The sequence below is a fragment of the Streptomyces gossypii genome (genome assembly GCF_025165795.1).
Taxonomy (GTDB): Bacteria; Actinomycetota; Actinomycetes; order Streptomycetales; family Streptomycetaceae; genus Streptomyces; species Streptomyces gossypii.
The window spans coordinates 380,554-437,573 of record NZ_JAJAGO010000007.1 but is presented as its reverse complement, the minus strand read 5'-3'; the positions used below and the strand labels follow the sequence as shown (position 1 = coordinate 437,573).

The 57,020-nt window shown below is 71.2% G+C and carries 50 protein-coding genes (2 of these 50 only partly in view); 30 read left to right on the top strand and 20 right to left on the bottom strand.

From position 1 onward, the window contains the following. A protein-coding gene (locus tag LHJ74_RS17695) for an MMPL family transporter (RefSeq protein ID WP_260219005.1) crosses the window boundary here: on the bottom strand, positions 1 to 757 show its beginning. Its footprint begins 1,445 nt before the window's first position; only the first 757 of its 2,202 coding nucleotides appear in the window; its start codon is at positions 755 to 757; its stop codon lies beyond the left edge, outside the window. Between the two features lie 83 nt (positions 758 to 840). Here LHJ74_RS17695 and LHJ74_RS17690 point away from each other — a divergent pair, with 83 nt between their 5' ends. From LHJ74_RS17690 to LHJ74_RS17650, 9 genes are all read left to right on the top strand, one after another. Further along, complete coding sequence (locus LHJ74_RS17690; protein ID WP_260219004.1) at positions 841 to 1,527, top strand: TetR/AcrR family transcriptional regulator; 687 nt, start codon at positions 841 to 843, stop codon at positions 1,525 to 1,527. Positions 1,528 to 1,783: 256 nt separating this feature from the next. Then, positions 1,784 to 2,716 carry a squalene synthase HpnC gene (gene hpnC, locus LHJ74_RS17685; protein ID WP_375546768.1) on the top strand — a complete coding sequence of 311 codons (933 nt, stop codon included), beginning with the start codon at positions 1,784 to 1,786 and terminating at the stop codon, positions 2,714 to 2,716. A 35-nt stretch (positions 2,717 to 2,751) separates the two neighbouring features. Continuing rightward, on the top strand, positions 2,752 to 3,684 hold the full coding sequence (gene hpnD / locus LHJ74_RS17680; protein ID WP_260219050.1) for a presqualene diphosphate synthase HpnD: 933 nt from the start codon (positions 2,752 to 2,754) through the stop codon (positions 3,682 to 3,684). Next, on the top strand, positions 3,684 to 5,144 hold the full coding sequence (gene hpnE / locus LHJ74_RS17675; RefSeq protein WP_260219002.1) for a hydroxysqualene dehydroxylase HpnE: 1,461 nt from the start codon (positions 3,684 to 3,686) through the stop codon (positions 5,142 to 5,144). The genes hpnD and hpnE overlap by 1 nt, the downstream gene beginning before the upstream one ends. Positions 5,145 to 5,332: 188 nt before the next feature. After that, the gene (locus LHJ74_RS17670) at positions 5,333 to 6,367 is read left to right on the top strand and encodes a polyprenyl synthetase family protein (protein ID WP_260219049.1); all 1,035 of its coding nucleotides are present in this window, start codon (positions 5,333 to 5,335) and stop codon (positions 6,365 to 6,367) included. Positions 6,368 to 6,423: 56 nt separating this feature from the next. Further along, entirely contained in the window at positions 6,424 to 8,511 is a 2,088-nt protein-coding gene (shc, locus tag LHJ74_RS17665; protein WP_260219001.1) for a squalene--hopene cyclase, read from the top strand. Continuing rightward, the gene (locus LHJ74_RS17660; protein WP_260219000.1) at positions 8,511 to 9,140 is read left to right on the top strand and encodes a phosphorylase family protein; all 630 of its coding nucleotides are present in this window, start codon (positions 8,511 to 8,513) and stop codon (positions 9,138 to 9,140) included. The genes shc and LHJ74_RS17660 overlap by 1 nt, the downstream gene beginning before the upstream one ends. Before the next feature lie 7 nt (positions 9,141 to 9,147). After that, positions 9,148 to 10,176, top strand: a complete 1,029-nt coding sequence (hpnH, locus tag LHJ74_RS17655) for an adenosyl-hopene transferase HpnH (RefSeq protein WP_260218999.1) — start codon at positions 9,148 to 9,150, stop codon at positions 10,174 to 10,176. Positions 10,177 to 10,260: 84 nt separating this feature from the next. After that, entirely contained in the window at positions 10,261 to 11,664 is a 1,404-nt protein-coding gene (locus LHJ74_RS17650) for an aspartate aminotransferase family protein (RefSeq protein ID WP_260218998.1), read from the top strand. Between the two features lie 80 nt (positions 11,665 to 11,744). On the opposite strand, the gene LHJ74_RS17645 is transcribed toward LHJ74_RS17650, so the two are convergent. Further along, on the bottom strand, positions 11,745 to 12,536 hold the full coding sequence (locus tag LHJ74_RS17645) for a tyrosine-protein phosphatase (protein ID WP_260218997.1): 792 nt from the start codon (positions 12,534 to 12,536) through the stop codon (positions 11,745 to 11,747). Positions 12,537 to 13,088: 552 nt separating this feature from the next. On the opposite strand from LHJ74_RS17645, the gene LHJ74_RS17640 reads away from it, so the two are divergent. From LHJ74_RS17640 to LHJ74_RS17620, 5 genes are all read left to right on the top strand, one after another. Continuing rightward, positions 13,089 to 15,044: a sensor histidine kinase gene (locus LHJ74_RS17640; protein ID WP_260218996.1), complete on the top strand. Its 1,956-nt coding sequence runs from the start codon at positions 13,089 to 13,091 to the stop codon at positions 15,042 to 15,044. Between the two features lie 187 nt (positions 15,045 to 15,231). Beyond that, positions 15,232 to 15,648, top strand: coding sequence for a roadblock/LC7 domain-containing protein (locus LHJ74_RS17635; RefSeq protein ID WP_260218995.1), 417 nt, complete (start codon positions 15,232 to 15,234; stop codon positions 15,646 to 15,648). A gap of 4 nt (positions 15,649 to 15,652) precedes the next feature. After that, entirely contained in the window at positions 15,653 to 16,033 is a 381-nt protein-coding gene (locus tag LHJ74_RS17630) for a DUF742 domain-containing protein (protein WP_260218994.1), read from the top strand. Next, positions 16,011 to 16,601, top strand: coding sequence for a GTP-binding protein (locus LHJ74_RS17625; protein ID WP_260218993.1), 591 nt, complete (start codon positions 16,011 to 16,013; stop codon positions 16,599 to 16,601). The genes LHJ74_RS17630 and LHJ74_RS17625 overlap by 23 nt, the downstream gene beginning before the upstream one ends. Then, a complete protein-coding gene (locus LHJ74_RS17620) occupies positions 16,591 to 17,160 on the top strand; it encodes a GAF domain-containing protein (RefSeq protein ID WP_260218992.1) in 570 nt (189 codons plus the stop codon). Before LHJ74_RS17625 ends, LHJ74_RS17620 begins: the two co-directional genes overlap by 11 nt. Positions 17,161 to 17,301: 141 nt before the next feature. On the opposite strand, the gene LHJ74_RS17615 is transcribed toward LHJ74_RS17620, so the two are convergent. Next, positions 17,302 to 18,504, bottom strand: coding sequence for an acyl-CoA dehydrogenase family protein (locus LHJ74_RS17615; protein ID WP_260218991.1), 1,203 nt, complete (start codon positions 18,502 to 18,504; stop codon positions 17,302 to 17,304). A 521-nt stretch (positions 18,505 to 19,025) separates the two neighbouring features. On the opposite strand from LHJ74_RS17615, the gene LHJ74_RS17610 reads away from it, so the two are divergent. After that, a complete protein-coding gene (locus LHJ74_RS17610) occupies positions 19,026 to 19,961 on the top strand; it encodes an alpha/beta fold hydrolase (protein WP_260218990.1) in 936 nt (311 codons plus the stop codon). A gap of 50 nt (positions 19,962 to 20,011) precedes the next feature. On the opposite strand, the gene LHJ74_RS17605 is transcribed toward LHJ74_RS17610, so the two are convergent. Beyond that, the gene (locus tag LHJ74_RS17605; RefSeq protein ID WP_260218989.1) at positions 20,012 to 22,174 is read right to left on the bottom strand and encodes a putative bifunctional diguanylate cyclase/phosphodiesterase; all 2,163 of its coding nucleotides are present in this window, start codon (positions 22,172 to 22,174) and stop codon (positions 20,012 to 20,014) included. Then, positions 22,171 to 22,995, bottom strand: a complete 825-nt coding sequence (locus tag LHJ74_RS17600; protein WP_260218988.1) for an SAM-dependent methyltransferase — start codon at positions 22,993 to 22,995, stop codon at positions 22,171 to 22,173. The genes LHJ74_RS17605 and LHJ74_RS17600 overlap by 4 nt, the downstream gene beginning before the upstream one ends. A gap of 572 nt (positions 22,996 to 23,567) precedes the next feature. On the opposite strand from LHJ74_RS17600, the gene LHJ74_RS17595 reads away from it, so the two are divergent. From LHJ74_RS17595 to LHJ74_RS17570, 6 genes are all read left to right on the top strand, one after another. After that, on the top strand, positions 23,568 to 25,157 hold the full coding sequence (locus LHJ74_RS17595; RefSeq protein ID WP_260218987.1) for an ABC transporter substrate-binding protein: 1,590 nt from the start codon (positions 23,568 to 23,570) through the stop codon (positions 25,155 to 25,157). A 122-nt stretch (positions 25,158 to 25,279) separates the two neighbouring features. Beyond that, positions 25,280 to 26,248, top strand: a complete 969-nt coding sequence (locus LHJ74_RS17590; RefSeq protein ID WP_260219048.1) for an ABC transporter permease — start codon at positions 25,280 to 25,282, stop codon at positions 26,246 to 26,248. A 28-nt stretch (positions 26,249 to 26,276) separates the two neighbouring features. Further along, positions 26,277 to 27,170 carry an ABC transporter permease gene (locus LHJ74_RS17585; RefSeq protein WP_260219047.1) on the top strand — a complete coding sequence of 298 codons (894 nt, stop codon included), beginning with the start codon at positions 26,277 to 26,279 and terminating at the stop codon, positions 27,168 to 27,170. A 50-nt stretch (positions 27,171 to 27,220) separates the two neighbouring features. Further along, on the top strand, positions 27,221 to 28,231 hold the full coding sequence (locus tag LHJ74_RS17580) for an ABC transporter ATP-binding protein (RefSeq protein ID WP_260219046.1): 1,011 nt from the start codon (positions 27,221 to 27,223) through the stop codon (positions 28,229 to 28,231). 125 nt (positions 28,232 to 28,356) lie between these two features. Continuing rightward, positions 28,357 to 28,950: an ABC transporter ATP-binding protein gene (locus LHJ74_RS17575; protein ID WP_260219045.1), complete on the top strand. Its 594-nt coding sequence runs from the start codon at positions 28,357 to 28,359 to the stop codon at positions 28,948 to 28,950. Between the two features lie 54 nt (positions 28,951 to 29,004). After that, positions 29,005 to 29,379 (top strand): DUF6343 family protein, encoded by a 375-nt coding sequence (locus tag LHJ74_RS17570; RefSeq protein WP_260218986.1) that lies wholly within the window; start codon positions 29,005 to 29,007, stop codon positions 29,377 to 29,379. On the opposite strand, the gene LHJ74_RS17565 is transcribed toward LHJ74_RS17570, so the two are convergent. Both LHJ74_RS17565 and LHJ74_RS17560 read right to left on the bottom strand, forming a co-directional pair. Next, the gene (locus tag LHJ74_RS17565) at positions 29,353 to 30,696 is read right to left on the bottom strand and encodes a transglycosylase family protein (RefSeq protein ID WP_260218985.1); all 1,344 of its coding nucleotides are present in this window, start codon (positions 30,694 to 30,696) and stop codon (positions 29,353 to 29,355) included. The genes LHJ74_RS17570 and LHJ74_RS17565 overlap by 27 nt on opposite strands. Positions 30,697 to 30,879: 183 nt before the next feature. Further along, a complete protein-coding gene (locus LHJ74_RS17560; protein WP_260218984.1) occupies positions 30,880 to 31,752 on the bottom strand; it encodes a DUF6227 family protein in 873 nt (290 codons plus the stop codon). A 273-nt stretch (positions 31,753 to 32,025) separates the two neighbouring features. On the opposite strand from LHJ74_RS17560, the gene LHJ74_RS17555 reads away from it, so the two are divergent. After that, a complete protein-coding gene (locus LHJ74_RS17555) occupies positions 32,026 to 33,522 on the top strand; it encodes an LCP family protein (protein ID WP_260218983.1) in 1,497 nt (498 codons plus the stop codon). A gap of 76 nt (positions 33,523 to 33,598) precedes the next feature. On the opposite strand, the gene LHJ74_RS17550 is transcribed toward LHJ74_RS17555, so the two are convergent. Further along, on the bottom strand, positions 33,599 to 34,516 hold the full coding sequence (locus LHJ74_RS17550) for a pseudouridine-5'-phosphate glycosidase (RefSeq protein ID WP_260218982.1): 918 nt from the start codon (positions 34,514 to 34,516) through the stop codon (positions 33,599 to 33,601). A 29-nt stretch (positions 34,517 to 34,545) separates the two neighbouring features. Between LHJ74_RS17550 and LHJ74_RS17545 the strand changes: the two genes are divergently transcribed. Next, positions 34,546 to 34,755 carry a DUF2277 domain-containing protein gene (locus LHJ74_RS17545; RefSeq protein WP_260218981.1) on the top strand — a complete coding sequence of 70 codons (210 nt, stop codon included), beginning with the start codon at positions 34,546 to 34,548 and terminating at the stop codon, positions 34,753 to 34,755. Positions 34,756 to 34,768: 13 nt separating this feature from the next. Here LHJ74_RS17545 and ligD read toward each other — a convergent pair whose 3' ends face one another. Beyond that, positions 34,769 to 35,776: a non-homologous end-joining DNA ligase gene (ligD, locus tag LHJ74_RS17540; protein WP_260218980.1), complete on the bottom strand. Its 1,008-nt coding sequence runs from the start codon at positions 35,774 to 35,776 to the stop codon at positions 34,769 to 34,771. A gap of 92 nt (positions 35,777 to 35,868) precedes the next feature. On the opposite strand from ligD, the gene LHJ74_RS17535 reads away from it, so the two are divergent. The 5 genes from LHJ74_RS17535 (at position 35,869) to LHJ74_RS17515 (ending at position 40,296) form a co-directional block, all read left to right on the top strand. Beyond that, complete coding sequence (locus LHJ74_RS17535) at positions 35,869 to 36,948, top strand: ATP-dependent DNA ligase (protein WP_260218979.1); 1,080 nt, start codon at positions 35,869 to 35,871, stop codon at positions 36,946 to 36,948. 72 nt (positions 36,949 to 37,020) lie between these two features. Further along, positions 37,021 to 38,100, top strand: coding sequence for an LLM class flavin-dependent oxidoreductase (locus tag LHJ74_RS17530; protein ID WP_260219044.1), 1,080 nt, complete (start codon positions 37,021 to 37,023; stop codon positions 38,098 to 38,100). A gap of 40 nt (positions 38,101 to 38,140) precedes the next feature. Next, complete coding sequence (locus LHJ74_RS17525) at positions 38,141 to 38,836, top strand: FMN reductase (RefSeq protein WP_260218978.1); 696 nt, start codon at positions 38,141 to 38,143, stop codon at positions 38,834 to 38,836. Positions 38,837 to 39,053: 217 nt separating this feature from the next. Continuing rightward, the gene (locus LHJ74_RS17520; RefSeq protein ID WP_260218977.1) at positions 39,054 to 39,593 is read left to right on the top strand and encodes an SRPBCC family protein; all 540 of its coding nucleotides are present in this window, start codon (positions 39,054 to 39,056) and stop codon (positions 39,591 to 39,593) included. A 43-nt stretch (positions 39,594 to 39,636) separates the two neighbouring features. Next, positions 39,637 to 40,296, top strand: a complete 660-nt coding sequence (locus LHJ74_RS17515; RefSeq protein ID WP_260219043.1) for an alpha-ketoglutarate-dependent dioxygenase AlkB family protein — start codon at positions 39,637 to 39,639, stop codon at positions 40,294 to 40,296. 39 nt (positions 40,297 to 40,335) lie between these two features. Here the strand turns inward: LHJ74_RS17515 and LHJ74_RS17510 are convergent, their stop codons facing one another. From LHJ74_RS17510 to LHJ74_RS17460, 11 genes are all read right to left on the bottom strand, one after another. Further along, on the bottom strand, positions 40,336 to 41,658 hold the full coding sequence (locus tag LHJ74_RS17510; RefSeq protein WP_260218976.1) for a pectate lyase family protein: 1,323 nt from the start codon (positions 41,656 to 41,658) through the stop codon (positions 40,336 to 40,338). Between the two features lie 119 nt (positions 41,659 to 41,777). Then, complete coding sequence (locus LHJ74_RS17505) at positions 41,778 to 43,112, bottom strand: ABC transporter substrate-binding protein (RefSeq protein WP_260218975.1); 1,335 nt, start codon at positions 43,110 to 43,112, stop codon at positions 41,778 to 41,780. Further along, positions 43,109 to 44,788, bottom strand: a complete 1,680-nt coding sequence (locus LHJ74_RS17500) for a glycoside hydrolase family 43 protein (protein ID WP_260218974.1) — start codon at positions 44,786 to 44,788, stop codon at positions 43,109 to 43,111. Before LHJ74_RS17500 ends, LHJ74_RS17505 begins: the two co-directional genes overlap by 4 nt. After that, a complete protein-coding gene (locus tag LHJ74_RS17495; RefSeq protein ID WP_260218973.1) occupies positions 44,785 to 45,609 on the bottom strand; it encodes a DUF6807 domain-containing protein in 825 nt (274 codons plus the stop codon). The genes LHJ74_RS17500 and LHJ74_RS17495 overlap by 4 nt, the downstream gene beginning before the upstream one ends. Then, positions 45,606 to 46,865, bottom strand: a complete 1,260-nt coding sequence (locus LHJ74_RS17490) for a Gfo/Idh/MocA family protein (protein ID WP_260218972.1) — start codon at positions 46,863 to 46,865, stop codon at positions 45,606 to 45,608. The genes LHJ74_RS17495 and LHJ74_RS17490 overlap by 4 nt, the downstream gene beginning before the upstream one ends. 159 nt (positions 46,866 to 47,024) lie before the next feature. Then, the gene (locus LHJ74_RS17485) at positions 47,025 to 47,933 is read right to left on the bottom strand and encodes a carbohydrate ABC transporter permease (RefSeq protein ID WP_260218971.1); all 909 of its coding nucleotides are present in this window, start codon (positions 47,931 to 47,933) and stop codon (positions 47,025 to 47,027) included. Continuing rightward, on the bottom strand, positions 47,930 to 48,859 hold the full coding sequence (locus LHJ74_RS17480) for a carbohydrate ABC transporter permease (protein WP_260218970.1): 930 nt from the start codon (positions 48,857 to 48,859) through the stop codon (positions 47,930 to 47,932). Before LHJ74_RS17480 ends, LHJ74_RS17485 begins: the two co-directional genes overlap by 4 nt. 161 nt (positions 48,860 to 49,020) lie before the next feature. Then, positions 49,021 to 50,748, bottom strand: coding sequence for an L-arabinonate dehydratase (gene araD / locus LHJ74_RS17475; RefSeq protein WP_260218969.1), 1,728 nt, complete (start codon positions 50,746 to 50,748; stop codon positions 49,021 to 49,023). Next, positions 50,745 to 51,647 carry a dihydrodipicolinate synthase family protein gene (locus LHJ74_RS17470; RefSeq protein ID WP_260218968.1) on the bottom strand — a complete coding sequence of 301 codons (903 nt, stop codon included), beginning with the start codon at positions 51,645 to 51,647 and terminating at the stop codon, positions 50,745 to 50,747. Before LHJ74_RS17470 ends, araD begins: the two co-directional genes overlap by 4 nt. A 29-nt stretch (positions 51,648 to 51,676) precedes the next feature. Next, complete coding sequence (locus tag LHJ74_RS17465) at positions 51,677 to 52,333, bottom strand: GntR family transcriptional regulator (protein ID WP_260218967.1); 657 nt, start codon at positions 52,331 to 52,333, stop codon at positions 51,677 to 51,679. Between the two features lie 139 nt (positions 52,334 to 52,472). After that, positions 52,473 to 53,648, bottom strand: a complete 1,176-nt coding sequence (locus LHJ74_RS17460) for a hypothetical protein (RefSeq protein ID WP_260219042.1) — start codon at positions 53,646 to 53,648, stop codon at positions 52,473 to 52,475. A 247-nt stretch (positions 53,649 to 53,895) separates the two neighbouring features. Between LHJ74_RS17460 and LHJ74_RS17455 the strand changes: the two genes are divergently transcribed. Both LHJ74_RS17455 and LHJ74_RS17450 read left to right on the top strand, forming a co-directional pair. Next, entirely contained in the window at positions 53,896 to 54,714 is an 819-nt protein-coding gene (locus LHJ74_RS17455) for an NAD-dependent epimerase/dehydratase family protein (RefSeq protein WP_260218966.1), read from the top strand. 344 nt (positions 54,715 to 55,058) lie between these two features. Then, positions 55,059 to 57,020, top strand: partial view of a M20/M25/M40 family metallo-hydrolase gene (locus tag LHJ74_RS17450; RefSeq protein WP_260218965.1) — the 5' portion only. 297 nt of this gene lie beyond the right edge of the window; only the first 1,962 of its 2,259 coding nucleotides appear in the window; it begins with the start codon at positions 55,059 to 55,061; its stop codon lies off the right edge, out of view.

Below are 57,020 nucleotides of genomic sequence, written 5' to 3'. Positions count from 1 at the left end.
AGCGGCTGACCAGCAGCAGGCCGTAGTCGATGCCCAGGCCCAGGCCGAGCGCGGTGGTGAGGTTGATGGCGAAGACCGAGACATCGGTGATGCTGCCGAGGACGAACAGCTCGGCGAAGGTGCCCAGGATCGCGATCAGGCCGATGGCGAGCGGCAGCAGGGCGGCGACGAAGCTGCCGAAGGCGAGGATGAGCAGGATCAGGGTGAGCGGCACGGCGATCGCCTCGGCGATGACCAGGTCGGTGGAGATCTGCTCGGTGACGTCGTTGTTGAGCGCGGCGGCTCCGCCCGCCTCCACGGTGACGGCACCGCGGTCACCCGACCACGCGTCGATCACGGCTTTCGCGTACTCGCCCTGCTGTGTGCTGTCGCCCTCGACATGGGCCAGTACGAGCGCCTGGTTGCCGTCCCGCGAGGTCAGGCTGGAGCTTTCGGAGTCCCAGTAGGAGACGACGTTGGCGACATGGGGTGTGTTTCGGACGCCCTCGGTCAGCTCACGGCCCGCCTTCTCGGCGGCGGGGGAGTCGATGCCGGAGTCGGCGCGCACGTGCAGGACGAGGTTGCTGTCGCCGCCGAAGTCGTCGTCGATGACTCGCTGAGCCCGGCTGGAAGGTGCACCGGGGTCCTCGAATCCGCCCGCCTGGAGCTTGCCGAAGGCTCCGACGCCGAGGGCGCCCATGGCGACCACGGCGACGAGCGTGAGTAGCAGGAGCGCGCGTGCCCGGTGCAGGCACAGCTCGGCTATCCGGTGCAACATGGGGGTCCCCTTTATGTTTACAGCGTCAACATCTAACTTTCCCAGTGGATGTTAATGCTGTCAACTTCGGGCAGGATGGAGGCATGGAGGATTCTTCGCCGAACGCCGGCACCCGGCAGAGCTTGGGCGGCAAGACCGCCTACCACCACGGCGACCTGCGGAACGCACTGATCGACGCGGCGACGGGACTGGCACGGAGCGGTGGACCGGACGCGGTCGTGCTGCGTGCCGCCGCACGGCGTGTCGGGGTGTCACCCACGGCCGCCTACCGGCACTTCGCCGGGCAGAGCGACCTGCTCGGCGCGGTCAAGGTGCGGGGCCAGCAGACGCTGGCCACCTGGATGGCCGATGCCGCGGCGTCTGCGGCGCCCGAAGGGGAGGACGCGGTCGAGCAGCGGATGATCGCGATGGGGCGCGGGTACATCGCCTTCGCACTGGAGGAGCCCGGACTCTTCCGGTCCGCCTTCTGCGATCACCTCTCCGAAGCAGCGGTGGACGTGAACGAGGCGGGCGTGCCGATGCCGGAAGCGGGAGCCCCGGGGTTCGGCAGCTTCCAGCTGCTCATCGACATCCTCGACGGGCTGGTGGCAGTGGGGCGGATGCCGCCGGAGCGCCGGCCCGGCGCCGAGATCACCGCCTGGTCGATGGTGCACGGACTGGCCACCCTCCTGCTCGACGACGCGGCGCTCGAGGGGATCACCGCCGAACAACGGGACGCGGCCGTGGACCGCGCGCTCCACACGCTGGTCGCGGGCTTCACCGCGCCCTGATCCCCGCACCAGGCCATAACCCGGTGTACTCGCACACCGAGTCGACGTTCCGCGTAAGCTGGACCGGTGCGGAATCGCGGAAACTGGACATTTGACGAGCCGGTATTTGCGGAGACTTGGTTGATACGGGCTGGTCGGGGACGCACCCGATCGCCCAGCGGCGCAGGTCAGCCCGCGCGGCGTGTCCGGAATACGTGTTCCCGGAGCGACGGTGTAGAAACGGAGATGTGACGGTAATGGCTCCTGGCAGCGCGTGGTGACCGCGGAAGCGGACGCGCACACACACGCCCACGCACGCACGGTGCTGGCCAAGGCCGCGGACGAGAACTTCCCGGTGGCGCCCCGCTTCCTCCCGCGCGTGTGGCGCGACGACCTGATGGCCGTCTACGGCTTCGCGCGCCTCGTCGACGACATCGGGGACGGCGATCTGGCGCCGGGCGGCCGTGACGCGGCGTACCTGGGGCTCGGCGGCGAGCAGCAGGAGGACCGCCTGGCCCTGCTCGACGCCTTCGAGGCCGATCTGCACCGTGTCTTCCGGGCTCCGGGCGCGGCGGACGCCCCGCCGGGCGAGGAGCCGGGCCACCCCCTGCTGCGGGCGCTGGTGCCCACCGTGCACCGCCACGGCCTCACCCCCGAGCCCTTCCTCGGCCTGATCGAGGCCAACCGCCAGGACCAGAAGATCCGCCGGTACGCCGACTTCGGAGAGCTGCTGGCCTACTGCGAACTGTCGGCCAACCCGGTGGGCCGGCTCGTGCTCGCTCTCACCGGCACCGCGACCCCCGAGCGCATCCGCCGCTCGGACGCCGTCTGCACCGGACTCCAGATCGTCGAGCACCTCCAGGACGTCTCCGAGGACCTGGCGCGCGGCCGCGTCTATCTGCCGGCGGCCGACATGGCCCGCTTCTCCGTCACCGAGGCGGACCTCGCCGCGCCGACCGCGAACGCCTCGGTGCGCACCCTGATCGCGTTCGAGTCGGAACGCGCGCGGCAGTTGCTGAGCGAGGGAGGGCCGCTGGTGGACAGTGTCAGCGGCCGGCTCAGACTCCTGCTCGCCGGTTTCGTCGGCGGTGGCCGCGCCGCGCTGCGGGCCATCCGCTCCGCGGGCTACGACGTACTGCCCGGACCACCCGCATCGACCAAGCGCGGTTTGTTGCGCGAGGTGGGTACAGCACTGCGAAGAGAGGGGTGACGCAGACCGTGGACCGAAGTCAGCCCGAGCGGCAGGTGTCCCCGCCGGTAAGCGCCGCGTACAGCTACTGCGAGACCGTCACGGGGCAGCAGGCCCGGAACTTCGCGTACGGCATCCGGCTGCTGCCGGTCGGGAAACGGCGGGCGATGTCAGCGCTCTACGCCTTCTCGCGCCGCGTCGACGACATCGGCGACGGCGATCTCGACCCTGCCGTGAAGCAGACACGGCTGGAGGACACCAGACGGCTGCTCGGCCGGGTGCGCACGGGCGAGGTTTCCGAGGACGACACCGACCCGATCGCCGTCGCGCTCCACGATGCCGCCCGGCGCTATCCCATCCCGCTCGGCGGCCTGGACGAGCTGATCGACGGCGTGCTGATGGACGTGCGCGGCCAGACGTACGAGACCTGGGCCGACCTCCAGGGCTACTGCCGCTGCGTCGCGGGCGCCATCGGCCGGCTCTCCCTGGGCGTGTTCGGCACCGCGCCGGCACCCGCGGGCGGCGCACTCGACACCACCCGCGCCCCCGAGTACGCCGATACGCTCGGGCTCGCTCTCCAACTCACCAATATCCTGCGGGATGTACGGGAAGACGCCGCAGACGGACGCACCTATCTGCCCACCGAAGACCTCGACAAGTTCGGCTGCTCCACCGGCTTCCACTCCGACATCCCACCACCAGGCTCCGACTTCGCCGGCCTGGTGCACTTCGAGGTGCGGCGCGCCCGCACCCTGTTCGACGAGGGGCTGGCCCTGCTTCCCATGCTCGACCGCCGCTCCGGTGCCTGTGTCGCCGCCATGGCCGGGATCTACCGCCGCCTGCTGGACCGCATCGCCCAGGACCCGCAGGCGGTGCTGCGCGGCCGGGTCTCGCTCTCCTCCCGGGAGAAGGGGTACGTCGCGCTGCGCGGGCTCAGCGGCTTCGACGCCCGCCGGGCGGCCCGCCGCGCCGCCCGGAGGAGTGCCTGATGGCAGCCCGGCACGCGGCATCCGGGTGGGCGGGGCGGACTGGACGGACCGGGCGGTCCGGGCCGGTCGTCGTCGTCGGCGGCGGCCTGGCGGGCACCACCGCCGCGCTGCGGCTGGCGGATGCCGGGCTCCAGGTCACCCTGCTGGAGAGCCGGGCGAGACTGGGCGGACTCGCCTCCTCCTTCCGCCGCGACTCCCCGGCGGGCGAGCTCACCGTCGACAACGGCCAGCATGTCCACCTGCGATGCTGCACCGCCTACCAGTGGTTCCTGGAACGGATCGGCGGGGCACCGCTGGCACCGGTGCAGGATCGTTTGGACGTGCCGGTGCTCGACGCCTCCGTCAACCGGCTGGGCAGGCTGCGGCGCACCGCCCTGCCCGTCCCGCTGCACCTGGCCGCCAGCCTGGCCACCTACCCGCACCTCTCACCCGCCGAACGCGCCGGGGCCGGCCGTGCCGCCCTCGCGCTGCGCAGTCTCGACCCGGCCGATCCCGCCCTGGACGGCACCGACTTCGGCACCTGGCTGCACCGCCAGGGCCAGTCGGCGCGCGCCATCGAGGCACTGTGGGACTTGGTGGGCGTGCCGACGCTCAACGCCCGCGCCCCCGACGCGTCGCTGCAACTGGCCGCCAAGGTCTTCCGGACGGGCCTGCTCACGGCTCCCGGCGCCGCCGACATCGGAGTCTCCGCCGCACCACTGGGCGACCTGCACGACCTGCTGGCCCGCGCCGCCCTGGACCGGGCGGGCGTGCGCACCCTTCTCCAGACCCGCGTGAGCGACCTCGTACCGGCACCAGACGGCGGCTGGCGGGTAACCGCGCTGCCCAGGCGCGCCGCGCCCGAGGAACTGGACGCGGCCTCGGTCGTCCTCGCCGTACCGCAGCGCGAGGCGCACCGGCTGCTGCCGGAGGGCGCGCTGGCCGAGCAGGACCAGCTGCTCGCCATCCGGGACGCTCCGATCCTCAACATCCATGTGCTCTATGACCGCAGAGTGCTGCGCCGGCCCTTCTTCGCCGCGCTCGGATCTCCCGTGCAGTGGGTGTTCGACCGGACCGCCCCCTCAGGGCTCACCGGCGGCGGGCAGTATCTGGCGCTCTCCCAGTCCGCCGCGGAGGGCGAGATCGACGATCCGGTCGCCATGCTCCGCGAGCGCTATCTCCCGGAGCTGGCACGGCTGTTGCCCGCTGCCCGGGGCGCCACCGTACGCGACTTCTTCGTCACCCGCGAGCGCACGGCCACGTTCGCCCCCGACCCCGGTGTGGGGCGGCTGCGGCCGGGAGCCCGTACGGCGCGGCACGGCCTGCTGCTCGCCGGCGCGTGGACCGACACCGGCTGGCCCGCCACGATGGAGAGCGCTGTGCGCAGCGGAATCGCCGCGGCCGGAGCGGCCCTCGGTGCGACGGACCGCCCGTACGACGACGATCCACCGCACAGCACGGACAGAAGGGCGGCGGCATGAGCGATTCGCGCGAGACCAGCGCCAGCAGTACGGGCGGCATAGGCGGCATAGGCAGGACGAGCAGCACGAGCAGCACGAGCAGGACCAGCAACACCGAAGAACCTGAAGGAGACCCCGTGACTACGGACCAGCTCAGCGGCAGCGGCGGCAGCAGCAGCGGCGGCGGCAGTGTCGGCGGCAGCGGCACCGTGGGCATCAACGCCCTGCTGGAGCGCAGCCGTACGCTCGCCACCCCTGGGCTGCGCGCCGCCGTGGACCGGCTGGCGCCGCCCATGGACACGGTCGCTGCCTACCACTTCGGATGGATCGACGCCACGGGCCGTCCCTCCGCCGCCGACGGCGGCAAGTCCGTACGGCCCGCGCTGGCCCTGGTCTCCGCCGAGGCGGCGGGCGCGACGCCCGAGACGGGTATTCCCGGAGCCGTCGCCGTCGAGCTCGTGCACAACTTCTCGCTGCTGCACGACGACCTGATGGACGGTGACGAGCAGCGCCGCCACCGGGACACCGTCTGGAAGGTGCACGGGCCCGCCCAGGCCATCCTCGTGGGAGACGCCCTCTTCGCCCTCGCCAACGAGATCCTGCTGGAGCTGGGCACCCCCGAGGCCGGCCGCGCCACCCGCCGCCTCACCTCAGCGACACGCAAGCTGATCGACGGTCAGGCGCAGGACATCTCCTTCGAGCACCGCGAGCGGGTCACCGTCGCCGAATGCCTGGAGATGGAGGGCAACAAGACCGGCGCGCTGCTGGCCTGCGCCACCTCCATCGGCGCGGTGCTGGGCGGCGCCGACGACCGCACCGCCGACGCGCTGGAGTCCTACGGCTATCACCTCGGCCTCGCCTTCCAGGCGATCGACGACCTGCTCGGTGTCTGGGGCGATCCGGAGGCGACCGGCAAGCAGGCCTGGAGTGACCTGCGTCAGCGTAAGAAGTCCCTGCCCGTGGTCTCGGCACTTTCCGCCCGTGGTCCGGCAGCCGAGCAGCTCGCCGAGCTGATGGCGGCCGATGTGAAGAAGAGCCAGCAGGAGTTCGAGGACTTCGACGAGGAAGAGTTCGCGGCCCGCGCGGCGTTGATCGAGGAGGCGGGCGGCAGGGAATGGACTGCGGCAGAGGCCCGGCGGCAGCACTCCACGGCCATCAAGGCGCTCCGCGGCGTCGAGATGCCGGAAGTGGTACGCGGGCAACTGATCGCGCTCGCCGACTTCGTGGTCGTACGCCAGCGGTGACGTGACCTCCGGGCTGCGCGTAGGGCTCCACAGCGGACACTGCGGAAGGGGAAGCGATGACAGCTACGGCCGACGGCAGCACCGGGGCAGTTCGGCCCCGCGCACTCTCCCAGACACCCAACGGCGCGTCACCCAACGGCGCGTCACCCAACGGTGCGGCGCCGGACAGCGCCGGGGGGACGGCGGAGAAGGACCGGCTCATCCGGGCCGCCGAGCAGTCCAGCAGACGCGCCGTGGAGTACCTGCTGTCCCTTCAGGACACCGCCGGCTGGTGGAAGGGCGACCTGGAGACCAACGTCACCATGGACGCGGAGGACCTGCTGCTGAGGGAGTTCCTCGGCATCCGGGACGCGCCGACGACCGAGGCGGCGGCCCGGTTCATCCGCGGCCGGCAGCGTGAGGACGGCACCTGGGCGTCCTTCCACGGCGGCCCAGGGGATCTGTCCGTGACCATCGAGGCGTACGTCGCCCTGCGGCTGGCCGGTGACGCCGCGGACGCCCCGCACATGGCCTCCGCGGCCGCCTGGGTGCGCGGACAGGGCGGAATCGCCGACAGCCGGGTCTTCACCCGGATCTGGCTCGCCCTCTTCGGCTGGTGGCGCTGGGAGGACCTGCCGGAACTGCCGCCGGAGATCATCTATCTCCCCAAGTGGTTCCCGCTCAACATCTACGACTTCGGCTGCTGGGCCCGCCAGACGATCGTCCCGCTCACCGTGGTCTCCGCGCTCCGCCCGGTGCGCCCGGCCCCCTTCGCGCTCGACGAGCTGGGCGGCGACGCGGCCGCTCCGGGGCGCTCGCGCCGCTGGTCCCCGGTCGCCAGCTGGGAGGGCGTCTTCCAGCGGCTGGACTTCGGCCTGCACCTCTACCGCCGGATCGCCGTGCGGCCGCTGCGCCGCGCCGCCCTCAAGGACGCGGCGCGCTGGATCATCGAACGGCAGGAGAACGACGGCTGCTGGGGCGGTATCCAGCCGCCGGCCGTCTACTCGATCATCGCGCTGCGCCTGCTGGGGTACGACCTGGACCACCCGGTGATGCGCGCCGGTCTGGAGTCGCTCGACCGCTACGCGATCTGGCAGGAGGACACCGCCACGGGCGGCGCTGACGGAGCGGGCCCCAGCCGGATGATCGAGGCGTGTCAGTCCCCGGTCTGGGACACCTGTCTGGCCACCATCGCGCTCGCCGACGCCGGAGTGCCCGCCGATCACCCGGCGCTGGTCAAGGCCGCCGACTGGATGCTGGACGAGCAGGTGGTGCGCCCCGGGGACTGGGCGGTGCGCAGGCCCGGACTGGCTCCCGGCGGCTGGGCGTTCGAATTCCACAACGACAACTACCCCGACATCGACGACACCGCCGAGGTGGTCCTGGCGCTCCGCCGGGTGCGGCACCCCGACCCCGCCCGGGTGGAGGCGGCGATCGAGCGCGCGACGCGCTGGAACCTCGGTATGCAGTCGAAGAACGGCGCTTGGGGCGCCTTCGACGCCGACAACACCAGCGGCTTTCCCAACCGCCTGCCGTTCTGCGACTTCGGCGAGGTGATCGACCCGCCCTCGGCCGATGTCACCGCCCATGTGGTGGAGATGCTCGCCGCGACCGGTCTGCGCGACCACCCGAGCAACCGCCAGGCGGTCGCCTGGCTGCTCGCCGAACAGGAGGCGAACGGCGCCTGGTTCGGCCGCTGGGGCGTCAACTACCTCTACGGGACGGGCTCGGTCGTCCCCGCGCTCGTCGCCGCCGGGGTGCCCGAGTCCCATCCGGCGATCCGGCGCGCGGTCAACTGGCTGGAGAGCGTGCAGAACGAGGACGGCGGCTGGGGCGAGGATCTGCGCTCCTACCCCGACCGGGAATGGATCGCCCGCGGCGTCTCCACCGCCTCGCAGACCGCCTGGGCGCTGCTGGCCCTGCTCTCCGCGGGGGAGCGGGATTCCAAGAGCGTCGAGTGCGGGGTGCGGTGGCTCGCGCGCACCCAGCAGGAGGACGGCTCCTGGGACGAGCCGCACTTCACCGGGACGGGCTTCCCCTGGGACTTCTCCATCAACTACCACCTCTACCGGATGGTGTTCCCGATGACCGCGCTCGGCCGCTATCTGAACGGCGCCGAAGGGGCTTTGGAACCGTTGGAGACCCACGGGGCCCGGGAGAGCTGATGCCGACTCCGACCGGCCCGGCGGATCCGCTGCTGATCGCCTGTGCGCTCGGCATCGAACGGCTCGCCCTGCGCGGGGGCGCCCGCGGGCTGGTCACCGTGCTCCGTACCGGCATGGGCCCGCAGGCCGCGGAGCGCGGGGTCGCCCGTGCGCTGGGCGGCGAGCCCGAGCCGGGACGCACCGCGGTCATCGCCACCGGCTTCTGTGCCGGACTCGCCCCCGGCATGCATCCCGGTGACCTGGTACTCGCCACCGAGACCCGGGACGACGAGGGCCGTACGCGCTGCACGGAAACGAGGCGTCTCGCCGAGGCGCTCGCCCCGCTGGGGACTCTGCACACCGGCCCGCTCGCAGGCTCCGGCCATGTCGTCCGGGGCGCCGAGCGGGCCGCCCTGCGCGGCACGGGAGCCCTCGCGGTCGACATGGAGTCGGCGGCTACCCTCCGCACCGCCGTGCGGGGGGTGCCGGACCGCCCTGTCGCCGCCGTTCGGGTGGTGGTGGATGCACCACAGCACGAACTGATCAGATTCGGGACGCTGAAGGGGGGAATATCCGCTTTTCGCGTCCTGCGCGCGGTCCTGCCCGCGTTCTCTGAATGGCACCGAACCTTGCTGCTCCCACGGAGGTGAGCCAGAAATGGCCATGCCGCTTCGTCAGACGATCCGTATCGGCACCTATCTCATGGAACAGAAGCTTCGCAAGCGGGAGAAGTTCCCGCTCATCGTGGAGCTGGAGCCCCTGTTCGCCTGCAACCTCGCGTGTGAGGGCTGCGGCAAGATCCAGCACCCGGCGGGTGTGCTCAAACAGCGGATGCCGGTCGCGCAGGCGGTGGGCGCGGTGCTGGAGTCCGGCGCGCCCATGGTGTCCATCGCGGGCGGCGAACCGCTGATGCACCCCCAGATCGACGAGATCGTGCGGCAGTTGGTGGCGCGGAAGAAGTACGTCTTCCTCTGTACGAATGCCATGCTGATGCGCAAGAAGATGGACAAGTTCACCCCATCCCCCTATTTCGCCTTTGCTGTGCATGTCGACGGGCTCCGCGAGCGGCACGATGAATCCGTTGCCAAGGAAGGGGTGTTCGACGAAGCGGTGGCCGCCATGAAGGAGGCGAAGCGGCGTGGCTTCCGGGTGACCACCAACTCCACCTTCTTCAACACCGACACCCCGCAGACCGTCGTCGAGGTGCTCAACTACCTCAACGACGACCTGAAGGTCGACGAGATGATGATCTCGCCCGCCTACGCCTATGAGAAGGCGCCCGACCAGGAGCACTTCCTCGGTGTCGAGCAGACGAGGGAGCTCTTCCGCAAGGCGTTCGAGGGCGGCAACCGGAGCCGCTGGCGGCTCAACCACAGCCCGCTCTTCCTCGACTTCCTCGAGGGGAAGGCCGACTTCCCGTGCACGGCCTGGGCCATCCCCAACTACTCCCTCTTCGGCTGGCAGCGGCCCTGCTATCTGATGAGCGACGGCTATGTGCCCACCTACCGGGAGCTGGTGGAGGAGACGGACTGGGAGAAGTACGGCCGGGGCCGGGACGACCGGTGCGCCAACTGCATGGCGCACTGCGGCTACGAACCCACCGCCGTGCTGGCCACCATGGGCTCGCTCAAGGAGTCGCTGCGGGCCGCGCGGGAGACGGTGGGCGGAAACCGCACCCGGTCGTAGGCCACGGCGCGGCGACGGCTGAGCAGAGCCGGGGGAGCCTGACGGGACGGAAGCGGGCGAGAGGGAGAGGCAGGAGAGCAACGCGTGAGCCAATTCGACCTGGCCAAGCTGCTGGCCGAGCGCGGCGGGGAGGGCTACGCGCTGCACTCCCGGCATCTGAACCACCAACTGCCCCGGATGCTGCGCACCATCGGCTTCGACAAGGTCTACGACCGCGCCGCGGGCGCCTACTTCTACGACACCGACGGGCAGGACTACCTGGACATGCTCGCCGGTTTCGGTGTCATGGGCCTGGGGCGGCACCACCCGGTCGTACGGCAGGCGCTGCATGACGTCCTGGATGCGGGCCTCGCGGACCTCACCCGCTTCGACTGCCCGCCGCTGCCGGGACTGCTCGCCGAGAAACTGCTGGCCCGCGCGCCGGGAATGGATCGGGTCTTCTTCGGCAACAGCGGGACGGAAGCGGTGGAAACCGCGCTCAAATTCGCCCGGGCCGCCACCGGAAAGCCCCGAGTTCTCTATTGTGACCACGCCTTTCACGGGCTCACCACAGGTGCGCTTTCCGTCAACGGGGAGGGTGGATTTCGTGAAGGTTTCGCGCCGCTGCTGCCGGATACGCCGATTCCGCTCGGTGATCTCGCGGCGCTGACACGTGAGCTGAAGCGTGGCGACGTCGCGGCTCTGGTGATCGAACCGATACAGGGCAAGGGAGTGCACGCGACCCCTCCCGGTTTCCTCCGGGCCGCACGGGAGGCGCTGCGCCAGCGGGGTGCACTGCTCATCGTGGACGAGGTCCAGACGGGCCTGGGCCGCACCGGCGACTTCTTCGCCTACCAGCACGAGGAGGGTGTGGACCCGGATCTGGTGTGCGTCGCGAAGGCGCTGTCGGGCGGGTATGTGCCGGTCGGCGCGACACTGGGGAAGGAGTGGATCTTCAAGAAGGTGTACTCCTCGATGGACAGGGTGCTGGTCCACTCCGCCAGCTTCGGTTCCAACGCACAGGCGATGGCGGCAGGGCTGGCCACCCTCCAGGTGATGGAGGACGAAGACCTCACGGCCAATGCCCGGCGGACAGGCGAACTGCTGCGTTCCGGCCTCGCCGCACTCGTCGGGCGCTACGAACTGCTGCACGAGGTGCGCGGGCGCGGCCTGATGATCGGGATCGAGTTCGGCAGACCGTCCTCGCTTCGCCTGCGCAGCCGCTGGACGATGCTCCAGACCGCCCGTAAGGGGCTCTTCGCGCAGATGGTGGTGGCGCCCCTGCTGCGGCGGCACCGGATTCTGACCCAGGTCTCCGGAGACCATCTGGAAGTGATCAAGCTCATCCCGCCGCTGATCATCGGCGAACCCGAGGTGGAGCGCTTCCTCGGCGCGTTCACCGAGGTCATGGACGAGGCGCACACCGGCGGCGGGCTGATGTGGGACTTCGGCCGGACTCTGATGAAGCAGACGGTGGCAGGCAGGCGGAGCAGCCAGGGCGCCTGGTGAACGAAGAGGGCGAGCCCGCCCAGACCCTGAGCCCTGTCCGGGCGGTCTTCTCGGGCCTGCGGCGATCCGAGAAACACGCCCTAGTCGAGCAGCCGCTCCCGCAGCAGTTCACGGGTCGGGCCGGAGAGCCTCAGGCCCTCGGTGAGATAGCCCTCCGTGCCGCCCCATCTCTCGTCGATCGCCGCGAAGGCGGCGGCCAGATAGCCCGGCCGGGCGTCGAAGAGGGGCGCCAGCAGTGCCATGACCTCGGAGGACAGGCCGCCCTCGGCATCCTCGGCCCGGTGCACGCGATAGCGGTGCTGGGGGGAGTTCGACTTCAGGTAGTCGGTCTCGATGGCCTCCCGCCCCACCCCTACCGCGAGCAGTGTCACGGCCACGGACACGCCCGCACGGTCCTTGCCCGCCGCGCAGTGCATCAGCGCGGGCACGCTGTCCTCAGCGAGGGCGTGTAGTACGCGGCTGTGCTCGGCCGTGCGGCCGTGGATCATGGTGCGGTAGGCGTCCGTCATCCGGCCCGCCGCCTGCCCGTCGGCGAGTGCCGTCCGCAGCTGGGCGAGGCTGCCGTCCCGCACCATCCGCCAGAACTCGACGCCGTCGGCCGGGTCGGTGAGCGGGATGTTGAGGTTGCGAGTGCCGTCCAGCACCGCGTCCGGGCCCTCCAGGGCCTGGTCGGCCGCATTGCGGAAGTCGAAGACGGTGTGCAGCCCGAGGCCGCTCAGGAAGGCGACGTCCGCGGAGGTCGCGTGCGCGAGGTGGCCGCTGCGGTAGAGGACTCGGCGCCGCAGGCGCCGGCCGTCGGCTGCCGGCAACCCGCCGACGTCCCGGAAGTTGCGTATCCCTGCGAGCGTGGGCTCGACGGCATCCTGTGTCACGGGCGCTCCTTCGATCCGAGGTGGCGTCTGAGAGCCTGTCGGGGGCCTCGGACCGAGAATACGCGGAGCCTACGACATGGGTGCCGGGGGCAATCAGTCACGGGGGTACGGTGCGAGCGTCGCCGGACGGCGCATATGACCGCGGTGTCATGACACGGGCGGTGCCCCTCGCCCTTCGAGGACGGTTCGGAACACCTCCGTGCTCCGGTGCCGTACATTCCGTTTAGGGTCCGGCATGTGACGGGAATCCGCCCCGCCGGGGCTTCCCCGTCGCAAGGCCATGTAACTTCCCTATTCCACAAGGGCGTTATGATCTGCTGGCCCGTTCAAACGCGTGCCCGACAGGTTCACTCGTTAGGAGCTGGCGAGAGGTGGCGAATATGTCATCTGCGCCTGCTCGGCGTCGTCGTGACGGTTAGCGTGGCCCACGGCACTGTGAGAGTCGGCGTGCCTTCGAGCAAGCCAGACAGACAGACCTCAAGTCAACCGAGGAAACCGATGCCTGAACCCCCGAGCTACGCGGCGCAGACAGGAAGGGGGGCCTCCGCTTCCATGCGTACCGCAGCCGCGCACACCGCGCCCGCGCACACCGCGGTGGTCCCGTCGAGCTCGCCCGAGCCCCGTGCGCGGCACGGCCGGAGCTCCGCGCGCGAGACCGCCGGCGATGCCGTGGTGCGCCGCCGCATGGTCCGCCTCGCGGTCCTGCCCACCGCGATCGTGGCCGTCCTGGCGGCCGCCGTCGTGGCGTACGTGATGCAGGCCCAGGGCACCGACGGCGGCGGCACCGCCGATGCCGGCGGCGACGGAGCCACCCTGTGGGGCGTCCTCGCCGGCTCGCTCCTGGTGACGTGCGCGGTGGTCGTCGGAGCCGGACTCTTCGCCTCCTCCGAGGCACGGACCACCCTCCAGCGGTACACGGCGCTGCGCCGCTCCTCCGAGCGCAGCCAGTCCGAGCTGCGCGCGCAGCTGCACCGTCTCGAACAGGGGGAGCGGCCGCAGCCGTCCGCGCCCCGGGCCGGTCAGCCGGCCCCGGTCGAGCCCTCCGGCGACGCTCTCGACCTGCTGGCCCACGAGCTGACCCTCGCTCAGCGCACCGCCGAGACGGCCGTGCTGGAGGCGGCGGCCCTGGTCCGCGCGGGCACCAGCGGCAGCGAGGAGAAGGTCGAGGTCTTCGTCAACCTCGCCCGAAGGCTGCAGTCCCTCGTTCACCGTGAGATCGAACTGCTGGATGAGCTGGAGAACGAGGTGGAGGACCCGGACCTGCTCAAGGGCCTCTTCCATGTGGACCACCTGGCCACCCGCATCCGGCGCCACGCCGAGAACCTCGCCGTGCTCGGCGGCGCCGTCTCCCGGCGTCAGTGGACCCGCCCGGTGACCATGACCGAGGTGCTGCGCTCCTCCATCGCCGAGGTGGAGCAGTACTCGCGCGTCAAGCTGGTCCCGCCGATCGAGGGCACGCTGCGCGGCCACGCCGTCGCCGACGTCATCCACCTGCTGGCCGAACTGGTGGAGAACGCCAGTGTGTTCTCGGCACCGCAGACCCAGGTCCTGCTGCGCGCCCAGCATGTGACGGCGGGACTCGCCGTCGAGGTGGAGGACCGCGGCCTGGGCATGGACGGTGACGAACAGGCCCGGATGAACGAACTGCTCTCCGACCCCGAGCAGTTCGACGTGGGTGAACTCCTCTCGGACGGCCGCATCGGCCTGTTCGTGGTCTCCGCCCTCGCCCGGCGGCACGGCATCGTCGTGCAGTTGCAGAGCAACATCTACGGCGGCATCCAGGCGGTGCTGGTACTGCCGCAGGTACTCCTCGGCGACCCGACGGAGGGCGCGAAGCAGGCGGCGGCTCCGGCCCAGAGTGCGGTGAACGCGGCGGCGCAGATGCGGGCGGAACGGGCCGAGCTGTCGCACGTCCAGGAGCACCAGCGGGCGACGGCGGCGCAGTCGGACGCACAGGCCCGCACCTCCGGCTCGCACGGGGGACAGCCCCAGCAGGCCCGGCCCCAGCAGGCTCAGCCTCCTCAGACGCAGGTCCACCAGACGCAGCCGCTGCCGGCACAGCAGATTCCGCAGCAGACATACGCGCCCCAGCAGCCCCCGGCCGTCCGGCAGCCCTACTCCGCCCCGCAGGAGGCGCCGCTCCCCGAGGCGGTGCGGCCCTCCCCGCCGCAGCCGCCCGCCCAGCACCGGCCGCCCGAGCCGATGGCCGCACACGGCTCCGCCGGGCAGCCCGCGGGCTATCCGCCCGGCCCGGGGCCCATCGCTCCGGCGCCGCCGGGACCAGTCGAGGGCCTCCGTCCCCAGCTGCCCAAGCGCCGCCGCCAGGAACACCTCGTCGCCGAGCTGCGTGAGCCGCCTCGCGTTCCCGCGGCCACATCCCCCGACGATCCGGATGCCGGGCACGACCCCGGTCTGATGGCCGCGTTCCGCCGGGGCACCAGCCTCGCGGACTCGGGCGACGGTGACCCCTCCGCCCAGGAGGGGGACACTCCCCGGCCCACCCCCTGAGGGGTGTCGTCGTCACAGTCCCGCCCACGAGGAGGACGGCCCTCCGCCTTGCATCCGTACCCACCACGCGCCATGAGCCCCGCCCATCGACGGGGCCCCTCCCGGGCCGCCAGGCCCAGGGGGAGGTCGGCGCTGCCTTGACGAACCCCCCAGCCGCCCCTCGCCTCTCAAGGAGAAGAACGCGATCATGGTGAGCGAAGCGCCCATCGGCCAGACGCCGGACCTGTCCTGGCTGTTGACCGGACTCGTCCAGCGCGTACCGCACTCGCGCAGCGCCCTCCTCCTGTCCTCGGACGGCCTGGTGAAGGCCGCTCACGGGCTGGATACCGACACCGCCGACCATATGGCCGCCCTCTCCTCCGGGCTCTACTCGCTGGCGCGGAGCGCCGGCGTGCGATTCGGTGACGGAGGGGAGGTGCGGCAGGTGGTCGTCGAACTCGACACCTCGCTGCTCTTCGTCTCCACCGCCGGACAGGGCGCCTGTCTGGCGGTGCTGGCCGGGAGCGAGGCGGACGCCGCCGTGCTCGGCTACGAGATGGCCATGCTGGTGAAGAGCGTCCGCCCGTATCTGGCGACGCCCATCCGGCAGCCGGCGGGACACTGAGCGGATGTCCGAAATCGTGGAGGGCCCGTGGCTGGACGGTGACGCGGGGCGGCTGGTCCGCCCCTACACCGTCAGCGACGGCCGTACCAAGCCCTCGGCACACTTCGATCTGCTCACCCTGGTGATGGCCACCGGGACCAGGCCGCACAGCTACCTGGGTCCGGACCACTCCCACGTGCTCGGCCTCTGCGGCGGACCCCTGTCCGTCGCAGAGATCGCCGCGCACATCAGACAGCCCGCCATGGTCGCCAAGGTCCTGCTCTCGGACTTGGTGGACTGCGGTGCCATTACCGCTCGCGCGCCCGAGCGGGCGCCGCTCGGCTCCGACCCGACCGACCGAGACCTGCTGGAGGCGGTGCTGGATGGGCTCCGTAAACGACTCTGACCTCTTTCCGACCGCACTGAAGATACTGATCGCCGGCGGTTTCGGGGTGGGCAAGACCACCCTGGTGAGCTCGGTCAGCGAGATCGAGCCACTGAGCACGGAGGAGCTGCTGACCCAGGTCAGCGTGGCCACGGACGATTTGGAGGGGGTGGAGAAGAAGACCACCACCACCGTCGCCATGGACTTCGGCCGGATCACCCTCAGCGCCGATCATGTGCTCTACCTGTTCGGCACACCCGGCCAGGAGCGCTTCTGGTTCATGTGGGACGAACTGTCCGCAGGTGCGCTGGGAGCCGTCGTGCTGGCGGACACCCGCCGCCTGGAGCAGTGCTTCGCCGCCGTGGACTTCTTCGAGCGCCGCGGTATCGGCTTCATCGTCGCGGTCAACCAGTTCGACGGCGGCTATCACTACGACCCGGAGGAGGTACGCGCGGCGATAGATCTGAAACCCGACATCCCCGTCGTGCTCTGCGACGCCCGGCAGTCACACTCGGGTACCCAGGTACTCGTATCCCTAGTCCAGCACCTGATCGACTCCAGGAGTCAGCATGTCATCGATGTCATATGACCCAACGGCCCACCTGCTTCTGACTCCTGAGGACGCCGACGCGCCCGAGCGGGTCCTGCGGCTGCGCGAGCTGGGGATCGGCGAGGTACCCGTACCGGAGTTCGACGATTTCGCGCGCAAGCTCGCCGGCATCACGGGCGCTCCGTACGCGATGGTGAACTTCATCGACGAGAACCGGCAGTACTTCGGGGGCCTCTACGCGCCGGCCGCCGACCACGCGGTCGGGCTCGGCCCCGCCCCGGCGCAGACCGCCGGAGTCGGCCGGGTGATGGCGCGGGACCACGGGTACTGCCCGCACGTCGTGGTCCGGCGCAAGGCCCTGGTACTGGAGGACGTCTGCGACTACCCGCGCTTCGCGGGCAACCCCGTGGTGGACGAGATCGGCATCCGCTCGTACCTGGGCGCTCCGCTGATCGACCGTACGGGGATGGCGCTCGGTACGGTCTGCGTGGTCGACCAGGAGCCGCGCCCATGGGGCCGCCAGGGGCTGGAGACCATCAAGACGATGGCCGCCGACCTGGTGGACCAGATTCACCGGCGGGAGCGCGAGCGTTCCTGATCGCGGTATGCGCCCGCGTCGCGCGGCCGCAGCTTCAGCCTCCCCCGACTTCGCCGGGAGTTGTCGCCGCGAGCGTCGCCCTCCGGGAGGACGGCGCCGCGGTGGCGCAACCCCGGCGGCCGGGGGGCGGCGCCACGCCGTTCAGCACAGCGCGCTGGGCTCCATCTGGACCAGCTCGGAAAGCTTCTCGGACCACGAGCCCTTCGCCGTCCCCAGCGCGACCTCGCCGAGCCGCAGCCGCTGGATGTCCGAGGTGCCCGCCGGGGCGAAGATGTGGTGCGCGTCCCGCAGATAGCGCTCCACGGGCCGGTCGGTGAACAGCCCGGCAGCTGCCTGTATCTCCATCGCGTCCCGCGCCGAGTCCAGCGCGTACTCGACGTTGACGAGTTTGGCGTTCATCAGCTCCGCATCGCACGACAGCCCCCGGTCCAGCAGGTGCACGGCGTGGTAGGCCGCGAGCCGTGCGGTCATCAGCCGGGACTGCATCTGCCCGAGCTTGAGTTTGATGGCACCGAGGTCGGCCAGCGGCGCGCCGTAGCGCTCACGTTCGGCGCAGAAGCCGGTTGTCTCGTCCAGGATCGCCTGGTGGATGCCGAGTGAGACGGCGGTCAGGTTGGCCCGCCCGTAGAGCACGCTGGAGGAGTACGCGACGGAGAGGCCGTTGCCCTCCGCACCGAGCATGTTGGCGGCAGGCACCCGGCAGTTGTCGAAGCGCAGCTCACCGAAGCTGAAGCCGTGCAGGCCCATGGCGGGCTTCTGCTCGCCCAGGCTGAAGCCGGGCCTGTCGGCCTCCACAAGGAACGCCGACAGGCCCTTGGAGCCTGGCCCGGTGCGCACCACGACCCCGTGCAGATCGCCCACATGGCTGTTGCCGACGAACACCTTGCTGCCGTTGAGGACGTAGTCGTCACCGTCCCGCACCGCGGTGCTGGTCATGCCCAGCACATGCCCGCCCGAACCGGGTTCGGTCACCGCGATGGTCGGCAGGCACTCGCCGGCGGCGATCGCGGGCAGCCAGCTCTTCTTCTGCTCCTCATTGCCAAAGTGGACAATCTTCGCGACGCCGAGCTGGGACGCCTGCGCCATGGCACCCATCGCCCCGCTCTCGCGGGAGAGTTCCTCGATGATGATGGTCTTGGCAAGATGCCCGGCGCCCATGCCCCCGTATCCGCGGGGCACCGTGACGCCGATCCAGCCCTGACGGGCTATCAGGCGGGACAGCGAGTGGGAGACGGTCCGTTCGGCCTCCATCTGGGGTATCCGGGGCCTGACCTCCCGCTCTGCGAACTCTCGCACTTCGTGACGCAGCTGTTGATGGTGCCGGTCTGTGAAGTAGCGATCCATGGATGGGTCCTCCTTGGCGAGGTCCCCGCTCGCGCACCGAGCGGGGGTCGTGCTGCGGCAGCGGTACCGTCCTCATCGCGACCGAGACCAACATCGTCTACGTCACGCCGATAGTTCAAGATCGTTCCGTGAGGTTGTCCGGAATCCCCTCCATTGCAATCCTCACCACGCTGTGCGGGCCCGCGCAGGAGCTCGTCGGTACCGGGGCCGTTGGGCTTACCCCGTCAGCATTACCCATTGGCATAGACGCACTACCCCGCGAAGTCCTCCAGTATGGGTGGGAGTTGAGGAGGTGCCGTGTGAGGTGGGCGCGTGTCCGGCGCGCTTCCCCCCGCGGCCTGCGACGAATCGGCGGGAGGGGGTCAGATTCGGACAGGTGTGCTCCAGTATGCATGTTGCCCGTGCTGCCGTGTGACGACGCGAACACTCACGGGCGTGAGTTCCTTCACGCCGGGCCGGGTGGCGGCTACGGTTGCCCCGCTGCGGATGATCTGACAATCAGGGAAGGCAAGGCGACGCGAGTGGACGCACGAAACGACTTCACCCGGGCGGCGGACGGCACCCCGGTCGCCACCCTCACCTGGCTGCCGGACGGCCCGCCCCGCGCACTCGTACGGATCGCGCACGGCGCGGCCGAACACGCCTGGCGCTACGACCGGTTCGCCCGCGCCCTCACCGGCCACGGCTACGCGGTGGCGGCCTCGGACAACCGCGGCCACGGCGGCACCGCCCCGCACACCGGCGGCTACGGCGTGGTGGGCCCGTCCGACGGCTGGCGCGCCACCGTGGAGGACCTCAGAGCAGTCGGCGAGCGGCTGCGGGCGGAGCTTCCCGAAGGCACCCCGCAGGTCCTGTTCGGACACAGCATGGGCTCCCAGCTCGCCCGCGACTACGCGCAGGAGTACGGCTCCCAGCTGGCGGGGCTCGTGCTGTCCGGCACCTTCCGCTCGCTTCCCGGCTGCGAACCGGAGACGGCAATCCGGCGGCTCCAGGCGGAGATCGAGGAGGGCGGCCGGGACCGGCTCTCCGGATTCGTGCCCGAACTCTTCGGCAGCTTCAACGACCGCTACCAGCACCGGACCGGGTTCGAGTGGCTCTCGCGGGACGAGACGGAGGTCGACCGCTATGTCGCGGACGAACGCTGCGGCTTCCCGTTCAGCGCAGGGCTCTCACTGGACTGGGTGCGCGGTGTCCGCAAGATCAACGACCCGGCCCAGCAGAGCCGTATCCCGCGCGGACTGCCCGTGCACCTCGCCGTCGGGGACCAGGACCCCTGCCACAGCGGCCTGACCCTTGTATACGAACTGCTGGAGGACTTCCGCTACCTGGGGCTGTCCGACCTCAGCTGGCGCGCGTACCCGAAAGCCCGGCACGAGATCCTCAACGAGACGAACCGCGAAGAGGTGACCGCCGACCTGCTCGACTGGCTGGAGCGCCGGCTGCCCCGGACCGGATGAGCCGGCCTGCCCTGAGGACCTCCCCCTCCGACAGGGCGTGGGGGAGGTCGTCACTTGGTCCAGCAGCCGATCTCCTCCGGCGGAGCGGGCCGCGCGTAGTACCAGCCCTGCGCTGTGTCACAGCCCAACTCCCGGAGCTGGTGCGCCTGTGCCTCCGTCTCCACGCCCTCCACCGTCACCCGCAGCCCGAGCGCGTGCGCCAGTGAGACGATCCCGCCCACGAACGTCACGTCCACCGGATCCGCCGGGTGCTTCTGCAGACCCTGGGTGAAGGAGCGGTCCAGCTTGAGCGTGGTGGCGGGCAGGCGGCGGAGGTTGGCCAGATTCGAATAGCCGGTGCCGAAGTCGTCCAGGGCGATCTCCACGCCCATTTCGGCGAGTTGCCGCAGCGGCTTCAGCTCGTCCTCGTCCGCCCCTATCAGGGCGCTCTCGGTGACCTCCAGGCAGAGCGTTGACGGTTCGACCCCCGCCGTCTCCAGCACCGCGACCGTGTCGGACACCAGATCGGGGTGGTGCAGCTGACGCGGTGAGAGGTTGACGTTGACCCGCAGCGGCTGGGCAGGATCCCGGACCTTGCCGATGGCCGCGAGCTGCTTCTCCCAGGTGCACGCCTGCCGTACGGCCTGTTCCAGCACCCAGCGCCCCAGTGGCACGATCAGTCCGGTGTGCTCGGCGAGCGGGATGAAGCGGTCCGGGCCCAGCCGGCCGTGCACCGGGTGGTGCCAGCGCACCAGCGCCTCCGCTCCGTCCACCCGGCCGTCGCTCATCCGGATCAGCGGCTGGTACTCGAGGAAGAACTCGTCCCGCTCCAGTGCCCCCGGCAGCCGGGTGGTGAGGCTGTGCCGGTCTATCGCCCGGGCGTCCGAATCCGGGTCGGCCAGCTCGTAGCGGTTGCCGCCGCCGTCCTTGGCCCGGTACATGGTGATGTCGGCGCTGCGCATCACCTCCGCCGGGCCGAGTTCGCCGCTGGGCCCCTCGACGATGCCGATGCTGGCCCGTACCGAGAGCTCCCGGCCGTCGATGGTGATGGGGGTGGCGAGCGCCGCCAGCGCCTGCCGCGCCAGCTCCGTGACCTCGTCGCGGCCCGAGGGGTCCGTGATCAGGGCCACGAACTCGTCGCCGCCGATCCGGGCGACCAGCTGGTCGGGCGAGGTCGCACAGGACTGCAGCCGCTCCGCGACCGAGATGAGCAACTGGTCGCCGACTGCGTGCCCCAGACTGTCGTTCACCGCCTTGAAGCCGTCGATGTCGAGATAGCACACGCCGAACCGCCGCGAGTGCTCGCCCGCGGAGAGCACCCGCTCCAGCCGCTCGGTGAAGAGCGTGCGGTTGGGCAGCCCGGTCAGCTCGTCGTGGGTGGCCTCGTAGCGCAGCCGCAGGTGCAGCAGCCGCCGCTCGGTGATGTCCTCCATCAGCGCGAGCTGGTAGCGCGGTTCGCCCTCCGCGCCGCGCAGCAGGGAGAAGGTGAGGTTGGTCCACAGGACGGTGCCGTCGGGGCGGGGGTAGGGCTTCTCGACCCGGAAGTGGTCCCGCTCGCCGCGCACCAGCTCCCGGTGCATACGCCACAGGTCGGGGGCGTCGCCGGGATGCACCCAGTCATTGACGCTGCGCCGCCGCAGCTCCTCCTGCGAGCGGCCGAACATCCGGGCCATCGCCTCGTTGACATCCCGGATGCGGCCGTCCATGTCCGCGATGCCTATGCCGATCGTGGCATCGTCGAAGACCGCACGGAAGCGTGTCTCACTGGTGTGCAGGGCCTCCTCGACGGCGGTCTGCGCGGCGAGGGCGGCCCGCGAGAGCGCCTCCTGCTCGGAGCGCGTGCGCTCGCGCAGCGAGCGGGAGAAGCCCGCCGCTATCGCGTGCTGGAGCCGGGAGCACCGGGCACGGCCCTCGTCGACGGGGAGTTGGGCGTCGGCGGAGCTGTAGAGCACCAGATAGGACTCGACGACCCCGAGGATGTGCGGCAGCGAAGCCGGGTCCGTGCAGTGCGCGGCCACCAGGGCCTCGCCCACCTCGATCCCGACGGCGGGGGAGAAGGGGTGGCCGTGCAGGGCCTCACTGAGGCGGCCCGCCAGCGGGAGGAGGTACTCCTCGAACTCGACGCGGTTCATGGAGGTGGCCGTCGCCGGATAGACGGCGCGACTCCAGATTGTCGCGAAACGGCGGAGCCCGTCCTTCTCAGAAGTCTTCAGGCCGTACGGCGCGGTACTCACCCGTGGAGTCCCGCCTTGACGCCCACACCGCTGAAGCCCGTGAAGACCACCGGGTCCTCCTGCTCCGGCGGCGTGTCAGGGCGCCAGCGGGGCATGGCGACCAGGCCGGGCTCGACGATCTCGAAGCCGTCGAAGAAGCGCCGCACTTCGCTCTCGGGACGCATCACGACCGGGGAGCCGATGCTGCGGTAGACGTCCATTGCCTCTTCTCCCCTGACGGGCTTGCGGGCCTCGCTGTCGGCGGAACCGTGGCTGACGACGAGCAGGCTGCCGGGCGCGAGCACGTCCCGGAACTCGCCGACCGTCTTCCACGGGTCGTCCTTGTCCTCGACGAAGTGCAGCAGTGCGACCAGCAGCAGGGCAACAGGCTTTCCGAAGTCGATCACCCGGGCGGCCTCGGGGCTGTGCAGCACGTCCTGCGGGGAACGGAAGTCGGCTGAGACGACCTCCGCCTGCGTGGAGTCCTGGAGCACGGCCCGGCTGTGCGCGACCGCCACCGGGTCGTTGTCGACGTAGAGGACCCGGGCTGCCGGGTCCAGACCCGCAGCGACCTCGTGCACGCTGCCGAAGGTCGGAATGCCCGATCCGATGTCCAGGAACTGGGTGACACCCTCGCCCACCGCGTAGCCGACGGCCCGGCGCATGAAGGCACGATTCGCCTGCGCGATCTTGGGAACTCCCGGCCAGCCCTCGATCGCCTTCCGTCCGGCCTCCCGGTCCACCTCGAAGTTGTGCGATCCGCCGAGGTAGTAGTCGTACATGCGGGACACGCTCGGGACAGTCAGATCAATGCCCTGTGGGGCCCAGGCGGGACGTTCCATCAAGGTCTCCAGCTTTGTCATCGGCTTGCCGGTCGGGACCGAGGTTACTGACCCCGCGGCGCCGCGGGTGCGGAAACAACGACTCAACGGCTGGATCTTGTCACGAAGTTAAGAACTCCGACCCCCTCCGAAGGGAAACTCCGCGCGACATGGAGGGCTTGTCTCCGTTCTACCCGCCACCCTCGGGCGCACTCGCGCGCGGCGCTCGCCTGGTGTGCCGTTTCACCAGGCGCCTCAGGGGCCGCTGACGGGCTGAAAGGCTTCTCGGGGACGGGCCGGGGGCCACGGGAGCATCCCTTGGCGGCACTGACGCTCTGGCCCCCCGCACATGCCCTGTGCATGTGCACACGTGTAAGGGGCGCGCACGTGCGGGGTTCGGCGGCGCACCGATCTGAAGGTGGCCGGATAGATACGCGGGGCGCGCGCGCCCCGCGCGCCCCGCGCGCCCCGCGTGCGTGTACGCGACCGCAGGACGGTGGTCACCCGCGATGGTGTTTAATTGCGAGCTGTTCGCAATAACATCTTCTTATCAGCAGTCCGTGAGAGCAGTCGGCAGCAGTGGGAGTGAAATGATGACGGCCCGAACCGTACGGACCGCAGCCGCCGTGGTGACGGCTTCGGCGGTGCTCGCCGGCGCTGCCGCGTGCTCGGATCCCAGCAGCGAGGACGGCGGCTCCTCGGACGAGCTGACTGTCGGCATAGCCCAGGAGCCGGACACGCTCAGCCCGCTCCTGGGATACGGCAAGGACGGCAACTCGAAGATCTTCGACGGGCTGCTGCGGCACGACGCCGCCATGAAGCTCAAGCCCGCGCTGGCCACCAAGCTCCCCGAGGTCAGCGCCGACGGGAAGACCTACACCTACTCCCTCCGCAAGGGTGTGGAGTTCAGCGACGGCACGCCGTTCGGCGCGGACGACGTGGTCTTCACCTACGAGACCGTGCTCGACAAGAAGACGAACAACGCCAGCCGGGGCGAACTCGACGCCATCGAGAGCGTCGAGGCCAAGGGCGACGACAGCGTCGTCTTCACCCTCAAGTACCCCTACGCCGCATTCGCCGAGCGCACCGTGCTCCCCATCGCGGCCAAGGAGATCGCGGAGGGGCAGGACGTCAACACCGGCGCGTACAACACCGAACCGGTCGGCACCGGGCCGTACGTCGTCACCGGCTGGAGCAAAGGCGAGAAGCTCAGCTTCAAGGCGAACCCCGACTACTGGGGCGGCGCTCCCAAGGTGAAGAAATTCACCATGGCAATCATCACCGACGACGACGTGCGCGCCACCAGGCTGCGCGCGGGCGACCTCGACGCCGCGATCCTTCCGCCCAGCCTCGCCAAGACCTTCAAGGACGAGTCCGGCAAGCGGACGCTGGCCGCCAAGAGCGCCGACTACCGGGCGGTGACCCTGCCGTCGGCGAACAAGGTAACCGGCGACCGCGCGGTCCGCCGCGCCCTGGACCTCGCCGTCGACCGCGAAGCCATGGTCAAGTCGATCCTGAACGGCGCCGGCAAGGCGGCCTACGGACCGGTGCCCGTCGACAGCCCCTGGTTCGCGGACGGGACCGAGCGCGAGCACGACCTCGACGGGGCGAAGAAGATCCTCGACGAGGCCGGATGGAAGCCCGGCAAGGGCGGCATACGCGCCAAGGACGGGCAGCGCGCGCAGTTCACGCTCCTCTACCCGGCGGGCGACCGGCTCCGCCAGGAACACGCCCTCGGCTACGCCACCGACGCCAAGAAGGCGGGCATCGACATCACGGTGGAGTCCGGCAGCTGGGAGGTCATCGACCCGCGGATGAAGAAGGACGCAGTCCTCGCGGGCGGCGGCAGCCCGGCCGACCCCGACTTCGACCTCTACACCCTGCTGCACTCCTCACTCGCCCTGGACGGCTACAACAACATGGCCGCCTACGACAACCCCAAGGTGGACAAGGCGCTCGAAGAGGGCCGCGAGAGCGACGACAAGAGCGCCCGGGAGAAGGCCTACACAACAGTCCAGGAGGAGTTGGCCGAGGAGCCCGGCTACACCTTCCTCACCCACATCGACCACCTCTATGTGATGAACGACGACTGGTCGGGTGTCAGCACCCAGACCGAGCCGCACGACCACGGACTCGGCCACGGCCCCTGGTGGAACGTCGAGGACTGGCAGCCGAAGAAGTGACCGCACCGGACACCGGGGCCGTCGCACCGAAGACGCCGACGCCGCCGGAGACCGCACCGGAGCACCTGCCGGAGCTGGAGCACCCGCCGGGCCCGGCGCCCGGCGCGGAGCGGCGGAAGGCGATGGCGCGGCTTACCGGCCGCCGCCTGCTCGCCGCGGTGCCCGTCCTCGCCGCCGTGACCTTCGGAGTCTTCGCACTGGCCGCCGCCTCGCCGTTCGACCCGGTGGCCCAGTACGCCGGTACGGCCGGACGCAGCGCCTCCCAGGAGACGCTGGACGAACTGCGCGCCAACCTCGGCGCCGACGGCTCGTTCGTCGAACGCTGGTGGCACTGGCTGACCCACGCCGTCACCGGCGACCTCGGCCACTCCACCTCCATGCGGCAGCCCGTCGCCGAGGTGATCGGCGAGCGCATCGGCTGGTCGGCCCTGCTGTGCGCGGTCGCCTTCGCCGTCGCCGTCCTGCTGGGCACCGGCCTCGGCGTGGCCGCCGCCCGCCGCCGGGGCGGGCTGCTCGACCGGTGCGTCACCGGGCTGTCGTATCTGCTGCAGGCGGCGCCGCCGTTCTGGACCGGACTGCTGGCGGTCTGGCTCTTCGCGCTGCAGCTCGGAATGTTCCCGGCGGGCGGGCTGAGCGACACCGGCAGCGACGCGGTGACCCCCGGTGGACTGCTGAACCACCTGGTGCTGCCCGCCGGAGTGCTGGCCCTCTCCCAGCTGCCGTGGTTCGCGCTCTACGTGCGCCAGGGCGTCGGCGACGCGCTGGAGGAGGACCCGGTGCGCGGTGCGCGGGCCCGCGGGCTGCGCGAGCGCACCGTGCTGCTCGGCCACGCGCTGCGCTCGGGACTGCTCCCGGTGCTGACCCTGATCGGCTCCCGGGTCCCCGAACTGATCACCGGCGCGCTGCTGATCGAGACCGTGTTCTCCTGGCCCGGCATCGCCTCCGCCACCGTGGAGGCCGCCACCGCCGCCGACTTCCCGCTGCTGGCCGCGCTCACGGTCCTCGCCACCTTCGCGGTCCTGGCCGGGAACCTGCTCGCCGACCTGCTGTACGGGCTGGCCGACCCGCGGGTCGCCTTCGAGGAGATGTGACCCGATGGCCGTCGAAGAACCGACTCCGATGAAGACCGAGGACGGCTGGACTAGCGCCCGCGCACACGGTGCCGCCCGCGCCGCCGGCACCGGCCGCGCCGCCCGCACCCTGCGGGTACGGGTCAGCGCCGTGCTGCTGGCCGCCGTCGTCCTGGCCGTGCTGCTCGTACCCCCGCTGTTCCCCGTGGACCAGCAGGCGGTCGAGCTGACCGCCAAGCTGCGCCCGCCGTCCTGGGAGCACCCCTTCGGCACCGACAGCCTCGGCCGCGACCTGCTGCTGCGATGCGTCTACGGACTGCGCGTCTCGCTGCTGGTCGGCCTGGTCGCGGCCCTGGTCGCCACCGTGCTGGGCACCGCCGTCGGCGCGGCGGCCGGTGCACTGGGCGGCCGGGCAGACCGGCTGATGATGCGGCTGGTCGACGTCTTCTCCGCCGTCCCCCACCTGCTGCTCGGCATCTTCATCGTGGCGATGTTCCGCCCCGGCGTCTGGCCCGTCGTGCTCTCGGTCGGGCTCACCCACTGGCTTTCCACCGCGCGGATCGTCCGGGCGGAGGTGCTCTCGCTGCGCTCCCGCCCCTACATCGACGCGGCGATCTCCGGCGGGGCGTCCCGGACCCGCGTCGCCCTGCGCCACCTGGTGCCCGGCGTCCTGCCGCAGGCCGTGCTGGCCGCCGTGCTGATGGTGCCGCACGCGATCTGGCACGAATCCGCGCTCTCCTTCCTCGGGCTCGGACTGCCCGCCCACCGCGCCAGCCTGGGCGGCCTCACCGAGGCCGCGCGCGGGTCGCTGCTCGCGGGCGACTGGTGGCCCACCCTCTTCCCCGGACTCTTCATCATCATTCCCACCCTGGCCATCGCGGGTCTCGCGGGAGCCTGGCGGGAGCGGATCAACCCACGGCGCCGATCGGAGCTGATGCTGTGAGTGCCCCGAGCGCGCTGCTGTCCGTGACCGGCCTGTCCGTACGCTTCCGCATGCGCGGGAACCGGTACATCCAGGCGGTCAGCGATGTCTCCTTCGATCTCGCCGCGGGGGAGTGCCTGGCGCTCGTCGGCGAGAGCGGCTGCGGCAAGTCGGTACTCGCCTCCGCGCTGCTGGGCCTGCTGCCCGGCAACGCCCAGCTGCGCGGCGGGGCACTGCTGGGCGGCGGTGAACAGCTGCACGACGGTGCACAGCCGGAGCCCGGCGCCTTCGAGGCCCGCGACGCCGTCGATCTGATCGGGGCCGACGAGCGGACCATGGCCGGTACGGTGCGCGGTCGGCGCATCGGCCTCATCCCGCAGAGCCCCGCCGCGCACCTCTCGCCCGTACGGACGGTTCGGGCCCAGCTGGAGGAGACCGTACGCGAGCTGACCGGCACCCCCCGGCGGGAGGTGCGCGCCGCCGCGCTCGCCGCCGCCGGGCGGGCCGCCTTCCCCGCAGGGCATCTGGACCACTACCCGCACCAGTTGTCCGGCGGCCTGGCTCAGCGCGCGGCGACGGCGCTCGCCCTCGTCGCGGACGCCCCCCTGCTGATCGCGGACGAACCCACGACGGGACTCGACCGCGAACTGGTCGAGCACACCGTCACCGAACTGCGGCGGCACGTCGACGACGGGCGGGCCCTGCTGATGATCACCCACGATCTGGCGGCGGCCGAACGGATCGCCGACCGGGTGGCGGTGATGTACGCGGGCCGCGTCGTGGAGCTCGCCCCGGGCCGGGACTTCTTCGGCGGGCCGGGCCCCCGCCACCCGTACGCGCACGGGCTGCGGGCTGCCCTCCCCGAGCGCGATTTCGTCCCCATCCCCGGTATGCCGCCGGAGCTGGGAGCACTGCCCGCCGGGTGCGCCTTCGCCCCCCGCTGCACCCGCACGGAGGAAGCCTGCGCGCAGACACCCGAACTGGTGGACGGCACGGCCTGCCACTTTCCGCTGACCGCCGGGGCACCGGCCGTCGTGGGCGCACCGTCGACGGCGGCAGCACCCGAGGGGGACGACCGATGACCGGCTCCACACCCGCACCCGCAGCCGCACCCGGTGGGCCCTCGCGCGCCGCCACCACGCCGCCCGCCCTCGAGCTGCGGCGGATCACCGCCGGTTACCAGCGGGGTAAACCCGTGGTCGAGGACATGACGCTCACCGTCGGCCCCGGCGAGGCCGTGGCGCTGTTCGGCCCGAGCGGCTGCGGGAAATCCACCCTGGCCCGGGTCGCCGCGCTGCTGCACGAGCCCTGGGCGGGCAGCGTGCTGCTCGACGGCGAACCCGCGCGCGGCTGGCGCCACCGCGCGCCGCGCGCACAGCGCACGAAGGTCGGCGTCGTCTTTCAGCAGCCCCGGCTGGCCGCCGACCCGCGGCTGACCCTGAGCCGCCTGATCGCGGAGCCACTGCGCGCCAACGGGCGCGGCGAGGAGGCCGCACGGCGGGGCGGCGAACTGGCCGAGGCGGTCGGTCTCGACGCGGAGCTGCTCGCCCGGCGCCCGCACGAGGTGAGCGACGGCCAGTTGCAGCGCGCCTGCCTGGCCCGCGCGCTGGCCCTGCGGCCACGGCTGCTGGTGTGCGACGAGATGACCGCGATGCTGGACGCCTCCACCACGGCCGCGCTGGTCGCCGTGGTGGAGGCCTACCGCGCGGAGAACGGCGCGGCGCTGCTGGCGGTCGGCCACGACCGTACGCTGCTGGAGCGCTGGTGCGACCGCACGGTGGAACAGGGCGGACACTGGTAGCGGAGGTCCTGTCGCGTCGCCGCGGCAGGTACGGCCGTCGGAAGGTGGCGCATCATGCCGCACCGCAAGCAGAAGAGCCCGCCCTCCGCACCGCGCGGGCCCGTGCCGAGGTCGCGCTCCGGGGTCATCGGGCGACGCTGGGAGCGCACCGGCACCGAGCCGGTCACCGCGCGCAGTGCCCTGCGGGTGCGTTACATCCTCTCGCTGATCTTCGTCCCGCTGTTCGTCGCGGGGGCCGTCGTCTTCTGGTACTGGATGAGCCAGAGCGGCCCCTCGGACGCCCCGAGCGAGGGGTCGCTGCGACTGCTGGCCCTCGTGTGCTCGGCGCTCGCACTGTTCGCCCTGGCCGACCTCGCGGTAGTCCTGCGCCGTCGGCGCCGGGAAGGGATTACGGGACAGCCCTTAGATGCCGACCCCGCGTCCCCGTAGGTAGGCGAGCGGGTCTATGTCGCTGCCGTAGCCCGGGCCGGTGCGGATCTCGAAGTGCAGGTGGGGGCCCGTGGAGTTCCCGGTGCTGCCGGAACGGCCGAGCCGCTGGCCGGGGTTGACGGCCTGACCCGCCCGTACGGAGATGGCTGAGAGGTGGGCGTACTGGCTGTACTTGCCGTCGTCGTGCCGGAGCACCACCTGATAGCCGTAGCTCCCCGCCCAGCCCGCCGAGACCACCTTCGCGTCGCTGACCGCCTTGACCGTGGTGCCGGTGGACACGGGGAAGTCGACGCCCGTGTGATAGCCGGACGACCAGCTGCTGCCCGAAGCGCGATACGCGGTGCTCGGGCTGACGCCGCTGACCGGGGCGGTGGCCTTGGCGGAGGTGACCTGCTTCGACTCCTCCTTCGGCTTGGGCTTGGCTTCCTGCTTCGGCTTCGGCTTCGCTTCCTGCTTGGGCTCGGGTTTCGGCTCTGGCTTCGGCTGAGGCTTGGCCTCTTGCTTGGGCGCGGGCTCGGGCTTCGGTTTCGGCTGGGCCTGCTGCTTGGGCTGGGCGTCGCTCTTGCGCTCCTGGGCCTTCGGCTCGGGTGCGGCGCGGGGTTTCGCCGCCGGACCGGTCAGCCGGAGCTGGTCGCCCGGGTAGATCAGATCGGGGTCGCCGCCGACGGTGGGGCGGTTGCGCTCGTAGAGGGACTGCCAGCCGCCGTTGACCTCGTGGTCCTCGGCGATGGAGAAGAGGGTGTCACCACCGATGACCTCGTAGGTTGTCGCCTTCTTCTGCCGCTCTGCCTTTGCCTTGTCGGCCCGCTCCGATCTCTTCTGCTCCTCGGACGCGTCGTCCCGCTTCGCCCCGGAGCCGCGGTCCGAGGAGGGCGCTTCGGACTTGGCGGAGGCGGAACGAGGCGCGGGCTTCGCCTCCGGCGCGGGCGCCGCCGGACTGTCCCGGCTCAGGCCCGCTTCGGGGCCGCAGTTCGGCCAGGCGCCCGGGCCCTGGCCCTCCAGCACCTTCTCCGCAACGGCGATCTGCTCGCTCTTGCTGGCCAGGTCCGCGCGAGGGGCGTACTGGGTGCCGCCGAACGCCTCCCAGGTGCTCTGGGTGAACTGCAGGCCGCCGTAGAAGCCGTTGCCGGTGTTCACGGCCCATCGGTTGGTGCTCTCGCACTCCGCGACCTTGTCCCAGGTGTCCTCGGGCGCAGCCTGTGCGACACCGGCCCCCATCAGGGGCAGGGCGAGGCCCGCGCCTCCGGCGGTGACGGTCAGCGAGGCGCGGGAAACGCTGCTCGGCTTGTAGCGACGGTGACGTCCTCGTGCAGGCACAGACATGTCCTCCCTACGCCCGTACGGCGTCGTGCTGTGGCAACTTGGCCCCCCGTGCAGGGGAGTTGGCAGACAGGCGGAACACTACGGGGCGGGCAAACCCGCCCACAAGGCCCGCCAGGGAGCACGGGAGGGAGCACAGCCCGCGGATCGCGTGCGCCCCCTCCCGGCGGGCCGTGCGGGTCACAGGTCTATGCCCCGGTCCCGTGCGCGGCGCCGGGCCGCCTGGTCGGCCACCGCCTCCTCCAGATAGACCTCGCAGATAAGCCTGCCGGTGCCGGAGAAATCGTGCTCCAGTTCGTAGAGGCTGATCTCGGTGCCGTCGGCGAGCAGGAACGCGTGCTCGTAGACCGAGCACCACACCTGGAAGGGCGGCGGGGCGGCGTGCGGCTTGGGCACGTGCACGATCTCGTGGCCGCGCGCGGTGGAGAGCAGCCGCAGTGTCTCCTCGCCGGGACGGTCCGGGTTCTCGGCCCGGCGTACGAGCCTGCGGGCGTGGTCGGGTGAGTCGCTCTCCCGGTAGGCGCGGGTGCGGGCGGACCTGCCCGCGGCGGCCAGGAAGTTGATGAAGCCGCGGCCGCCGTGCAGGTCCGGCTCCAGCTCCGTGTCTCTGCCACTGCCGGTGCCTCGCTCCGGGAGGGGACGCGGGGCGCGGTCCGATTCCTGCGCATGGTCGCCGAGGTTCGTGCCGCCCGCGTCCGGACCGCCCGCGTCCGCACCGCTCGGGTGCTGCGCGCGCCGCCGTGCGAGCCGGAGCGGCTCCTCGTGTTCGTAGAGCTCGTACCAGGGCAGGCCGGTGTCACCGCCGGTTTCGTGCCGCAACTCCCACAGGGACCGCGTCTCCCCGTCGGCCAGCAGGAAGGTGTGGCGGTAGCTGCTGCACCGGGCCGTCGGCGGGGGAGCGTTGCGGTGATGCCAGCCCTGGAGTTCGACATGGCACAGTACGGCGCCGCGCAGCCGCTCGATCGCGTGGTCCGAGACGTCGAAGGGGTTCTGCGCGCGGGCTAGGAGCACCCGCAGATGCTGCGACGGCGTCGCAACCACTGTCTCGCCCATGCGGAACCCTCCCGGCCTCGGCCTGCCTGGCCACCGCTCCATCCCCGCGCGCACTCACGGTAGCGCCCCGAACGCGGTGCGCGGGCGGATTCGGCGGAACCAGGGGGCGCGGAGGCGAAACTTCCGTTATCAGTACGACCGTTGGTGCGCCCCCGTGCGCGGGTGGGACCTGATCTGTCCGGGTGACCGCACGCCGCTGGTCGGCGCGTGTCGGCCGGCCGGAGGGAGGGGCGGGCGCAGAATGCGGAAGCTGTCGATCCGTGGAGGTGCGCGATGTCCGCCGACTCTCCCGCAGGTGCCCGGCGCTCCGACCGCCGCCCGCCCCGCCGCTCACGCCGCCACCGCGCCCTCGTGGTCGGCGCCGTGTGCCTGACGCTGGCCGGTGGAGCCGCCCTCGGCGCCGGTACGGCACGGCTGCCGGTGGCGCTCGCCGTTCCGCGCACCGAGGTGTTCGGGGGCATGGAGGGGATGGGGAAGCGGCCCGCCGACGGTCCCGGGATCAACTTCCTGCTCGTCGGTCTCGACCGGCGGGCGGGAATGTCGGACGCGGAGAAGGACCGGCTGCACGTCAACGGCGAGCAGTGCGACTGCACCGACACGATGATGCTGCTGCATGTCTCGGCCGACCGCCGGCGGGTCAGCACGGTGAGCATCCCGCGTGACTCCTATGTGCCCTTCCCCCGCTCGTCCGCCGTCGGCAACGGCGGTGGCAAGCCGGTACCGGTACCCCGGGCCGGAAAGATCAACGGCGCCTACAAGCTGGGCGGGCCCGCACTGACCGTGCGCACTGTGGAGGCAGCCACCGGCGTCCGTGTCGACAACTATCTGGAAGCGGACTTCTCCGGGTTCGTGGCCGCCGTTGACAGGCTCGGCGGCGCCACCGTCTGTACCGACGTGCGGATGCGCGACAAGAACGCCGGGCTCGACCTGGCCCCCGGCACCCACCATCTCGACGGCCGGGGCGCACTGCGCTACGTACGGGCCCGGCACATTCCGCCGTCCGGCGACCTGGGACGGGTGCGTCGCCAGCAGGCACTGATCGCCGGGATGCTGGACCAGCTCCACGACCGGGGTGTCTTCCAGAATCCGCTCGCGCTCGCCCGCACGGCGCACGCCCTGCTGGACACGCTCCGCGCCGACGAGCACCTCACCACCGCGCGGCTGCGCACCCTCGGCCGTGCGATGCGGGGGCTGAACTCGCGGAACACCGAATTCGCCACCGTGCCGATCGCCGACTTCGACCACCGGGTGACCGACTGGGGCTCCACGCTGAAGTGGGACGGGCCGCGCGCGGAGAGGCTGTTCGCGGCGCTGCGCGAGGACCGTACGCTCACCAGCGAGCAGGCGTACGCCCTGCCCGCACCCGGCGTCCCGGTCTCCTGGCCGCCCGGCGACATCGAGCTGCGGGTACGGGCTCTGCCCGGCCGGGAGAGGGCCGCCGCCGAGCTGGAGCGGGGGCTGCGCGCCAACGGGTTCCGCGTCCTGGGCCGCCTGCCCGCTCACGCGGCTGGCGCCGGTGGCGCCGGTGACGCCGCGAGGACACCGCACACCCGCACCCGCGTCCGCTACGACCCGTACTGGGAGCGGCAGGCGACGACCCTGGCCGCCGCGCTGCCGGAGGCCGAACTGCGGCCCGTCCGTGGCCACTCACGGGTCTTCGAGGTACTGCCCGGGAGCGGACGGCCGCAGGTCGCCCGTATCGTCCACGACCGCAGCAGCGTGCAGGGCGCGCCGGCGACCGGAGACGAGCTGGCCTGCGAGGCAGGCTGAGGGCCGCCCCTGGGAAGGTGCGGTCTTGCCCCGGCGGGGCAAGACCGCACGTTCTTGCTCTGCGACCCGGCTTGCTTCAGACGTGCGCTGTCGCCGTCCAGACCGCCGCGATGCGAGCCGCCAGCCGTACGTTGCCGCGCATCGCCGCGATGTTGGCCTCCAGCGCGGCGCCGTCGGTGTTCCGCACCAGGTAGTCCAGCAGATACGGGGTGACTGCCTGCCCGACGACACCGTCTCGCTCGCAGGCGGCCAGCGCCTCCGCCAGGACCCGGTCGTGCAGCTCGGGGTCGAGCTGCTCCTCCTCGGGCACCGGGTTCGCCACGACCAGCGCCGCCTCCGGTCCGCCCAGCAGGTCCTGGCAGCGCATCGCGGCGGCGACCCGGCGGGGATCGTGCACGGTCCAGTCGACCGGCTCTCCCGAGCTGGTCAGATAGAAGCCCGGGAAGTCAGTGGTGCCGTAGCCCAGCACGGCCACGCCCAGGGTCTCCAGCCGCTGGAGGGTGGCGGGCACGTCCAGCACGGACTTGACCCCCGCGCACACCACGGTGATCCGCGTGCGGGCCAGCAGGCGCAGGTCGGCGGATTCGTCCTGCACCCTGGCCCAGCCCCGGTGCACGCCGCCGAGCCCGCCGGTCGCGAAGACCCGGATGCCCGCGTGTGCAGCCAGGAAGGCCGTGCCCGAGACGGTGGTCGCGCCGCAGGCACCGGCCGCCATTGCCGGGGCCAGATCCCGCCAGCTCAGTTTGCGCGGCCGCTCGTCGCCCGCGATGCGCTCCAGCTGGGCCTTGTCCAGCCCGATATGCGGCCGCCCGTCCAGCACCGCGACCGTCGCGGGCACGGCGCCCGCGGCCCGTACGGACTCCTCCAGCTCCTGTGCCACCGCGAGGTTGCGGGGGCGGGGCAGCCCGTGGGCGATGAGTGTGGACTCCAGCGCGACCACCGGGCGCCCCTGCGCCTTCGCGTCGCGCACTTCTTCCGCAAGCGCCAGGGTCATCCGGGTCCCTCCGTATTACCGTCGTGATTATGTGCAGAAGTATCAAGACACTCCGTCCCCCGTACGCCGAGTCCGTAACCGAGGACGACCGGAGGGCCGCCGCATTGCAGTACGTACGGAAGGTGTCGGGCTTCCGGGAGCCCGCACCGCACAACGCCGCCGCTTTCGAACGCGCGGTCGATCAGGTCGCCGCGGCCACCACAGAGCTGCTCGACTCGCTGGTGGTCAAGGGCCACTGACCCGCGTCGCCGGTCACCGGTCCTTCGCCCGGCTCGGCTGGACCCGCTTCGGTTCGCCCGCCATCTTCGGATGGTCGGGCGGATAGGGCAGATCGCCGAGGCCCTGGTCGCGCTCGTGCCGGTCGGCCAGCTCCAGTACGGCGTCCAGGCGGCACGGGTGTTCGTCCATCCCGGCGTGCACGTCGCCCAGCTCGGCATAGCGCTCCGGCATCGTCGCCAGGTCGAAGTCCTGCGGGCGCGCGTCCTCGACCTCCTCCCAGCGCAGCGGCGCGGACACCTGGCCGCGCGGGTGCGGACGCACGGAGTAGGCACTGGCGATCGTCCTGTCACGGGCGGTCTGGTTGTAGTCCAGGAAGATCCTGGCACCCCGCTCCTCCTTCCACCAGGCGGTGGTCACCCGCTCCGGCGCCCGCGCCTCCAGCTCCCTGCCCACGGTGATGGCGGCCCGGCGTACCTGCGTGAAGGTCCACTCCGGCTCGATGGGCACGAAGAGGTGCAGGCCGCGTCCGCCCGAGGTCTTGGGCCAGGAGTGCAGCCCCAGTTCCGCCAGCAGCGGGCGCAGCTCGCGGGCGGCCCACTGCGCGTCCTCGTAGTCGGTGCCGGGCTGCGGGTCCAGGTCGATCCGCAGCTCGTCCGGGTGTTCGGTGTCGCCGCGGCGCACGGGCCAGGGGTGGAAGGTGAGGCAGCCGAGGTTGGCGGCCCACACCACGGCGGCGGCCTCGGTGGGACAGATCTCGTCGGCGTGCCGTCCGCTGGGGAAGGAGATGCGGGCGGTGGGAATCCACTCCGGGAGGTTGTTCGGGGCCCGTTTCTGGAAGAAGGACTCGCCCGTCACCCCGTCCGGGAATCGCTCCAGGGTCGTCGGCCGGTCGTACAGCGCACGGAGCGCTCCGCCGGCGACGGACAGGTAGTAGCTGGCTACGTCCAGCTTGGTGAACCCCCGCTCGGGGAAGTACACCTTGTCCGGGTTGGACAGCCGTACCGTGCGCTCACCGACCGTGAGCTGCCGTGCCTGGGCCATGCAAGCACGCTAGTCCGCCGCGCCGCCGTCCGCCTCCCGTGAGCCGGTGAGCCGGGAGGCGGACGCGGGCGGGTGCGCGCACAATCCGGACCATGGACCTTCCGGTGATGCCCCCCGTGAAACCGATGCTCGCGAAGCCCGCGGCGAAGATCCCGGACGGCATGCAGTACGAGGGAAAGTGGGACGGCTTCCGGGCGGTCGTCTTCCGGGACGGCTCCGAGGTCGAAATGGGCAGCCGCACCGGCAAGCCGCTGACCCGCTACTTCCCCGAGCTGGTCGAGGCGCTGCGTACGCACCTCCCGCCGCGCTGCGTGCTGGACGGCGAGATCGTGGTCCGCCGCGCCGGGCGGCTCGACTTCGACTCCCTGCTGGAGCGCATCCATCCGGCCGATTCACGGGTGCGGCACCTCGCGGCGACCACGCCGGCGAGCTTCGTCGCGTTCGACCTGCTGGCGCTGGAGGACACCGCCTTGCTGAGCACCCCGACGGACGACCGCAGGGAGCTGCTGACCGCCGCGCTGCACCGGGTGGACGACCCTGTCTTCGTCGCCCCCGCGACCCGTGACGTGGAGCTGGCCCGTCGCTGGTTCGAGCAGTACGAGGGTGCCGGGCTGGACGGTGTGATCGCCAAACCGCTCACCCTGCCCTACCGGCCGGGGGAGCGGGTGATGGTGAAGGTCAAGCACGAGCGCACTGCGGACTGTGTGCTGGCCGGGCTGCGTGAGCACCGCAGCGGCCCGGTCGTCGGCTCGCTGCTGCTCGGTCTGTACGACACGCGGGGGCGTCTCCAGCACGTCGGCGTCTGCGCCTCGTTCACCATGCAGCGGCGCGAGGAGCTGATGGCCGAACTGGCACCCCTCCGGATGGAGTCGGTGCGCGAGCACCCCTGGGCCGACTGGGAGAGCGAGGACGCGCAGGCGCACAGCCGGATGCCGGGTGCGCCCAGCCGCTGGACGGGGGCGAAGGACCTCGGCTGGGTGCCGCTGCGACCCGAACGGGTGTGCGAGGTGGCGTACGACCACATGCAGGGTGACCGCTTCCGGCACACCACCCGGTTCCGGCGGTGGCGGCCGGACCGGGAGCCGGAGGGGTGTACGTACGCGCAACTGGAGGAGCCGGTGAGCTACGACCTGGCCGAGGTGCTGGCAGCGCCGGGCGGGCCGCCGGACTGAGCGGGAATAAGCGCGACGGGCGAACCGTTCCGCATGTAGTTGAAGAGTAAATTACATGGAGGGATGAGTCCGATGCAGTTCGGAGTCTTCACCGTCGGCGACGTCACCACCGATCCCACAACGGGCCGGACCCCCACCGAGCACGAGCGGATCAAGGCGATGGTCGCCATCGCGCGCAAGGCGGAGGAGGTCGGCCTCGACGTCTTCGCGACCGGTGAGCACCACAACCCGCCCTTCGTGCCGTCCTCACCGACGACGATGCTCGGGCACATCGCGGCGACGACCGAACGGCTCATCCTCTCCACCTCCACCACGCTGATCACCACGAACGACCCGGTCAAGATCGCGGAGGACTTCGCGATGCTCCAGCACCTGGCCGACGGCCGGGTGGATCTGATGATGGGACGCGGGAACACCGGCCCCGTCTACCCGTGGTTCGGCCAGGACATCCGCCAGGGCATCCCGCTGGCCATCGAGAACTACGCGCTGCTGCACCAGCTGTGGCGTGACGAGGTGGTGGACTGGAAGGGCCGGTTCCGCACGCCGCTGCAGGCGTTCACCGCCACGCCCAGGCCGCTGGACGGCACTCCGCCGTTCGTGTGGCACGGCTCGATCCGCAGCCCGGAGATCGCCGAACAGGCCGCCTACTACGGAGACGGGTTCTTCGCCAACAACATCTTCTGGCCGAAGGACCACTTCCAGCAGCTGATCAGCCTGTACCGGCAGCGGTACGCCCACTACGGCCACGGCACTCCCGAGCAGGCAGTCGTCGGACTGGGCGGCCAGGTCTTCATGCGGCGCAACTCCCAGGACGCGGTGCGCGAGTTCCGACCGTACTTCGACAACGCACCCGTGTACGGGCACGGACCCTCGCTGGAGGAGTTCACCGAGCAGACCCCGCTCACCGTCGGCAGCCCGCAGGAGGTCATCGACAAGACGCTGACCTTCCGTGAGTCCTTCGGCGACTACCAGCGGCAGCTGTTCCTGATGGACCACGCGGGGCTGCCGCTGAAGACCGTGCTCGAACAGCTCGACATGCTGGGCGAGGAGGTCGTACCCGTGCTGCGCAGGGAGTTCGCCAAGGACCGCCCCGCCGGAGTGCCGGACGGGCCCACGCATGCCGCGCGGGTACGCGCACCGCAGCCCACGTGACGCAGCAGCTCACACCGCACCCCCGAGAGAAACGGAAGAAATGATGGACAGGCCGCTGAAGCTGGTCGCCGTGACAGCCGGGCTGAGCAAGCCGTCGTCGACACGGCTGCTGGCCGACCGCCTGATCGAGGCGACGACGCGGCAGGCGCCCCCCGCCGACGTGCGGGTCATCGAGCTCCGGGACCTGGCAACCGCCATCGCGCACCACATGGTCACCGGGTTCCCCGGTCCCGAGTTGCGGGAGGCGCTGGGCGCCGTGGCGGAGGCGGACGGCGTGATCGCCGTGACCCCCGTCTTCTCCGCCTCCTACAGCGGGCTGTTCAAGTCGTTCTTCGACGTGATGGACAGCACCGTGCTCGACGGGAAGCCGCTGCTGATCGCGGCCACCGGCGGCACCGACCGGCACTCGCTCGTCCTCGACCACGCGATGCGCCCGCTGTTCGCCTATCTGCGCGCGCTCGTCGTGCCCACCGCCGTCTACGCCGCCTCGGCCGACTGGGGCTCCGCCGGCATCGGCACCGAGCAGGAGGACCCGCTGGCCTCCCGCACGGAGCGGGCGGCCCGCGAGCTGGCCGAACTGATGCGAGGCCGCGCGCATGCCCCCGCCCCCGCGCATGCCCCCGCCCCCGCGCAGGTGCCCGCCCCCGCACAGGCGCCCGCGCCCGCGCAGAAACGGAACGCCCTGGAAGAGGAGTTGGTCCCCTTCGCCGACCAGCTCAAGGCCCTGCGCGTGTGACGGCCGCGGCTCCGGCTGCTCCTACCGGTCGACAGAACGGACGTCTCCCGCCGCGTTCCACTGTCGAACTGTCGACCGATCCGAGCGCCCGACGGCCCGTCTTTCACCCGAACGGCTTGCCCAGAGGGAGACCGGGCACTCGGGGGAAGAAGCTGAGTGGAGCAAGGTCGTCAAAAACCTGCAGCCGGTAACCGTGACCAGAGCCAGAGGTGACCCGATGCCGAGGTTCTCCATGGCGCAGACCCTGTCGTCCGCTGTCCCGCAGGTATTCGATTTTCTGGCCGATCCACGGAACATGCCCCGGTGGAACTCGGGGGTGGCCGAAGTGGACGACCGCCGGATCATTCCCTGCTGCGAAGGGGCGCGCTACCGCTATCGCTTTCCCGGGAGGCACCGTTTCCACCATCTGGTCTGCAGCGCCTACCGGTCGCCGTCCCTGCTGGGTTTCCGGGGGGAGCGGATGTGGACGCCGCTGGGCGCCCAGACGGTCGCCTACACCTTCCGGGTACGGTCGGCGGAGTACGGCAGCAGACTTGAGGTGACGGTGGACGTCTCGGTGAACCTGGGGATGACGCTGCTCCTCCCGGTCATCACCCTCGGCTGGCGGCGTGACCTTCCCGAGGACCTGCAACGGCTCAGCGACACGCTGGACGCGCACTCCCCGCCCAGCACCGGAGGTGCCCAGGAGGTCCGGATCCCGCCAGCGTCCGAACCGGCGGCGCGGCACACTGAAAGTGCCGACGACCAAGCGGTGTGAAGGAGCGCTGTGAAGGAGCGCTGTGAGAGGGACGGACCGAACGATGGACGCGCTGATCCCGGTCCCGCGGACCAGCCCGGCACCGGGTGCGGTGCATGTGCCGGGCTGGCTGACGGTGGGCGAGCAGCGCGAACTCGTCGACTGCTGCCGTGCCTGGGCGACCGGTCCCGTCCCGCTCCGGCACACCAGGCTGCCGCGCGGGGGCGTGATGTCGGTGCGGACGGTGTGTCTGGGCTGGCACTGGCAGCCGTACCGCTACACCCGTACCGCCGAAGACGTGAACGGCAGCCAGGTCGCGCCGATGCCCGGCTGGCTGGCAGGGCTCGGCCGCCGCGCCCTCGTGGACGCGTACGAGGACACGACGGCCGGTGAGGGCTACGTGCCGGACACCGCACTGATCAACTTCTACGACGACCAGGCCCGGATGGGCATGCACCAGGACAAGGACGAGCGGTCCGCGGCGCCGGTGGTGTCGCTCAGCATCGGGGACAGCTGTGTCTTCCGGTTCGGCAACACCGAGAACCGCGGACAGCCGTACACCGATGTGGAGCTGGCCTCCGGCGATCTGTTCGTCTTCGGCGGGAGCTCCCGGTTCGCCTACCACGGCGTGCCGCGCGTCCGCCCGGGGACGGGCGACCCGCGCACCGGGCTGCGGGCGGGGCGCCTGAACCTCACCCTGCGGATGACCGGACTGACGGACTGACGGCCTGACCGGCGCCGAGGACGGGCACGCCGGCTCAGCTCAGCAGCGCAGCCCCTTGCCCGCGCCCGCCTTGCGGTTCACCAGGTAGGGGACGGCACGCGGGTGGTCGACCCGGGTACGCAGTTCGGGGGTCCAGCCGGCGCCCTCGGTGATCTGCTCCTCGGGTACGCCCGCGTTGTGCACGGCGATCAGGTCGCTCCCGCGGCCGTTGACGTAGTTGTCGTCAGCCGTGACCGGGGCTTCGTCCCACTTCTTCAGTATCTTCGCCGGGTCGAATCCGCGGGCGAGGGTGAAGGCGTTGTGCTCCGCGACGAGACGGGACTCGAAGCCGATGCCGTAGGTGTAGCCGTAGGAACTGCCCCTGGTGGCGACGAAGTGGTTGTTGTAGGAGTCGACCTGCCCGAAGCGGACCCGCGGCGCGCGTTCCCCGACGTCCTGGAAACGGTTGTGGTGCAGGGTGACGCGGAGTCTGCCGCGGTCGGTGGCTCCGGCGCTGTTGCTGTTGCCGATGAGCATCGTCTTGTCGTGGTTCTTGAAGACGTTCCAGGAGGCGGTGACCAGGTCCGCGCCCCGGACGATGTCGAGGAGGCCGTCGTGCTGCTGGAACAGCTCGCCGAAGTAGCGGGGCTGGTCGGCGTCGGGCCGGTCTCCGTCGCTGAAGGTGTTGTGATCGATCCAGACGTGGTCGGAGCCGCTGACGACGAGGTTGTCGTACTCGGAGTTCCAGGCCCCGCTGTCCCCGTCGGTGGGGTCCCACTGCGGGAAGCAGTCGTAGGTGTCCTCGAAGTCGATGTTGCGGATGATGACGTTCGAGACGCCCTTCACCTGGAGGCTGGCGCCGATGACGGTGGCGTCGTCGCCGACGCCGACCAGGGTGGTGTGGGAAGGCACCTCGACGTGGACTGCTTCCTTCTGCCGCTCGGCCGAGGCGGCGCGGGCGTCCTCGAGTGGGCCGGACGGGGGTTTTTGGCCCCAGGTCTGCGGGTCGTAGGCGGCGAGGTACTTCTCCAGGGTGTAGCCGTCGGTCCGGTAGTCCTCGCAGTCGACGGGTGTGCCCTGCGCGTCGGCGTTGCCGTGGATGGTCCCGGCGATCCTGATGATCTTCGGCGCGTCGCCGGCGTCTTCGAAGGCGGCCACCAGTTCGGCGCGGTCGCTGACGGTGTAGACGTGTTCGCGGGCGGCCTTCGATCCGCCGGTGGTGGAGCCCTCGGCGGCGGCCCAGCCGTCACCCGCCGGGAGCGTGGCGCGCTCGGCCCCGCCGTGCCGGGGCGCGGCCTGGGCGGGGACGGCAACGACGAGGGCCAGCGAGGCGCAGCCGACCATCAGTGCGATGGCGCGTGCATGACATCTCAGTACGGACATGGCAGTTCCCTTGCTGTCGTGGACGGGGTGGGGGATGGGTGAACGCGGGGGGACAAGGCTGGGCGGGTGGCGGGGGGGGGGGGGGGGGGGGGGCCCGGGCCGCCCCCCGCCCCAACGCCTCAGCTGTCCTGCCGTTCCTTCCACTCCTTCTGGGCCGCGTTCAGCTCGCCGGCTATCTTGTCGAGGAACTCCTTGGCCGTGACCTTGCCGAGCAGCAGTTTCTGGAACTCCGGCTCGTTGTCGGCCTTGCTGATGTTGTTCCAGTCCGGCAGGTAGTACGGCAGCTGCACGATCTTGGTGGAGCCGTCCGTCATGGCCTTCGCGGCGAGGGCCGTCGGCTGGGCCTTCTCGATCCAGGGGTCCTTGGCGGCCTCGGTGTTGGCCGGGAGTGCGCCCGCCGACTCGTTCCACTTGCTGTTGGAGCTGTGGGAGGCGGCGAACTCGATGAACTTCCAGGCCGCTGCCTTGTTGTCGCTGGACTTGAAGAGTCCCAGTCCGTCGACCGGGTTGGAGACCTGGACTCTGGTGCCGCTGTCCCCGATCGGGTTGGGTATGCCGTCGAACTTCTCGTCACCCAGCGCCTTCACGTGGTCCTGGTAGGAGCCGAGGTTGTGGCTCAGCATGCCGATGCTGCCCGAGTCCCACTGGGCGACCATCTTGGTGAAGTCGTTGTTGACGTCGGCGGCCGGCGTCGTCTTCTTGAACAGGCCGGCGTACTTCTCCACCGCCGCGACGTTCTCCGGGGCGTTGAGAGTGGTCTTGTCGCCCTTCCAGAACTCCGTGATGCCGGACTGGCCGTACGCCGCGTCGATGGTCTGGGCGATGGAGCCCGCACCGCCGCGGATCGTGTAGCCGAACTCGTTGTTGTCGGCGTCCGTGAGCTTTTCGGCAGCTTCGTAGAAGTCCGCCCAGGTGGTGGGCGCTTCCAGGTCCGCGGCCTTGAACAGGTCGGTCCGGTACCAGAGCACACCGTTGTTCGCGGAGGTCGGCACGGTGTACATCGCGCCGTTCCGGCCGCCCGCGTCCTTGACGCTCTCGACCATGCCCTCGACCAGCTTGCCGTCGAGAGAGGACTCCTTGAGCCGGTCGTCGATCGGTTCGAGGGCGTCCTGCGAGACGATGTTGGCCAGGTACGCGGTGCCGACGCCGCCGACATCGGGCAGGCCGCCGCCGGCGATCGCCGTGTCGTACTTGGACTGGACGTCGGCGATCGGGATGGGGACGTACTTGACCTTGATGTCCGGGTGCTTCTTCTCGAAGTCGTTGATGATCTCCTTCCAGACAGCGGTGCGCGGACCGCCGTTGTTGTCCCAGAAGGTGATCTCGCCCTTGCCGCCGCCCTCTTCGCCGGAACTGCTGCCGTCATCGCCGCAGGCCGTGGCTGTCAGGGCGAGCACCGCCGCCAGGGACACCGCGGTCGCGGTCCGTCCCCGGAGCGTCTTCGGGATTCTCATGATCGGCTCTTCTCTCTGGGTGCTGTCGGTTCTCTCGGTGCTGTCGGTTGCTTCGGTTCTGCTCCGGTACGTTCGATGAGGTGCGTCCGCGCTGGTGCTCCGGAAGGGCCGCTGGCACGGAAGGCCGAGAAGTCGGCGGTGCCGGCCGGGCCCGCGCCGGTCGGTGCGGTGGCGAAAAGGCCGAGCAGGGAGCCCACCCACCGCCACGGCGTGGCGGCGAACACCAGGCCCGAGGGCTGGAGCCCGGAGCCGTCAGCCGTTCCGGCGAAGAAGCGGCAGCGGCCTCCGGGGGTGACCTCGATGCGGAGCCCGGCCCGTCCTTTGGGCGCGGGGCGGGGATGTGCGGCGTCCCGCTCGTGTTCGGCGACGGCCTCCGCGTACCGGTGCACGAGCCGTACGGTGCCGTCCGCCTGCCGTTCGAGGCCGATCCAGTTGAAGGCGTCACCGAGTATCGCGAGTCCGGCCTTGGCGCCGGGTGCTTCGCTGTTCAGGGCGAGGTCCACCTCGGCGGTGAACGTCTCGGCGGGCAGCCGCTGGACCAGCACGCTGGGCAGGGCACGCAGGTCGTGCGCGCAAGCGGTCCGTACGCAGTGGAGCCGCAGTCCGTCTCCCGCGTGCTCCACCGTCCAGTCGGGCTGTGGGCAGGCCGTCCACTGCCACTGCCTGCCGTAACGGCCGCCGGGGAAGTCGTCGTCGGTGGCGGGCGCGGCGACGGTCTGTGCCGGGGCGACGGGCTTGGTGTGCACGGAGACGGGTTCGCCTTCGTCACCGAGTACCGGCCAGCCCGCCTCGCCCCCGCCCTCGCCGTCGGTCCAGCGCATCGGCTGGAGGTGGACGACCCGGCCGTAGGCTCCGCGTGCCTGGAAGTGCAGGAACCAGTCCTCGCCCGCGGTGGTCCGCACCCAGCCGCCCTGATGCGGCCCGTTGACGTCGGTGCCGCCCTGGGCGAGGACGACGCGCTCCTCGTAGGGGCCGGAGAACTCCCGGGAGCGGAAGGCTCCCTGCCAGCCGGTCTCGACTCCTCCCGCGGGTGCGAAGATCCAGAAGTAGCCGTCGTGCCGGTAGAGCTTGGGGCCTTCGAGGGTGAACCAGCCGGGGATGCGGTCGGCGTCGACGAGGGTGCTGCCCTCATCGAGCAGTTCCCGTCCGTCGGGGCTCATCCGGTGGCCGGTGAGCCGGTTCTTGATGCCGGAGCGGGACTTCGCCCAGGCGTGCACGAGATAGGCGCCGCCGGTCTCCTCGTCCCACAGCGGGCAGGGGTCGATCATCCCCTTGCCCGCCTTGACCATGTGCGGGCTGCTCCACGGGCCCCGGATGTCCTCGGCGTTGACCTGCTGGACACCGTGATCGGGATCGCCCCAGAAGATCCAGAAGCGCCCTGCGTGGTGCCGGATCGAGGGTGCCCACACACCGCGGTCATGGCGTGGTACGGCGAAGTCGGCGGCCGGCTCCAGGCGGTCGAGGGCGTGGCCGACGAGGGTCCAGTTGACGAGGTCCCGGGAGTGCAGCAGGGGCAGTCCGGGGACCCGGCCGAAGCTGGAGGCGGTGAGGTAGTAGTCCTTGCCGACCCGCACGACGTCCGGGTCGGACCAGTCCGCCCACAGCACGGGGTTGCGGTAGGTGCCGTCGCCGAGGTCGGCGGTCCAGGGCCTGTTCGCGCCGTTCGCGCCGTTCATACCGGCACCGCCTGCCGGACGAGGGCGGCTGCCGCGTCCCGGTCCAGCCGCCCGTCCGCGATCACGGTGACGACGCGGCGGACCACCGTGGTCTCGGCGGGTACCGGCAGCCGCTGCGCCGCGGCCAGGGAGGAGCCGACGCCGGGATACTCGGTGCCCCGTACGAACCACGGATCGCGGCGGGTCTCGGCGGTCGCTCCGGCGAAGACGAGGGTCCAGCCGTCGCCGCTGAGGGCGAGCCAGTCGGCGACGCTCCCGTGCACCGCCTCCTCGCCGTCCAGGGAACCGCTGAACACGGTGGGCCCGGCGGCCTCCTTGGGCGCCCGCCAGAAGAAGCCTCCGTATCCGGCGCCGGGGCGTCCGTTGGTGGCGGGGCTGCCGATGGTCAGGTCGGCGCCGCTCCGGTTGGTCAGCGCGAAGGAGAAGTCCAGCGCCCATGCCGTGCCGGAGAGTTCGGTGACGGCGACCGTGCGGTGCTCGCGCAGCAGTTCGGCGCCGTCGGCCTGCCAGCAGAGTTCCTCCACGAAGCCGTCGGGGCCGCGGAGTTTCCAGCCGATGTGGCGCTGCGTCCCGTGGTTGTCCAGCGCGGTGGGCCCCTGGTCGCGGACGAAGGTGTTACCGCCCCAGAAGTTGTGTCCGGCCACGTCCGGGACGGCGACGGAAGCGCCGAGATGGTGGAGGTGGTCGCCGGGACGTTCCTCGGTGACCGGGGTGCCCGCGAGGGTGGTCACCGGGTGGAAGTAGGGGCGGGCGGCCTGGTCGGAGCCGAACCCGTAGCGGGCGACGGGGCGTCCGGCGCAGCTGAGCAGAGCGCTGTTCACGAGGTACCCCCCTCCGCGAACCCGCGCGGCGCGGCACCGGACTGTGCCCAGGGGGCGCCGAGTTCGGAGTAGAGGGAGAGCGATTCGGCACCCGCGGCGGCCAGCGCGTCGATGCCGCGTACGACGCGCCGCACTCCGGTCCCGGATTCCGCGGGCTCGCTGTACCAGGCGCCGGCGGGCAGCACGGTGGGTTCGGGCGCCGTCCGTACGGCTTCCACCACGCGCATGAACGCGCCGGTACGGTGCGGCGGCACCAGCAGCTCGGCGTCTCCGGCGAGGTGGCCGAGGAGGTTCTCCAGGAGATCGGTCCGCCCGTGCACCGTCTCCTCGGGCTGGTGTCCGTCGCGTTGCAGCAGGACCCGGTCCTCCCGGTACCAGAAGGTGATCCGGCCGCGGTCGCCGTGCACGATCACATACGGTTCCTCGATCTGTTCGGCGCAGAGGGTGAGGGCCGCCGTCACCGGCAGCCCGTCCGAGGTGGTGACGCGTACGCAGGAGGTGTCGTCGGCCTCGATGTCGTGGGCGCGGAACAGCTCGGTCTCGATCGCCGCCACGTCCTCGGCGGTTCCGCTGCCCGCGAGGGCGAGCGCGGTGGCGACGGAGTGCGCCAGCGCGTTGGTCAGGACACCGTCGACGACCTCGGTCTCACCGATTCTGCGCCGCCCGGCCCAGGGCGCCCGGCCGTAGTACGTGTCGTCACGGACCCAGGTGCCCGCGGCGCCGACGCCCCGTACGGTCCCGATGGCGCCGGAGCGCACCAGTTCCCGGATGGCGGGCATGGCGTGCGAACCGAAGGACTGGAAGCCGATCTGGCAGGCGGCGCCAGCCTTCCGCGCTCCGTCGGCAATGCGGAGGTAGTCGGCGTAGGTCGCGGCGGGCGGCTTCTCCAGCAGGATGTGGACACCGCGTTGGGCCGCGGCCAGCGCCAGTTCGGTGTGGGTCTGGATGGGGGTGCACAGGACGGCGACGCGGGCCCCGGTCGCGTCCAGGAGTGCCCCGAAGTCGGCGGACTGCGCGGGCGCCTCCTCCGCCTCCACCTGCGCCTCCACCTGCGCCTCGGCCGGTGCGGCGTCGGCACGTTCGGCGTCGGCCGGGTCGGCCAGTTCGGCATCGCTCAGCGGGTTGACCTCGCAGACGCCCGCCAGCCGGACGAGACCCTGGCGCTGGAGCCGCCGGATGTTGGCGAGGTGCCAGCGGCCGTGGCCGCGGCCGCCCGCGAGCACCAGCGGGGGCGGGGTGACGGGCTGCCCGCTCATCGCGCGCTCCTGGCTCCGGCGGCGGCGAACGGGGTGGCGGCAGTGGTGCTCTTCGGGCGCCGGGCCGTGCGTGCTCTCATGGGTGGGCCCTCCTCGGGAGTCGGGGGATGTGGGGGTCGGTCAGGGAGGCTGCGCGGGACGGTGCGGCGCCGCATGCGGTCAGCCCTTCACGGCGCCGGCGCTGAAGCCGGTGATCAGCCACTTCTGGATGAAGGCGAAGACGATCACCACGGGCACCGCGGCGATGACGCCGCCCGCCGCGAGCGCGCCCAGGTCGACGCTGTCCGCGCCGATGAGGGTGTTCAGGCCGACCGGGATCGTCTGCTTGTCCTGTTCGCTGAGGAACATCAGGGCGAACAGGAAGTGGTTCCAGCTGTGCACGAAGGCGAAGGAGCCGACGGCTATCAGCCCGGGGCGCAGCAGCGGCAGCACCACCAGGCAGAAGCCGCGGAAGCGTGAGCAGCCGTCCACCCAGGCGGACTCTTCGAGGCTGGGCGGCACGTTTCTTATGAAGCCGCTGATCAGGATGATCGACAGGGGCAGCTGGAAGACCGTCTCCGCGATGATCACGCTCCCCAGGGAGTTGATCATCTGGAGGTTCTTGAAGATCTCGAAGAGCGGTACCAGCAGCAGCGCCCCCGGGATGAACTGCGAGCAGAGCAGCGCCAGCATGAAGGGAGTCTTGATCTTGAAGCGGAAGCGGGCCAGCGCGTAGCCGCCCGCCAGCGCGACCAGGGTGGTGGTCAGCAGGGTGCAGACACCGACGAGCACGCTGTTCTGGAAGAAGATCGCGAAGCTGCGCTCGTTCCAGACCTTCGAGAAGTGGTCGTCCGTCATCGGCCACGGCACCAGCGAGGTGGAGCCTGCGGGCCGTACGGAGAAGAGGAACATCCAGTAGAACGGGATAAGAGTGAAGATCAGATAGATCCCGAGCGGGACGTAGAGCTGCCAGCGCGGGGTCTCGTCGAAGGAGCGCTCGCGGCGGCGGCGTACCCGGGGCGGCGGAGGCTCGGCGGCGCTCGGGCCTGCGGAGCTTCCGTCGTTCTTGACGGCGAGTGCGGCACTCACTTTTGGTCGCCTCCGAACTTGCTCAGGCGCAGATAGACGATCGAGCAGAAGAGGAGGATCACGAAGGCGACGGTGGTGAGCGCGGAGGCGTAACCGAAGTCGTGTCCCTCGATGCCGGTATTGGCGACGTAGAGCGGCAGCGTGGTGGTCTCACCGGCTGGTCCGCCGCCGGTGAGCGTGTAGAGCAGGTCGACGTTGTTGAACTCCCAGACACCGCGCAGCAGGGTGGCCAGGACGATCGCGTCCCTCAGGTGCGGCAGCGTGATGTGGAAGAACCTGCGCATCCGCCCGGCGCCGTCCACCGATGCCGCCTCGTACAGCTCCTTCGACACGGACTGCAGGTCGGCGAGGATGAGGATGGCGAAGAAGGGGACGCCGCGCCAGAGTTCGGCGACGGTGGCGGCCCAGAAGACGGTGCCGGTGTCGGAGAGCAGTGAGGTGCCGTACTCGCCGATTCCGGCGTCCGCGAGGTAGCGGCTGAAGCCGGTCGAGGAGTTGTAGAGCAGGATCCAGATGGTGCTGGTGAGCACCCCGGAGACGGCCCACGGCGAGAAGACCATGGCGCGCGAGATGCCGCGGCCGATGAAGGACTGGTTGACGATCAGCGCGAGCGCGAGGCCGAGGAGCAGCTGGAGCACGACCTGGGTGACGACCCACTGGGCGCTGAAGCCCAGTGTCGACCAGAACTGGTCGTCCTCGGTGAAGATCCGCTTGAAGTTGTCGAATCCGGCGTAGCCGTTCCGCCAGGGCTTGGTGACGTTGTAGTTCTGCAGGCTGTAGTAGAAGACGCTGATCACCGGATAGGCGATGAAGCCCAGCATCAACAGCCCCGCGGGGGCGATCAGCAGATACGGCAGCCTGCGGGGGGTCGCCGAGCGGCGCCGGGGCACCTTTGGCGGTTTGGCCACGGCTGGGGCTTGGGCCACGACGCGTCTCCGTTCTTTGTGAAGTGCGGGTTCTTCGTGAAGCTGTTCCTCTGCGCTTGCACTTTCCAGGTACAAAGGGGGAGCAAGCGCTTTCCGAATGGTGTTCGGCAGGCCGGACAAGGGGTGGTGGGGAGGTGCGAGGGTGCGGTGCCCCGGAGGGCTCAGTGCGCGTACGGGTCGGGAACTTCTCCCTGCCGGGCCAGGAAGGCGAAGTCGCAACCCGTGTCGGCCTGGGTGATCTGGTCGTGGTAGAGCGCTCCGTAGCCGCGCTCGTACCGGTTGGGCGGCGGCGTCCAGTCAGCCCGGCGCCGGGCCAACTCCTCGTCGGTGACGTCGAGGTGGAGGCTGCGGGCCTCGACGTCCAGGGTGATCGGATCACCGCTCCGGACGAGTGCGAGAGGCCCGCCGACATACGACTCGGGCGCGATGTGCAGCACGCACGCCCCGTAACTGGTGCCGCTCATACGGGCGTCGGAGAGCCGGACCATGTCCCGCACCCCCTGCTTCAGCAGGTAGTCCGGGAGGGGCAGCATGCCGTACTCGGGCATGCCGGGGCCGCCCTTTGGCCCCGCGTTGCGGAGCACCAGCACATGGTCCGGGGTGAGGGCCAGCGCCGGGTCGTTGATGGTGCGCTGCATCTCGGCGTAGTCGTCGAAGACGACCGCCGGGCCGGTGTGCCGCAGCAGCCGCGGTTCGGCCGCGATGTGCTTGATGACCGCGCCGTCCGGGCAGAGATTTCCCCGGAGCACCGCGACGCCGCCCTCGTCGGCGAGCGGGTTGTCCCGCTCCCGGATGACCTCGGCGTTGTGCACCAGCGCACCGTCCAGCTGCTCGCGCAGAGTGCCGTGCGCGACGGTCGGGCGGTCCAGATGCAGCAGATCACTGATCCGGGCCAGGAAACCGGGCAGGCCACCGGCGAAGTGGAAGTCCTCCATCAGGTACTTCCCGCCGGGCCGCAGATCGGCCAGCACCGGGACGGTACGGGCGATGCGGTCGAAGTCGTCGAGGGTGAGCCGGACTCCGGAGCGGCCCGCCATCGCGATCAGATGGATGACGGCGTTGGTGGAGCCGCCGAGCGCGAGGACGGTGGCGACGGCGTCCTCGTATGCCTCAGCGGTGAGGAGCTTCGACAGCGTCAGCTGCTGCCACACCAGATCGACGATCCGCGCTCCGGAAGCGGCCGCCATCCGGTCATGGCCGGAGTCGACGGCCGGAATGGAGGAGGCCCCCGGCATGGTGACACCCAGCGCCTCGGCGGCGGCCGTCAGGGTCGAGGCGGTGCCCATGGTCATGCAGTGGCCCGGCGAACGGGCGAGCCCGGTCTCCAGCTCGGCCATCTCGCAGTCGCCGATGAGTCCGGCGCGCTTGTCGTCCCAGTACTTCCACATGTCGGTGCCGGAGCCCAGGACCTCGTTGCGCCAGTGGCCCGGGAGCATCGGCCCGGCGGGCACGAAGACGGCCGGCAGGTCGGCGGAGGCCGCGCCCATCAGCAGCGCGGGGGTGGACTTGTCGCAGCCGCCCATCAGCACGGCGCCGTCGACGGGATAGGAGCGCAGCAGCTCCTCCGTCTCCATCGCCAGCATGTTGCGGTAGAGCATCGGGGTCGGCTTCTGGAAGGTCTCCGACAGGGTGGAGACGGGGAATTCGAGCGGGAAGCCGCCCGCCTGCCAGACGCCCCGCTTGACCGCCTGGGCCCGCTCGCGCAAGTGCACGTGGCAGGGGTTGATGTCCGACCAGGTGTTGAGCACCGCGATGACCGGCTTGCCCAGGTGCTCCTCGGGGAGGTAGCCGAGCTGGCGGGTGCGGGCCCGGTGGCTGAACGAACGGAGACCGTCCGTCCCGTACCACTGGTGGCTGCGCAGTTCCTCGGGCGCGAGGCGGGGGTTCACACGGACCACCTCGCGACCAGGTCGGCGACCTCGGCGCGCTCGGGCTCCGGCAGCACCCGGCTCGGCGGGCGTACCTCGCGGCGGCAGAGACCGAGGGAGGCCAGGGCCTCCTTGACGATCGTCACGTTGTCGGCGGACTGCCGGTCGGCGCGGAGTTCCTCGAAGCGGCGGATCCGCTCCCATACCTTCATCGCCGCCACGTAGTCGCCGTCCCGCAGCGCCTCCAGCATGGTGAACGAGACGCCGGGGGCGATGTTGACGAGGCCCGAGGTGAATCCGGTGGCGCCCGTGGCGAAGTAGGAGGGGGCGTACAGCTCGGCAAGGCCCGCGATCCAGACGAACCGCTCCAGCCCCGCGTCCCGGGCGAAGGCGCCGAACCGGGCGGCGTCCGGGACCGCGTACTTCACCCCGATGACGTTGGGGCAGCTGTCGGCGAGGGCGGCTAGCCGGCGCCCGTCCAGCAGCGGATTGCGGATGTAGGGGACCACGCCCAGGGCGGGCACGGCCTCGGCGATGGCCCGGTGGTAGTCGACCCAGCCGTCCTGCGCGATGTAGGGATGCACGGGCTGATGCACCATCACCATCTCGGCGCCGCTGTCCCTCGCATGCTCGGCGGCTGCCACGGCGGTCGGCAGGTCATGACCGACCCCGGCCAGGAGGGTGGCACGGCCGCCCGCCTCGTCGGCGGTCAGCTCGGTGACGGTGCGGCGCTCCTCGGGGGAGAGGGCGTAGAACTCCCCGGTGTTGCCGTTCGGGGTGAGGATGCGCACGCCTCCGTCGAGCAGCCGTCGCACGAGAGCGCGGTGCGTCGCCGTGTCGATGCTCCCGTCCGCGGCGAACGGGGTCACCGGGATCGCGACGACATCGGAGAGAGCCGCCTTGAGCGGTGCGAGGTCCATGGGGGCTGGCCTTTCGTCGGTGCGCCGGTTCACGCCGGGTCACCCCCGTCTTCGTCGTCGGGGAAGCCGCGGCTGACGAACGACGCGATGTGATCGTGCAGAGCACGGGCCGCCGCCGCCCCGTCTCCGTCGAGCGCGAGCCGCAGGATCTCGCGGTGCTCGGCGGCCTCGCGTTCCCAGGTCGGGATCGTCGCCCAGGCCACCGTCGACACCAGGGCGGCCTGGTCGCGAAGCTCGTCGAGCATCTGCGTCAGCAGCGGATTGCCGCACGGCAGATACAGCGCCCGGTGGAAATCCCTGTTCGCCAGCGACCTGTCCGCCTTGTCCCCGGCCGAGTCGGCCCGCTCCAGGGCCTCCTGGGCCGCCTCCAGGGAGACCTTCCGGCCGATGCTGCGACGCAGCGCCTCTGGTTCGAGGAGCAGCCGCACGTCGCACACCTCCCGCGCCATCGTCGCGTCGACAAGCCGCACGATGGCGCCCTTGTACTGGTTCATCACGACGAGGCCGGTGCCGGCCAGGGTCTTCAGCGCCTCACGTACGGGGGTCTTGGACACCCCGAACTGTGCGGCGAGTTCGGTCTCGACGAGCGCCTGTCCTGGCTGGAGCTGCGCCGTGAGGATCGCGTGCTTGATCGCCTCCAGCACGTACTGGGTGCGGGACGGAATCGGGGCGGGCGCAAAGGTCATGGGTGCAGGGCTCTCACATCTCGCGTATCGCGTCTCATATATGACGTACGAAGTACGACGCGATGAAGTTAGAAGGCTGCGCAGGGTTCGTCAACGCTTCTGACAAGAACGGTTTACGGCGCGCCCCGGGGGCCTGCCGTCAACCGAGGCGGGACAGCGCCTCCGTGACGGAGCGCAGATCCGGCCCGGAGGCCAACCCGGCGTGATAGAGCCGCAGCTGGTTCGCCCCGAGCGAGGCCGCGTGCGCGGCGTCCCGCTCGAGGGTGCCGGGGCTTCCCCCCATCCCGGTGACCACCGAGAAATTGGCCGCCAGCACACCGGTCCGCCCCGCGAACGGCCCGAGTACCGCCTCCCGCGCCGCGTCGCCGCCGGTGCAGGGCAGCACCACGCCGTCCGCCACGGAGAGGATGCTCCGCGCGTCCACGCCGACGTTCGCCCCGGAACGGTAGGGCGCCGGATCGGCATGCAACAGCACCTGGAAGCCCGGCCTCGCGGCCGCCCGCACGGCGCCGATGGCGGACTCCTGGAGCGTACGGGCGACATGGCCGCGCCACCGGAGTGAACCTGCGGCGAGCCGGGCACCGAGCAGTTCCTCCACGCCGGACCAGCCCGCCTCCGCCGAACCGGAACCGGCCCAGGCCGGCTCCAGAGCGCGGCGCACCGCACCTGCCAGCTCCTCCGCCGCCACGCCGTGTTCGCCGTATCCGGCCCGGCAGGTGGCGCAGAAGCACAGCGACATCAGATACTGCGCGGCCTCGCCGAGCCCGACGCCGCCCGCCTTGTCGTGGGCGTGCAGATGGGCGAAGCCGTACCAGCCGCAGGACTCCAGCTCGGTGCCGTGTGCACCGGGGCGCACCGCCGCCTCGGCCGCCAGGCCGACGAGATAGGCGCGGACGGCGGGCTGGGCGATGCACGGCGCCCACGGATAGCGGTCGCCGTACGCGTTGGTCACGCTGACACCCGGATGCTCGGCGCCCTGCCGCGAGTTGTGCGCGAGCACCACCCAGCTGTGCACCTCGAGGCCCGCGTCCGTCAGGGCCTGGGCGGCTTCGGCGTAGGGATCGTCGGAGGCGACCCAGGACTGCTCGTAGGGGCGCAGCTCCTGCCCCTTCCACCGACCGGCATCCGGTGGGTAGAGCACCGCGGAGTGCTCGGCGGTGACGATCCGGTGGCCGGGATGGCGCGGTGTCAGCGCCCGGGTCGAGTGGTACGCGGAGGCGAGCGTCACCTGCTGGACACCCAGGCCGGAGACGCGGGCGGCCGCGTCCGGATCCCCGAGGACGTCCCAGGGGTAGAGGAAGGCGGAGGTCTTCACCGGGGTCATGATCGCTCCCTGGGGGCTACAGTTCGGGCCCAAAGTATGATCAGCGCCCAACGGCCGTGACCAGAGCCGCGACGGCAGGCGGCAACAAGTGGCGCGTCCCGCGCGGGCCCGCCGTACACGCACCAGGTCGCAAGGCCGGTCCGCGCACCCGCCCTCGCGTTCGTAGCCGTAGTCGCACCCGCAGCCGCAGCCGCACCAGCGTCCGACACCGCATCAGCACTCGCCCGAGGAGACTCGCATGCCCGCACCCCGCACCGTCCTGCTCACCGGCGCCGCCGGCGGACTCGGCACCCTCATGCGGGAACTGCTGCCCGCTTACGGATACGAGCTGCGCCTCCTCGACGTCACCCCCATGGAGGACGAACCGGACGCGATCACCGCCGACCTCGGCGACCGTGAGGCGCTGCGGGAGGCCGTGCGCGGGGTCGACGCGGTGATCCATCTCGCGGGCATCTCCCTGGAAGCCCCGTTCGACATGATCCTGCGGGCCAACATCGAGGGCACGTACAACCTCTACGAGGCGGCGCGCGAGGAAGGTGTGCGGCGGATCGTCTTCGCCTCCTCCAACCACGCGATCGGCTTCACCCCGCGCCCGCTCCCGGGCGACCCGCTCCTCCCCGACGGCGCTCCGCACCGCCCCGACACCTTCTACGGCCTCTCCAAGTCCTTCGGTGAGGATCTCGCCCAGCTGTACTGGGACCGGCACGGCATGGAGACCGTCTCCGTCCGCATCGGCTCCTGCTTCCCGGAGCCGACATCGGTGCGGATGCTGTCCCTGTGGATGAGCCCTGGAGACGGAGCCCGGCTCCTCCACGCGGCACTCACCGCGCGGGACGTGGGGCACACCGTCGTCTACGGCTCCTCCGCCAACACCCGCCTGTGGTGGGACCTGACGACCGCACGGTCCCTGGGATACGAGCCGCAGGACGACTCGGAGCCGTACGCGGAGCGGCTGATCGCCGAACAGGGCGAACTGCGCCCGGACGACCCGGCGCACACCCGCCTGGGCGGCCACTTCGTGACGGACCCGCCGCTCTGGCCGCGCCCGGCGAGCTGAGCGGGGCCGGCCGCAGCCGACGGCGGTATGGTGGCCGATCCGGCGCTCTGCTACGTTTCCTGGCCGGGGTCGCGACTCGCTGAGGCCGTGACTCGGCAGGACCGCACAGCCGGGTGTCCACGAGCGGAGAAGCGGCGTCCCGGCGGATCGACGGACCCCTCCGCACGGCGGCTCTTCCGACCTGCACGACGCGCAGACACGGCACGCAGACACGGCACCACGACGCTGAACCGGCGGGACACGACGCCCGGTCCAGCGGTACCCGCTCCCCCCCGGACGTCCCGAAGACCTCTCCACGGAGTGATCGCGGCACCGTGCCGAGAGGCGCCGAAGGAGGAACAGCTATGAGCGTCGCCTGGCTGAAGGTCCACGACGCGGAGGGGGCCGACACCCTCGCCGTCTGCTTTCCACCCGCCGGTGCCGACGACTCGGCCTTCGCCGGCTGGCACGGGGCCCTTCCCGAGGGCACCGCGCTCGCCCTGGTCATGCCGCCCGGCCGGGGCTCCCGGACGGACGAACCACCCGTCACCGACCTGGCGCGGTACGCGGATGCCGTGGCCACCGGCATCCGCGCGGTCGCCGCGGGACGGCGGCTGGTCCTGATCGGTGTCGGTCTGGGGGCGTTGGCGGCGTACGAGACGTGCCGCCGCCTGCTGGACGCCGGAGTGCCGGTAGCCCGGCTGGGTGCGGTGGCCGGGCGGGCGCCCGGAGACTTCCACGGCGCCGCCGTCCCGGAAGCCCCGGCCGGGCCCGGCCCGGAGGACGTGCCGCCGTCCCCGCTCCACGCGGACCTGCGTCTGGCCGACAGCTACGACGGCCGCCGGTCACCCGCGCTCGCGGTCGGCCTGCGCGCGGTGTGGGCCACCGGCGACGCGCGCGTGCCGCTGGCAGTGGCACGCAGATGGACCGGCTGGAGCACCGGCGACCGTGCCGCGATCGGTGTCGAGGGGGGACACGACGTCCATCTGGAGTGTCCCGCGGCGGTCCTCTCGGCGTGCCTGGACGACCGCCCCGCCGGCGACCGCCCCGCGGACGGTTCCACCCCCGCGCCCGCCCGCGGGGCCCGCCCGAGCCGTCGCGCGGTGCTCGGCGCCGGGGCCACGGCGGTCACGGGCGCTGTGCTGTCCCCGGCCGCCGAAGCGGCGGCCGCGCCCCGTCCGAGTGCCGCTGCCGCGCCCGCTGCCGAGGGCCGTGCCGGGGACTCCTTCGACGGTGATCCCACCGATCCCGTGGCGCTCGCCGTCGCGATGATCCGGCAGAACACCAGCAATCCCGGTGACGGAGCGGTCACCCTGCCGCACGCCCGCATGCTCCAGGGCCTCTTCGAGGCAGCCGGGGTGCCCACCGAGATGGTGCCGACGCCGAAGAAGGACAACGTCCACTTCTTCGCGCGCGTCCCAGGCAGCAAGCCCGCAGGGAAGAAGCCGCTGCTGTTCCTCGGCCACAGTGACGTGGTTCCCGCCACGGGGGACACCTGGACCGTCGAGCCCTTTGCCGGGCACATCGAGGACGGAAGACTGTACGGCCGGGGCGCGCTCGACATGAAGGGGGTCAACGCCGCCTTCGTGGCAGCCCTGCTGCGCCATGTGCGGGAAGGTGCGCGCTTCGACCGCGACATCGTCTTCTGGTCCGACTGCGACGAGGAGCAGGGGCCCCACGGGGTGCGCTGGTTCCTCGACGAGCACCCGGACAAGGTCGATCCCGGTGTGGTCCTCACGGAGGGCGGCTGGCTGCTCAACCAGCGTGACGGCACCACCCCCATGGTCGCCACGCTCACGTGCAACGACCGGCGCTTCATGCCGCTGCGGCTGGAGACCACCTCGTACGCCACACACACCTCCAAGCCGTTCGCCGGGCAGGCGGTCATCCGGCTGGGCCGGATGCTGGAGCGGCTGGGCGAGTGGCGCGCGCACATCCGCCCCAACGCGCTGTCGCGCCGGTACTTCACCGAACTCGCCCGGGCCACCACCGACCCGGTCCTCGCAGCGGCCGTCCGCCGGATGCTCGACGCCCGGACCCAGGCGGCCCGGGACCGGGCGGGCGAGGAGGTGGTCCGGCTCAGCGAGACCCCGGAACTGCACAACGCCATGCTGCGGACCACGGCCGCCTTCACCGCGACCAGCGCGGGTTACTACGTCAGCATCGTGCCGGGAACCGCCACCGCCGACTTCCGGGTCGCGTTCCTGCCGGGGGGCGGCGACGACCCCGGCCGTGTCGTCGCCGAGCTGCGCACACTCCTCGGGGAAGGGGCCACCTTGCAGGTGGTCGGCAGCCCGGGAGAGACCGAGCAGCAAACGCTGGACCGG

Bases quoted from the DNA above. Each gene is read 5' to 3' on its own strand.
- LHJ74_RS17570 (WP_260218986.1), top strand. From the start codon at position 29,005: ATGCCGCACCGCAAGCAGAAGAGCCCGCCCTCCGCACCGCGCGGGCCC.
- LHJ74_RS17555 (WP_260218983.1), top strand. From the start codon at position 32,026: ATGTCCGCCGACTCTCCCGCAGGTGCCCGGCGCTCCGACCGCCGCCCG.
- LHJ74_RS17690 (WP_260219004.1), top strand. From the start codon at position 841: ATGGAGGATTCTTCGCCGAACGCCGGCACCCGGCAGAGCTTGGGCGGC.
- LHJ74_RS17595 (WP_260218987.1), top strand. From the start codon at position 23,568: ATGACGGCCCGAACCGTACGGACCGCAGCCGCCGTGGTGACGGCTTCG.
- LHJ74_RS17585 (WP_260219047.1), top strand. From the start codon at position 26,277: ATGAAGACCGAGGACGGCTGGACTAGCGCCCGCGCACACGGTGCCGCC.
- LHJ74_RS17530 (WP_260219044.1), top strand. From the start codon at position 37,021: ATGCAGTTCGGAGTCTTCACCGTCGGCGACGTCACCACCGATCCCACA.
- LHJ74_RS17505 (WP_260218975.1), bottom strand. From the start codon at position 43,112: ATGAGAATCCCGAAGACGCTCCGGGGACGGACCGCGACCGCGGTGTCC.
- LHJ74_RS17510 (WP_260218976.1), bottom strand. From the start codon at position 41,658: ATGTCCGTACTGAGATGTCATGCACGCGCCATCGCACTGATGGTCGGC.
- LHJ74_RS17545 (WP_260218981.1), top strand. From the start codon at position 34,546: ATGTGCAGAAGTATCAAGACACTCCGTCCCCCGTACGCCGAGTCCGTA.
- LHJ74_RS17470 (WP_260218968.1), bottom strand. From the start codon at position 51,647: ATGGACCTCGCACCGCTCAAGGCGGCTCTCTCCGATGTCGTCGCGATC.
- LHJ74_RS17500 (WP_260218974.1), bottom strand. From the start codon at position 44,788: ATGAACGGCGCGAACGGCGCGAACAGGCCCTGGACCGCCGACCTCGGC.
- LHJ74_RS17625 (WP_260218993.1), top strand. From the start codon at position 16,011: ATGGGCTCCGTAAACGACTCTGACCTCTTTCCGACCGCACTGAAGATA.
- hpnE (WP_260219002.1), top strand. From the start codon at position 3,684: ATGGCAGCCCGGCACGCGGCATCCGGGTGGGCGGGGCGGACTGGACGG.
- LHJ74_RS17525 (WP_260218978.1), top strand. From the start codon at position 38,141: ATGATGGACAGGCCGCTGAAGCTGGTCGCCGTGACAGCCGGGCTGAGC.
- hpnH (WP_260218999.1), top strand. From the start codon at position 9,148: ATGGCCATGCCGCTTCGTCAGACGATCCGTATCGGCACCTATCTCATG.
- LHJ74_RS17560 (WP_260218984.1), bottom strand. From the start codon at position 31,752: ATGGGCGAGACAGTGGTTGCGACGCCGTCGCAGCATCTGCGGGTGCTC.
- LHJ74_RS17520 (WP_260218977.1), top strand. From the start codon at position 39,054: ATGCCGAGGTTCTCCATGGCGCAGACCCTGTCGTCCGCTGTCCCGCAG.
- LHJ74_RS17620 (WP_260218992.1), top strand. From the start codon at position 16,591: ATGTCATATGACCCAACGGCCCACCTGCTTCTGACTCCTGAGGACGCC.
- LHJ74_RS17635 (WP_260218995.1), top strand. From the start codon at position 15,232: ATGGTGAGCGAAGCGCCCATCGGCCAGACGCCGGACCTGTCCTGGCTG.
- LHJ74_RS17465 (WP_260218967.1), bottom strand. From the start codon at position 52,333: ATGACCTTTGCGCCCGCCCCGATTCCGTCCCGCACCCAGTACGTGCTG.
- LHJ74_RS17490 (WP_260218972.1), bottom strand. From the start codon at position 46,865: ATGAGCGGGCAGCCCGTCACCCCGCCCCCGCTGGTGCTCGCGGGCGGC.
- LHJ74_RS17455 (WP_260218966.1), top strand. From the start codon at position 53,896: ATGCCCGCACCCCGCACCGTCCTGCTCACCGGCGCCGCCGGCGGACTC.
- LHJ74_RS17575 (WP_260219045.1), top strand. From the start codon at position 28,357: ATGACGCTCACCGTCGGCCCCGGCGAGGCCGTGGCGCTGTTCGGCCCG.
- LHJ74_RS17630 (WP_260218994.1), top strand. From the start codon at position 15,653: ATGTCCGAAATCGTGGAGGGCCCGTGGCTGGACGGTGACGCGGGGCGG.
- ligD (WP_260218980.1), bottom strand. From the start codon at position 35,776: ATGGCCCAGGCACGGCAGCTCACGGTCGGTGAGCGCACGGTACGGCTG.
- LHJ74_RS17550 (WP_260218982.1), bottom strand. From the start codon at position 34,516: ATGACCCTGGCGCTTGCGGAAGAAGTGCGCGACGCGAAGGCGCAGGGG.
- LHJ74_RS17615 (WP_260218991.1), bottom strand. From the start codon at position 18,504: ATGGATCGCTACTTCACAGACCGGCACCATCAACAGCTGCGTCACGAA.
- shc (WP_260219001.1), top strand. From the start codon at position 6,424: ATGACAGCTACGGCCGACGGCAGCACCGGGGCAGTTCGGCCCCGCGCA.
- LHJ74_RS17580 (WP_260219046.1), top strand. From the start codon at position 27,221: ATGCGCGGGAACCGGTACATCCAGGCGGTCAGCGATGTCTCCTTCGAT.
- LHJ74_RS17535 (WP_260218979.1), top strand. From the start codon at position 35,869: ATGGACCTTCCGGTGATGCCCCCCGTGAAACCGATGCTCGCGAAGCCC.
- LHJ74_RS17515 (WP_260219043.1), top strand. From the start codon at position 39,637: ATGGACGCGCTGATCCCGGTCCCGCGGACCAGCCCGGCACCGGGTGCG.
- LHJ74_RS17600 (WP_260218988.1), bottom strand. From the start codon at position 22,995: ATGGAACGTCCCGCCTGGGCCCCACAGGGCATTGATCTGACTGTCCCG.
- LHJ74_RS17660 (WP_260219000.1), top strand. From the start codon at position 8,511: ATGCCGACTCCGACCGGCCCGGCGGATCCGCTGCTGATCGCCTGTGCG.
- LHJ74_RS17590 (WP_260219048.1), top strand. From the start codon at position 25,280: ATGGCGCGGCTTACCGGCCGCCGCCTGCTCGCCGCGGTGCCCGTCCTC.
- LHJ74_RS17640 (WP_260218996.1), top strand. From the start codon at position 13,089: ATGCGTACCGCAGCCGCGCACACCGCGCCCGCGCACACCGCGGTGGTC.